The 57,671-nt window shown below is 63.3% G+C and carries 41 protein-coding genes and 2 tRNA genes (1 of these 43 running past the window's edge); 24 read left to right on the plus strand and 19 right to left on the minus strand.

Going from position 1 to position 57,671, the window contains the following annotated elements:
• Positions 1 to 89 precede the first annotated feature (89 nt).
• The 7 genes from BMX92_RS00005 to BMX92_RS00035 all read right to left on the minus strand — a co-directional run bounded on the left by BMX92_RS00005 (position 90) and on the right by BMX92_RS00035 (position 7,687).
• On the minus strand, positions 90 to 1,370 hold the full coding sequence (locus BMX92_RS00005) for a glycoside hydrolase family 1 protein (RefSeq protein ID WP_093010235.1): 1,281 nt from the start codon (positions 1,368 to 1,370) through the stop codon (positions 90 to 92).
• The gene (locus BMX92_RS00010; RefSeq protein WP_093010237.1) at positions 1,367 to 2,584 is read right to left on the minus strand and encodes a Ca2+-dependent phosphoinositide-specific phospholipase C; all 1,218 of its coding nucleotides are present in this window, start codon (positions 2,582 to 2,584) and stop codon (positions 1,367 to 1,369) included. The genes BMX92_RS00005 and BMX92_RS00010 overlap by 4 nt, the downstream gene beginning before the upstream one ends.
• Before the next feature lie 31 nt (positions 2,585 to 2,615).
• A complete protein-coding gene (locus tag BMX92_RS00015; RefSeq protein WP_093010239.1) occupies positions 2,616 to 4,901 on the minus strand; it encodes a TonB-dependent receptor in 2,286 nt (761 codons plus the stop codon).
• 102 nt (positions 4,902 to 5,003) lie between these two features.
• Positions 5,004 to 6,200 carry a TetR family transcriptional regulator gene (locus BMX92_RS00020; protein WP_093011199.1) on the minus strand — a complete coding sequence of 399 codons (1,197 nt, stop codon included), beginning with the start codon at positions 6,198 to 6,200 and terminating at the stop codon, positions 5,004 to 5,006.
• 219 nt (positions 6,201 to 6,419) lie between these two features.
• Positions 6,420 to 7,142, minus strand: coding sequence for a spermidine synthase (locus BMX92_RS00025; protein ID WP_093010241.1), 723 nt, complete (start codon positions 7,140 to 7,142; stop codon positions 6,420 to 6,422).
• 5 nt (positions 7,143 to 7,147) lie between these two features.
• Positions 7,148 to 7,456, minus strand: coding sequence for a DUF6481 family protein (locus BMX92_RS00030; RefSeq protein ID WP_093010243.1), 309 nt, complete (start codon positions 7,454 to 7,456; stop codon positions 7,148 to 7,150).
• Positions 7,457 to 7,611: 155 nt separating this feature from the next.
• Positions 7,612 to 7,687, minus strand: a tRNA-Thr gene (locus BMX92_RS00035).
• 183 nt (positions 7,688 to 7,870) lie between these two features.
• Here BMX92_RS00035 and BMX92_RS00040 point away from each other — a divergent pair.
• Positions 7,871 to 9,181, plus strand: coding sequence for a PAS domain-containing protein (locus tag BMX92_RS00040; RefSeq protein WP_093010245.1), 1,311 nt, complete (start codon positions 7,871 to 7,873; stop codon positions 9,179 to 9,181).
• A 306-nt stretch (positions 9,182 to 9,487) separates the two neighbouring features.
• Positions 9,488 to 14,152, plus strand: a complete 4,665-nt coding sequence (locus BMX92_RS00045) for an NAD-glutamate dehydrogenase (protein ID WP_093010247.1) — start codon at positions 9,488 to 9,490, stop codon at positions 14,150 to 14,152.
• Between the two features lie 74 nt (positions 14,153 to 14,226).
• Here the strand turns inward: BMX92_RS00045 and BMX92_RS00050 are convergent, their stop codons facing one another.
• On the minus strand, positions 14,227 to 15,216 hold the full coding sequence (locus tag BMX92_RS00050; protein ID WP_093010249.1) for an MlaA family lipoprotein: 990 nt from the start codon (positions 15,214 to 15,216) through the stop codon (positions 14,227 to 14,229).
• A 288-nt stretch (positions 15,217 to 15,504) separates the two neighbouring features.
• On the opposite strand from BMX92_RS00050, the gene BMX92_RS00055 reads away from it, so the two are divergent.
• The 4 genes from BMX92_RS00055 (at position 15,505) to BMX92_RS00070 (ending at position 18,568) form a co-directional block, all read left to right on the plus strand.
• Complete coding sequence (locus BMX92_RS00055; RefSeq protein WP_093010251.1) at positions 15,505 to 16,149, plus strand: PepSY-associated TM helix domain-containing protein; 645 nt, start codon at positions 15,505 to 15,507, stop codon at positions 16,147 to 16,149.
• 12 nt (positions 16,150 to 16,161) lie between these two features.
• On the plus strand, positions 16,162 to 16,686 hold the full coding sequence (locus BMX92_RS00060) for a DUF2271 domain-containing protein (protein WP_093010253.1): 525 nt from the start codon (positions 16,162 to 16,164) through the stop codon (positions 16,684 to 16,686).
• Between the two features lie 11 nt (positions 16,687 to 16,697).
• The gene (locus tag BMX92_RS00065) at positions 16,698 to 17,594 is read left to right on the plus strand and encodes a DUF4198 domain-containing protein (RefSeq protein WP_093010255.1); all 897 of its coding nucleotides are present in this window, start codon (positions 16,698 to 16,700) and stop codon (positions 17,592 to 17,594) included.
• Positions 17,595 to 17,704: 110 nt separating this feature from the next.
• Positions 17,705 to 18,568: an FAD:protein FMN transferase gene (locus BMX92_RS00070; RefSeq protein ID WP_093010257.1), complete on the plus strand. Its 864-nt coding sequence runs from the start codon at positions 17,705 to 17,707 to the stop codon at positions 18,566 to 18,568.
• 350 nt (positions 18,569 to 18,918) lie between these two features.
• On the opposite strand, the gene BMX92_RS00075 is transcribed toward BMX92_RS00070, so the two are convergent.
• The 8 genes from BMX92_RS00075 to BMX92_RS00110 all read right to left on the minus strand — a co-directional run bounded on the left by BMX92_RS00075 (position 18,919) and on the right by BMX92_RS00110 (position 27,727).
• Complete coding sequence (locus tag BMX92_RS00075) at positions 18,919 to 19,602, minus strand: Fe2+-dependent dioxygenase (protein WP_093010259.1); 684 nt, start codon at positions 19,600 to 19,602, stop codon at positions 18,919 to 18,921.
• Positions 19,603 to 19,620: 18 nt separating this feature from the next.
• A complete protein-coding gene (locus BMX92_RS00080) occupies positions 19,621 to 20,388 on the minus strand; it encodes an energy transducer TonB (RefSeq protein ID WP_093010261.1) in 768 nt (255 codons plus the stop codon).
• Between the two features lie 185 nt (positions 20,389 to 20,573).
• A complete protein-coding gene (locus tag BMX92_RS00085; RefSeq protein ID WP_093010264.1) occupies positions 20,574 to 22,886 on the minus strand; it encodes a TonB-dependent receptor in 2,313 nt (770 codons plus the stop codon).
• Positions 22,887 to 22,968: 82 nt separating this feature from the next.
• On the minus strand, positions 22,969 to 23,235 hold the full coding sequence (locus BMX92_RS00090; protein ID WP_093010266.1) for a ribbon-helix-helix domain-containing protein: 267 nt from the start codon (positions 23,233 to 23,235) through the stop codon (positions 22,969 to 22,971).
• Positions 23,235 to 23,957, minus strand: a complete 723-nt coding sequence (gene phbB / locus BMX92_RS00095; RefSeq protein ID WP_093010268.1) for an acetoacetyl-CoA reductase — start codon at positions 23,955 to 23,957, stop codon at positions 23,235 to 23,237. Before phbB ends, BMX92_RS00090 begins: the two co-directional genes overlap by 1 nt.
• Before the next feature lie 25 nt (positions 23,958 to 23,982).
• Positions 23,983 to 24,978: a ferrochelatase gene (gene hemH, locus BMX92_RS00100; protein WP_093010270.1), complete on the minus strand. Its 996-nt coding sequence runs from the start codon at positions 24,976 to 24,978 to the stop codon at positions 23,983 to 23,985.
• Positions 24,975 to 27,254: a molybdopterin cofactor-binding domain-containing protein gene (locus tag BMX92_RS00105; protein ID WP_093010272.1), complete on the minus strand. Its 2,280-nt coding sequence runs from the start codon at positions 27,252 to 27,254 to the stop codon at positions 24,975 to 24,977. Before BMX92_RS00105 ends, hemH begins: the two co-directional genes overlap by 4 nt.
• Before the next feature lie 38 nt (positions 27,255 to 27,292).
• On the minus strand, positions 27,293 to 27,727 hold the full coding sequence (locus BMX92_RS00110; protein ID WP_093010274.1) for a CoA-binding protein: 435 nt from the start codon (positions 27,725 to 27,727) through the stop codon (positions 27,293 to 27,295).
• Positions 27,728 to 27,814: 87 nt separating this feature from the next.
• Between BMX92_RS00110 and BMX92_RS00115 the strand changes: the two genes are divergently transcribed.
• On the plus strand, positions 27,815 to 28,273 hold the full coding sequence (locus BMX92_RS00115) for a GNAT family N-acetyltransferase (protein WP_093010276.1): 459 nt from the start codon (positions 27,815 to 27,817) through the stop codon (positions 28,271 to 28,273).
• A 173-nt stretch (positions 28,274 to 28,446) separates the two neighbouring features.
• On the opposite strand, the gene BMX92_RS00120 is transcribed toward BMX92_RS00115, so the two are convergent.
• Positions 28,447 to 29,430 (minus strand): Mrp/NBP35 family ATP-binding protein, encoded by a 984-nt coding sequence (locus BMX92_RS00120; protein ID WP_093010278.1) that lies wholly within the window; start codon positions 29,428 to 29,430, stop codon positions 28,447 to 28,449.
• Between the two features lie 74 nt (positions 29,431 to 29,504).
• Here BMX92_RS00120 and hflK point away from each other — a divergent pair, with 74 nt between their 5' ends.
• From hflK to BMX92_RS00155, 7 genes are all read left to right on the plus strand, one after another.
• Complete coding sequence (hflK, locus tag BMX92_RS00125; protein ID WP_256213222.1) at positions 29,505 to 30,632, plus strand: FtsH protease activity modulator HflK; 1,128 nt, start codon at positions 29,505 to 29,507, stop codon at positions 30,630 to 30,632.
• A gap of 1 nt (position 30,633) precedes the next feature.
• Positions 30,634 to 31,470: a protease modulator HflC gene (gene hflC / locus BMX92_RS00130; RefSeq protein ID WP_093010282.1), complete on the plus strand. Its 837-nt coding sequence runs from the start codon at positions 30,634 to 30,636 to the stop codon at positions 31,468 to 31,470.
• 134 nt (positions 31,471 to 31,604) lie between these two features.
• On the plus strand, positions 31,605 to 33,116 hold the full coding sequence (locus BMX92_RS00135) for a Do family serine endopeptidase (protein WP_093010284.1): 1,512 nt from the start codon (positions 31,605 to 31,607) through the stop codon (positions 33,114 to 33,116).
• A gap of 153 nt (positions 33,117 to 33,269) precedes the next feature.
• Positions 33,270 to 34,901: a helicase HerA-like domain-containing protein gene (locus BMX92_RS00140; RefSeq protein WP_093010286.1), complete on the plus strand. Its 1,632-nt coding sequence runs from the start codon at positions 33,270 to 33,272 to the stop codon at positions 34,899 to 34,901.
• A gap of 33 nt (positions 34,902 to 34,934) precedes the next feature.
• Positions 34,935 to 35,342: a hypothetical protein gene (locus BMX92_RS00145; protein ID WP_093010288.1), complete on the plus strand. Its 408-nt coding sequence runs from the start codon at positions 34,935 to 34,937 to the stop codon at positions 35,340 to 35,342.
• Positions 35,343 to 35,524: 182 nt separating this feature from the next.
• Complete coding sequence (locus BMX92_RS00150; RefSeq protein WP_143066685.1) at positions 35,525 to 36,103, plus strand: hypothetical protein; 579 nt, start codon at positions 35,525 to 35,527, stop codon at positions 36,101 to 36,103.
• 166 nt (positions 36,104 to 36,269) lie between these two features.
• A complete protein-coding gene (locus BMX92_RS00155; protein ID WP_093010292.1) occupies positions 36,270 to 37,562 on the plus strand; it encodes a hypothetical protein in 1,293 nt (430 codons plus the stop codon).
• Between the two features lie 13 nt (positions 37,563 to 37,575).
• Here the strand turns inward: BMX92_RS00155 and BMX92_RS26765 are convergent, their stop codons facing one another.
• Complete coding sequence (locus BMX92_RS26765; RefSeq protein WP_143066686.1) at positions 37,576 to 37,812, minus strand: hypothetical protein; 237 nt, start codon at positions 37,810 to 37,812, stop codon at positions 37,576 to 37,578.
• Here BMX92_RS26765 and BMX92_RS00160 point away from each other — a divergent pair.
• The 3 genes from BMX92_RS00160 to BMX92_RS00170 all read left to right on the plus strand — a co-directional run bounded on the left by BMX92_RS00160 (position 37,811) and on the right by BMX92_RS00170 (position 41,460).
• Positions 37,811 to 39,115 carry an MFS transporter gene (locus tag BMX92_RS00160; protein ID WP_093011202.1) on the plus strand — a complete coding sequence of 435 codons (1,305 nt, stop codon included), beginning with the start codon at positions 37,811 to 37,813 and terminating at the stop codon, positions 39,113 to 39,115. The genes BMX92_RS26765 and BMX92_RS00160 overlap by 2 nt on opposite strands.
• On the plus strand, positions 39,112 to 40,029 hold the full coding sequence (gene cysK / locus BMX92_RS00165; protein WP_093010294.1) for a cysteine synthase A: 918 nt from the start codon (positions 39,112 to 39,114) through the stop codon (positions 40,027 to 40,029). The genes BMX92_RS00160 and cysK overlap by 4 nt, the downstream gene beginning before the upstream one ends.
• 108 nt (positions 40,030 to 40,137) lie before the next feature.
• A complete protein-coding gene (locus BMX92_RS00170; protein WP_256213223.1) occupies positions 40,138 to 41,460 on the plus strand; it encodes a cell wall hydrolase in 1,323 nt (440 codons plus the stop codon).
• Here the strand turns inward: BMX92_RS00170 and BMX92_RS00175 are convergent.
• The gene (locus BMX92_RS00175; RefSeq protein ID WP_256213224.1) at positions 41,457 to 42,542 is read right to left on the minus strand and encodes a helix-turn-helix transcriptional regulator; all 1,086 of its coding nucleotides are present in this window, start codon (positions 42,540 to 42,542) and stop codon (positions 41,457 to 41,459) included. The genes BMX92_RS00170 and BMX92_RS00175 overlap by 4 nt on opposite strands.
• 163 nt (positions 42,543 to 42,705) lie before the next feature.
• Here BMX92_RS00175 and BMX92_RS00180 point away from each other — a divergent pair, with 163 nt between their 5' ends.
• The 7 genes from BMX92_RS00180 to BMX92_RS00210 form a co-directional block, all read left to right on the plus strand.
• The gene (locus BMX92_RS00180; protein ID WP_093010296.1) at positions 42,706 to 44,058 is read left to right on the plus strand and encodes an aminotransferase class V-fold PLP-dependent enzyme; all 1,353 of its coding nucleotides are present in this window, start codon (positions 42,706 to 42,708) and stop codon (positions 44,056 to 44,058) included.
• Positions 44,059 to 44,126: 68 nt separating this feature from the next.
• Positions 44,127 to 45,455 carry a metal-dependent hydrolase family protein gene (locus BMX92_RS00185; RefSeq protein ID WP_093010298.1) on the plus strand — a complete coding sequence of 443 codons (1,329 nt, stop codon included), beginning with the start codon at positions 44,127 to 44,129 and terminating at the stop codon, positions 45,453 to 45,455.
• Positions 45,456 to 45,646: 191 nt separating this feature from the next.
• Positions 45,647 to 47,755 (plus strand): TonB-dependent siderophore receptor, encoded by a 2,109-nt coding sequence (locus BMX92_RS00190; RefSeq protein WP_093010300.1) that lies wholly within the window; start codon positions 45,647 to 45,649, stop codon positions 47,753 to 47,755.
• A 328-nt stretch (positions 47,756 to 48,083) separates the two neighbouring features.
• Positions 48,084 to 52,244, plus strand: a complete 4,161-nt coding sequence (rpoB, locus tag BMX92_RS00195) for a DNA-directed RNA polymerase subunit beta (RefSeq protein ID WP_093010302.1) — start codon at positions 48,084 to 48,086, stop codon at positions 52,242 to 52,244.
• A 169-nt stretch (positions 52,245 to 52,413) separates the two neighbouring features.
• The gene (rpoC, locus tag BMX92_RS00200; RefSeq protein WP_093010304.1) at positions 52,414 to 56,700 is read left to right on the plus strand and encodes a DNA-directed RNA polymerase subunit beta'; all 4,287 of its coding nucleotides are present in this window, start codon (positions 52,414 to 52,416) and stop codon (positions 56,698 to 56,700) included.
• Between the two features lie 222 nt (positions 56,701 to 56,922).
• Positions 56,923 to 56,996 (plus strand) — tRNA-Gln (locus BMX92_RS00205).
• A gap of 180 nt (positions 56,997 to 57,176) precedes the next feature.
• Positions 57,177 to 57,671: the 5' end (the start) of a hypothetical protein gene (locus BMX92_RS00210; protein ID WP_093010306.1), read on the plus strand. It continues 585 nt past the right edge of the window; 495 of the gene's 1,080 nt are visible here — the first part of the coding sequence; its start codon is at positions 57,177 to 57,179; its stop codon lies off the right edge, out of view.

Genomic DNA, 57,671 nt, shown 5'->3' on the forward strand with positions numbered 1-57,671 from the left:
TTTCGCCATGCTCGCTGGCCTCCATGCCCAGCAAGCATCTTGAATCAGAAAATCACCCCAAAGGGAATCCCGCTTGAATCAGCCAAACGTCATCCCGCTCTAGGTTTCGCCTGGCGCACAAAACTCTTGCGGTCCACCGACACCAGGCCGAATTGCGGGCCATAGCCCGATATCCATTCAAAATTGTCGAGCAGCGACCAGTGGGTGTAGCCCAGCACCGGCACGCCTTCGTCCATCACCACCTTCAACCCCCGCAACGATTGCGGGATATAGGCTTGGCGGAGGGCATCGTCGCTCGCTGCGATGCCGCTTTCGGTAATCAGGACTGGCTTACCCGTACCCTGATGGGCGTAACGCACGCTGTTGCCGAGCGATGCCGGGTAGATTTCGCGGCCGTCGCTCGCCATCGGCGCGCCAGCCGGCGGCGGGACCAGTCCCTTGGTATCGTAGCGGCGACGGGTATAGTTTTGGACGCCGATGAAATCGGCATGGGTCCGGGTCACATCAAACCAGGGTGCATAGACCGCCCGGCGCTTAGCCGCCCGATAACTGTCATCTTCGCCGACAAGTTGGTCGTCCTCGACCGCCAGCCCGACGCCGACCGGTAGTGCGGGTCGCAACGCCTTGATTGCCTGATAGGCCTTGATATGCGCGGCGACCATGGCTGGCGTCACATCCTGTTCGCTGAACAGCGCGCTGGCAAAGCCGGGCATGCCCGACGCCCTGGCCGCAGCGCCCAGCATCGCCTTGACGCCGCCCATGAAGGCGGGCGGCAGCGCAACGAAACGCAGCAGCGCCGAGACATTGGGTTCATTGAGCGTCACGGCATAGGCGATGCGATCGCCCAGATGACGCATCGCCCGGTCGCAGAAGCGGGCGAAGATATCGGCGCCGTCAGGCGACTGGAAATGCCCCTGCCCCGCGAACCATCGCGGCACGCTGAAATGGCTGAAAGTGACGATCGGCGCCAGGCCGCGCGCCAGACAGCCGTCGACCATCCGGCCATAATGGTCCAGCATCGCGGTGGAAAACTGGCCCGGTTCCGGCTCGATCCGCGCCCATTCGATGCCGAAGCGATAGGCGTTGAGGCCCAGTGCCTTCACCAGATCCAGATCCTGCGCCCAGCGTTGTAGGCTGTCGCAGGCATCACCGGACGGCTCGACGAACAGGGTCGGCTTCACATGTTCCAGCAGCCACATGTCGGACGCGGCATTATTGCCTTCCACCTGATGCGCGGCGGTCGCCGAGCCCCAGAGGAAGTCTTTCGGGAAATCACGCTTTCCCTTGTTGGGCGCGGCAAGGACCGGTGCGGCCACGCCCGCCGCGCAGATGCCAAGCATCGCGCGGCGGGACAGATCAGCCTTCATCATTTGCCGACATTGCATTTGGCGACGACGCTATTGCAGCGCCAGCCATGGGCGAAGGGCGCCAGATGATAGCCATTGGCATAGACGTTGGGCGCGCTCAGATAATCGGTGGAGATGATCTGCGCCCCGCTCGCCAGCGCCGCATCGCGGCGGCGGGCGTCGTCATTGCGCGCGTCGACGGTGTCGATGTCGGCGCGGGCACGCACCAGATAGCCCTTCTTCACCGCGTCCCTGATTTCCGCGCCATGGCTCAGCGCATTGTCGAACAGCATGAAGGCGGTGTGGGCCATGCCGGGCTTGCCCTGGACGAAGGCCATACGCCCCTGCAACGACGGCCGACCGTCCAGATAGGGGGCGAAAGCCGGCAGGTTCATGCCCGGCACCAGGAACAGGAAGATGAACTTGCCCCGCGCCGCCTGCACGCTCGGCCAGCGCTTGGCGAGCGCCGCGGCCTCCAGCGTCGGCATGGAACCGCGCAGATCGTCGGGCGCGAAAACCTTGTCGCGGCCCAGGATCGTGCGGATGCTCTCGTCCACCTCGTCGAACGCCGCCTGGTCGAAGGGCGGCACGGTCGCCGCACCGGGAATGGCACGGTCCAGGCCAGACAGTTTGGGCTCCAGCAGGATGAAGACCGGGCTATGGTCCGGTTCGCTGTCGGACCATTGTTTCAGCAGGGTCAGGCAGGAGCGGAAGCTGGGGCATTGGCTGCGGAAATCGAGGTCGGCGACATGGAAGACCTTGATCCCCGGCTTGCGCAGTTCCTCGGCATAAATCGGCGCCAGATCAGTCGCACCCTGTTCGCGCAACTGGCGATAGGGCAACGGGTCGGCATAGGCGCCGCCCTTGGGGTCGGGTTGCAGGTCCAGTTCGATGCTGCGCACCCCGCTGCGCAACTGCGCCTGCAAAGGCATCTGCACATAATCCAGCGTCTTGGCCATGTCGGTCAGGCGGCCGGGATGCTCATCCTCCATCGCCGCGCGCTGGGCTGGTGTCATCGGCAGCCCCATCTTTTCCATCAACGCAGCCAGGCGCGGCGCCATCAGCGCCATGACGCGCGGGTCTGCGGGCATGGCATAGCTGTTATGCGTGCCCACCACCTGAATCTGGTTGATGGACAGCGCATCGTCCCGCGCTGCGCTGTCCATCGCCTGCTCTCCCCAAGCCGCGCTCGCGATGAGCGCGGCGGCGGCGATTCCGCCAGCAATCGTCTTGTTCATGATTGTGCTTCCCCGAAGGCTCTGTGGAAGATCAGAAACTGACGTTGACGAAACCGCCAACCGTGCGGCGCGCATTGGGCGAGGTGTAGTGGAGCAGGCCCAGCGCCCCATATTGCTGCCAGCCGGTCGAGAAATATTTTTCGAACAGATTGCGGGCATAGACACCAAATTCGACCGTCTTGCTGGGCAGGCTGAAGGTCAGGCGGCCATTGACCAGGCCATAGCCGGGCACATTGGAATAATCCGGCTGGCCCACCACGGTCCAATATTCGCTGCGATAGGCATAATCGGCATGGGCGCGCACGCCAAAGCCCGACCCGAATTCGGTTTCATAGTCGATCGCCGCCGTACCCGCCCATTTGGGCGAGTTGGTCAGGCGCGATCCGGTATAGTCGGTAGTGGTGTTATAGACATAGTCGGTGAACTTGGCGTCGGTATAGGTCAGCGCCCCCGACAGGGTCAGGCCCTTCACCGGCTGGACCGCGACATTGCCTTCCACGCCCTGGGTGCGCAGGCCGCCGGCATTGCCGATCACCGTCGCGTCGAGCAGACCGCCCGCCCCGTCGGGGATCTTGGTCAGGATGGTTGCCTGGAAATCCTTGAAGTCGGACCGGAAGATGTCGAGGTTCAGGCGCAGGCGGCGGCCGAACCATTCCGACTTGATGCCCGCTTCCCAGGCCTTGACCGTCTCATCCTTGTAAGGCGCATATTTGTTGCCGACGAAGGCGATACCGGCTGGCTTGTAGCCGGTCGAATAGCTCGCATAGAGCATGACATTGTCCCTGACCTGCCATTGCGGGGCGATGCGATAGGAGAAATTGTCGCCCTTCACCCGGCCGAAATCGATCGCCGGCGCGGCGCTCGATCCCACAAATGTCGGGGTGTAGCCGGCAATGGCCTGTGCATTGACGGTGATGAAATCCAGGCTCTGCGAGTTATTGTCGTGCGTGTAGCGCCCACCCAGCGTTAGGCTTAGCGCTGGCGTGAAGTTGAACTTAAACTGGCCAAAGGCCGCAATCGTTTCATTATTGGCATCAAACAGCGAAGCATTGGCATCGATCCCGGCCGCGCCGGTCAAGGCGTACAGCGTTTGGAGCGGCGTACCGTTCGCATCATAGAGCGGCGTTCCCAGCGTTGCCCATTGGGCCTGGATTTGGCGGGCATGGAGCTTGTTGTAGAAGACCCCCACCAGATATTCGACGAAACCTCCAGTCGGCGAAGCCAGATGGATTTCCTGGCTGACCTTGTCTGTATCCAGATATCCCAGGTTGAACGGAATATAGGCATATTGATCGGCCGGCGCGAGGTTCGCTGGGGTCGAATTATCATATCGGGTCAGTCGGTAAGCGGTGATCGAGGTCAGATCATGATCGCCCAACTTCGCGTTGATCCGCAGCGAGGTGCCATATTCTTCCGTCGTGATTTCGCCGAAAGAGGAGTCAGCCGTATCGGCGCTCCTGGGACCGGGATAGACGCCAAGATTGTTAAGGATCGCTGTCAGAGCGGCTGACTGGCCCGACACCGGCGTGCGCACACTGCTGTCCCAATGATAGGCATAGTCGCCCGACAGCATCAGATTGAAGCTGTCCGACGGCTCCAGATAGAGCTTCGCGCGGCCGCCATATTCATGCTGCGATCCGACCAGCCGGTTGAGCGTCACATTACGGCCGAACCCGTCGAACGCCTGGTCGAAGCCGGACACCCGCAACGCCGCGATCGGTCCCAGCGGAATATTGACGGTGCCGTTCAGGATGCGCTCTTCATGCTCGCCGAAGCTGGCGCTGGCACGCACCGACAGGTCACCGATCTTCGGCTTGCCGGTGGTCACCGCGATCACGCCAGAGGTCGCATTCTTGCCGAACAGCGTGCCCTGCGGCCCCATCAGCACGTCAACGTGCTCGATATCGACCAGCCCGGTCAGGCCGTTGGCGCGCTGGCCATCCATCACCACATCATCGACGACGACGCTGACCGACTTGGCATTGGAAAAATCGAAGGACGTGCTACCGACGCCGCGGATCTGGAAGGCCGCACCCTGGGTCGGGTCATATTGCACGCCCGGCATCGTATATTGAAGGTCGGTGACCGAGGTGTAGCCGGTCTTGGCCAATGTATCGCCGGTAATCGACTGGATCGCCAGCGGCACCTTCTGGCTGCTCTCGCTACGGCGTTCGGCCGTCACCACGATTTCCGGCAGTGCCTCACCCGCTTCGGCGGCGTCCTGCGCCTGGGCGATGCCCATGCCCAGCGGCAGGGTGCCGCCGACCAGCATCGTCGAAAGCAGCAAGAGGCCGCGCTTTGTCTTGTACCCGAACATGATTCTTGCTCCGTCCCATCGAACCGTTGGGCCGCGCACTAGAATCGCAACTTTACCGTTTTAAGACGATCGTTCGATCAATTTATCCAATTAAATTTATATTTAAGACGATCGTTCGATTCTTGCGAAATGCCGGGACATGTCTGGAAACGGCTCGGCCAGCGCGCCGCGAGCAAGGATTTCAAGGCCATGGCCGATCAGCGCGACGACGATTGCCTGTATCCGTGCGCGATCGCCATCGACCGGCACGCCGATCCATTCCGCCACCTGCACATGGACATTTTCCGCTCGCCGCCGTCGCATATCGATCGCGAAAGGCAGAAAGGCAGGATTGCGATTGGCAAGCAGTGCGCTCTCATGGGTCAGTTGGATAATCGTGCCGCTGCCAGGCGCGGTGCCGTTCGAGGCGCGAATGTCCGTCCGCATCCGACGATAGATCGCCTCCACCCCGCCGAAGACGATGTCGCGATGGGTCGGGAAATGATGGGCGACGCTCGACGCTGCCATGCCCGACGCCTGGGCGACCGCGCGGTGCGACAGCGCGCCCACGCCATCTGCGACGATCAGGTCGGCGACATGGTCGGCCAGCGCGGCCTTGGGGCCCTGGGGTATGATGTCGGCGGCGTCCAGTGCATCGGCCGATGGCACTGCGAGGCGATCGACCAACGCCATATGCCATTGGCTTGCCGCCGGCGCAGGTGCCTCCGCCGGATCGCGCAACAAAGCTCGTATGGTCGACTGGCGCAACAACCGATAGTCGGCCATGTCGCCAAGCGCGATCGAGAAGGGGCGCTCGTCAAGGCAATAGGCGTGGATCGCATCAGCCAGCCGGTCGCCGTCCGGCGACATCTTCAGCATCTCCCGCCACATCGCCGCCGACCGATCGATCAGCCGGGGCACATCTGGCACGGTTTCTGGTATCCGGCTGGCGAGCAGCGCCAGTTCACAGGTAACAATGGCCGAGATGCGCTGCTCGCCCGCCATCAGGTCGAGCCAGGCGCCAACCAGATCGGGCAGCAAACCCGCACCGACCGGTTCGATCCCGTTGAGCCGCAGCAGGAAACCCTTGGCCACGGCGTCAGCAAGTTCGATCTCGCGTGCGATGACAGCCGTGACCAGCGCAGCGCGATCGCCGATACGATAGCTGATCGATCCGACCGACATCTCTGCCTGCTCCGCAACGGTCCGCAGGCTCATGCCTGCCAGACCGAGTTCGGCGATCACCGTGCGCGCGGCATCGACGATGGTGATATTGGCCGCCGCGTTGCGGATGGCCGTGCGGTCTGCCGGAGCGTTCATGTCGCCTTCCATATCGCGCAACACGAAACAGTCCAGTATGACCATTCGAAGCCATCGTCAGCTTCACCGTCTCTTGCTGAATCGTCGTCTCAGCCATCGGCACCTTGGGCTGGCCTTCGCAGAGACGGGGAACCGGGCGGCATGCGCGCATGCCACCCGGCCCCAAAATTAGGATAGAAGGCGTCCAGAAATCTAGGGGCTACTCAGACCGAGCTTTTCCTAGCGCCTCGCCTTCGTTGCGAACCAGATATGATGAAATTCGCCATCACTGCCGACGAATGCGGGCACGCTCTGTTCTTCCACGCTGAAGCCAGCGTCTTCCAGACTGCGGTCAAACCCTGCCGCAGGATAAGCAGACCAGATTGCCAGAATACCGTCGTTCTTAAGCGCGGCATGCGCCGAGCGCAGGCCCCAGTTGCAATAGAGTCGCTCATTTTCGGGCTGTATCATACCGTCAGGGCCATTATCGACATCCAGCAGGATCGCGTCATAGCGGCCCTGCGCGGCGGCGATCACATCATGCACATCGCTGACATCGATGGTCAGGCGCGGGTCGGAAAGATGGTCGCCGAAGATATGCGCCAGCGGCCCTTTTGCCCAGGTCACGACCTTGGGCACCAGTTCCGCCACCGTGATGGACGACTGTAGCGACCAGGCAGACAAAGCCGCCCCTAAGGTAAAGCCCATGCCCAGCCCGCCGATCAGCACATCGCCATCGCGATTGCCAAGGCGCTGCCAGGTCATGGTCGCCAAAGCCTCTTCCGAGACATGGTCGCAACTGCCCATCAGTTCTTCCGAACCGAAGTGTATCGAATAATGATCGTCGGACTTGAGGAGGCGCAATATCCCGCCGCCGGGTATGTCCGCTATATCTACGACTTCTACATCCTGCGGATAGGGAGTGGGATCGACTGCGCCGGAATTGCCTGACTGGACTAACATTCCGCCTATTTACGCGCCTTGCGCGCTGCGTAGCGCGCATCGCGGACCGCCTTGCGCTCCGCTTCGGTCAGGATCACGGGTTTGGCCGCTGCCGCCTTCTCGCGCTTGGCGATCTTCGCGGCTTCCCGCTCGCGCAGCATCGCTTCACGCCGTTCCTGAGCAGCGGCTTCTTTTGCAGCACTTTTGGCCAGCCGCTCTGCCTGTTCGGCTTCGCTGAGCGGCGCTTTGTTACGCAGCAACTCCAGCGCTTTGTCCTTGGCAGCCTTGGCTGCGGCGGCCCGGTCATGAAGACCCGGTTCCCTATATCCTCGCATCAAAGTCCTTCTTGTTCACCGGTTCCCAACCGCTCCACGCTCGTCCTACCGGCACCCACTGGATCAAGCCCAAAGGCACATACAGCAGACAACCGCCCGGACTTTAACCGGAAGGCACTTTCGCTAGCGATTTCAGGGGTTTCCTACTGAAAGGCTGGTGCCGCTTACGTGACTCGAACACGTGACCCCATCATTACGAATGATGTGCTCTACCAACTGAGCTAAAGCGGCGTCGGGGCGGGCAGATAACAGCGGTCGGGGCGAAGGACAAGCGGGCATTTGCATCCTTTTGCTTCTTTTCGCATTCGTCGCGCAAAACCCGCAGCACGGCGGCCTATTTACCGCAAATTTACCATCCAATGCGATGGTCCGATCCGACAATGCCGCATTCTGGCCTGAGATAGGGACGATTGGATGGACACCCTGCGGGGGCATGACGCCGCCAATGACGAAGATGATTTCGACTATGCCGATGCCATGGAGGTCGAAAATCCGCCGGCCCTCGTTTCCGACGAGCGGCGCATGCAGGTGCGCGCCTATAATTATTGGGCTTCGCTGCTGGGCGACCGCACCCTGCCCTCGATCGAAGATCTGGTGCCGGACCAACTGGAAGATTTCGGTCCGCATGCGGTGCTGCTCGATTTCAGCGTCGGACTCGATAATCCCGCCATCGTCTATCTGGGCACCGCGCTGCGCCAGGAGTGCGAGATCGAAGGGACGATCGATTATATCAACGACGTGCCGGCCCGATCGCTGCTGTCGCGGCTGACCGACCATTATCTTCAGATCATCGCCAATGCCGCGCCCATCGGCTTCGAAGCCGAGTTCGTGAACCAGCGCAATGCGGAGATCATGTATCGCGGCATATTGATGCCCTTCTCCTCCGATGACGAGACGATCGACTTCGTGTTCGGCGTCATCAACTGGAAGGAAGCGGCGAGCCGCAGCGAAACCGAAACGCTGGAGCAGGAGGTCGGCGAAGCGCTGCGCACCGCTCCGGCGCAACAGAGCAGCACGCCGATCTGGGCCGATGGTCCTGCCGCTCCGGCCGCTTCCAACTATTTCGAGGCGGACGAGGACGAGGAGGAGGACGACACGCTCGACCTGACCGGCATGGAATGCCCGCCCGACGACGCCTCCCTGTCCGACTGGCTGGCGCTCGCCCGCGATGGCGCCGCCCGTGTCCGCATCAGCGAGGCGCGCAGTCATGCCGCGCTCTATCGTGCGGTCAGCCTTTCTTACGACTTTGCACTGGTGGCAAAGGTGCGGCCGGACGATTATGCCGAACTGCTGGCTGACTATGGGGTGAAGGCGCAGGCGCGTAGCCCGATGACGGCCATCATCAAGCTGGTCTTCGGCGCAACCTATGACAAGACGCGCATCACCGAATATGCGACCGCGCTCGACCATGCGATGAAGGCGGGATTGGACGTCGGTGCGCTCAGCGATTATCTGGCCGCCTATCGCGGCGGCCTCAAGGCACTGGTTCAGGAAGAACGCGCCGCGCGCAAAGTTGACGCCCCTGCCCGGCCCGACAGGCGCCAGAAGGCCCGCGCCGCGATCAGGGCCGCGGTTGCGATCGATCCGGTTGCCGTCGCCACCGATGCGGATGGTCTGGCCGTGGTCATCGCCCGGCGGGAGGCGGACGGCACATTGGCGATCGTCGCTGCCCTGCCAGAGGATTCGGATTTGGGTCAGCGAGTGATCACCGTCGCTGGCTCCTGATCACACCATCGCCGCGTATCGCGTGGCGATGGCAAAAAGGCATCTTTTTAGCCATATTCCGGCTCGACATGGCCCGACGTCTGGCCGATAAAGGCGGCGATCGCACGCCCCGCCCGACCGCGCGGGCCATGTTGCGTTGCATCATATAATTTCAAAAATCAGAAATTATATTTCGCGTGAAGGGTTGAGCCACCCTGTCACCGAGCGCATATAGGCGCCCCAAGCAGAGGAGTCGCATGGCGGCGATCCGGCGTCTCCTCCGTTTACGATCGAAGCGGGCAGCACCCGCTGTGAGAGGTGGAGCGAATGACGGCGCTGGTTGAAGCGAAAAGCAAGGAAGTCGACAACAACATCCGCAAGGCGCTGGAAGACGCGCTGAGCAAGGGCGCCCTGCCCGGCGAAAGCGAGGGGCTGGACGAAGCGGCGCTGACCGCAGCAGCCTCTTTCCTGGGCGCGACCGCCAATGGCCGCAAGACCGGCCACGCGGCGATCGCGATGGAAACGCTGGGCGAAGGCGCCAATGGCCGCTTCATGCGGCTGGCCATCGTCAATGACGACATGCCGTTTCTGGTGGATTCGATCGCCAATGCGCTGGCCGCTGCGGACATCACCATTCATCGACTGCTGCACCCCGTTCTGTCGGTGGAGCGCAAGAGTGACGGCCCTCTCTCCGCCATCCTCGACGACGAGGCGCCCGGCGCCCGTCGAGAATCGATGATTTACGTCGAAACCGACCGGGCCGATTCCAAGGCGCGCCGCGCGCTGGAAAAGGCGTTGCAGGAAACTCTGTCGGACGTGCGCGCCGCCGTGGCAGACTGGCCCCGTATGCAGGCGGCGATGGCCGCCGATGCTGACGCGGTGCCAGATGAGGAAGGCGCTGCCCTGCTGCGCTGGTTCCTCGCTCGCCACTTCACCCAGACCGGCCATGAAATCGTCAGCCGCGACGGCTCTAGCAGCGCGCCGCTCGGCATCTGCACCAGGCATGACCGGCCGCTGATCGCGCCGGCCTCGCTGGAAGCCGCCTTCACCTGGTTCGAGGAAGGCAAGCGCACCCCGCTGATCATCAAGTCCAGTCGCCTGTCGCGCGTGCATCGCCATGTGCTGTTGGACCTCGTCATCATCCCGGTGCGCGAAGGCAAGCAGGTCAAGGCGCTGTCGATCCATGCGGGCATGTGGACCAGTTCGGGTCTGGCCGCGACGCCGGACAAGGTGCCCCTGCTGCGATCGGCCCTGTCCACGCTGATGGACAAGTTCGGCTTCGATCCGTCAGGCCATGCCGGCAAGACGCTGGCCCATGCGCTGACCGCGCTGCCCCACGACATCACCATCGGTTTCGATCGCGACACGCTGGAGCGGCTGGCACTGACATTCATGTCACTGACGGATCGGCCACGCCCCAAACTGGCGCTCGCCACCAGCGCGCTCGCCCGCCATCTCTACGCCTTCGTCTGGTTGCCGCGCGAGGAATTATCGACGGCACGGCGCACGAGCATTCAGGACATGCTAGCGCTCAAAAGCCATGGCACGGTACTCAGCTGGTCGATCGCGCTGGAGGAAGGCGGCCTGGCGCTGCTGCGCATCACGCTCGATCTGCGCGACGGTGGCGTCGTGCCGGATGATGTGGCGCTGGACCGGATGCTCAAGCAGATGGTCCGCGGCTGGATTCCTGCGGTCGAAGAAGCGCTGGCAACCACCGAAGAGCCGGGCCGCGCCGCTGCGCTGGCGCAGCGCTATGGCGGCGGCTTCCCCCTCGCCTACCGCAACGGCGCCGGCCCTGAAGAGGCCGCCATCGACATTCGCCTGATCCACGGCCTGTCGGGCGAGGGCGACAAGTCGATCCGCATCTATCGCAACCCGGAAGACAGCGCCGAGCGGCTGCGGCTGAAACTCTACAGCCAAGACACCGTCGCCTTGTCCGAAGTCGTGCCTGTGTTCGAGAATTTCGGCTTCCGCGTGATCGAGGAGATGACGACCGCCATAGACGGCGGCTCGCTGGGCCATGTGCAGCGTTTCGTGCTCGAACTGCCGGCGGGCGGCCAAGCACAGGCGGTGGTGGACCGCGCCGACATCGTCACCGAAGCGATCGCGCAGGTGCTGGAAGGCCATGCCGAAAATGACCGGTTCAACGAACTGATCGTCACCGCCGGGCTGGCACCGCGATCGGTGGTGCTGTTCCGCGCGCTGTATCGCTATTTGCGGCAGGCGGGCGTGGCCTATGGCATGGCGACCTTCGCCGAAACCCTGCGCAAGGCGCAGGGCGTCACCGACAATCTGATCACCCTGTTCGAAGCGCTGCATGATCCCGCCGCGCAGGATGGCGCTGGTGACCGTATCGTGCAGGCGCAGGCCGAGATCGATGCCGGGCTGGAACAGGTGACGGCGATCGACGAGGACCGCGTGCTGCGGCTGCTGCGCGCCGTCATCACCGCGACGCTGCGCACCAATTTCTATGCGCCCGCCGCGCAGGAAGCGCTGGCGTTCAAGCTGGACAGCGCCTTGGTGCCGGGCCTGCCCGCGCCGCTGCCATGGCGCGAAATCTGGGTCTATTCCCCGCGCGTCGAGGGCATCCACCTGCGCGCCGGGCCGGTGGCGCGTGGCGGCCTGCGCTGGTCGGATCGTCGCGACGATTTCCGCACCGAAATCCTGGGCCTGATGAAGGCGCAGCGCGTGAAGAATGCCGTGATCGTGCCGACCGGTGCGAAGGGTGGCTTCTATCCCAAGCAATTGCCCAGCCCACAGGTCGATCGCGACGCATGGCTGGCCGAAGGCACCGAAAGCTATCGCATCTTCATCCGATCGCTGTTGTCGATCACCGACAATATCGTGAAGAACAAGGTGAAGCACCCCAGCGATGTCGTCATCCATGACGGCGACGATCCCTATTTCGTGGTCGCCGCCGACAAGGGCACCGCGACCTTCAGCGACGTTGCCAATGCGATCGCGCTGGAACAGGGTTTCTGGCTGGGCGACGCCTTCGCCAGCGGCGGCTCCAACGGCTATGACCATAAGGCGATGGGCATCACCGCCAAGGGCGCCTGGATCAGCGTGCAGCGGCACTTTGCCGAAATGGGCATCGACGTGCAGAGCGAGTCGGTCAGCGTCGTGGGTTGCGGCGACATGTCGGGCGACGTGTTCGGCAACGGCATGCTGCTCAGCAAGGCGATCAAGCTGGTCGCCGCGTTCGACCATCGTCATATCTTCTTCGACCCCGCGCCCGATCCCGCGAAGAGCTGGGAAGAGCGCAACCGCATGTTCGCCCTGCCCCGCTCAAGCTGGGAGGATTATGACAAGGCGCTGATCTCCAAAGGCGGCGGCGTCTTTTCCCGTAGCCTGAAGCGCATCGCGCTGACGCCCGAAATGCAGGCGATACTGGACGTGACGGACAAGGAAATGGAGCCGGCCGCGCTCATCTCCGCGATCCTGAAGGCGCCGGCCGACCTGCTGTGGTTCGGCGGCATCGGCACCTATGTGAAGGCAGCGGCGCAGAGCCATGGCGATGTCGGCGACCCCGCCAATGATCGCCTGCGCGTCAATGCCGAGCAGCTGCGCGTCAAGGTGGTGGGCGAAGGCGCCAATCTGGGTACAACCCAGGCGGGCCGTATCGCCTTCTCGCTGCGTGGCGGGCGGATCAATACCGACTTCATCGACAATTCGGCCGGCGTCGATTGTTCGGACAATGAAGTGAACATCAAGATAGCGCTGAACAAGGAAATGGCGGAAGGCCGCCTGCCCTTCGACAAGCGCAACGCGCTGCTGGAGAGCATGACCGACGCGGTCGGGGCGATCGTGCTGGAGGATAATCGTCTTCAGGCGCTGGGCCTGTCGATTGCCGAAGCGGGCGGCGCGGCCGATCTGGCTTCCTATGTCCGCCTGATCGAGACGTTCGAGGAAACCGGGCGTCTGGACCGTCAGGTCGAGGGACTGGCCGCCAACGACCAGTTGCTGCGCCGGGGACAGGATGGGCAGGGCCTCACCCGCCCGGAACTGGCCGTTCTGCTTTCCACCGCCAAGCTCGCTTTGCAGGACGCGATCGAGCATGGCGATCTGGCGACGGACGCCAGCATGGGCACCGAACTGGCCGCCGCCTTCCCCCCTGCGATGCAGAAGAAGGAAGCGGATGCGATCGCGGCCCATGCGCTGAAGAAGGAAATCATCGCGACCAAGGTGGCGAACCGGATCGTCAACCGGCTTGGTCTGATCCATCCGTTCGAACTGGCCGAGGAAGAGGGCTGTTCGCTCGCCGACCTTGCCAGCGCCTTCCTGATCGCGGAGCGGCTCTACGATATCCGCACTTTGTGGGACGATATCGACGCGGCCGACATGTCCGAAGCGGCGCGGCTTGCGCTGTTCAGCAACATTGCAAGCGGGATGCGGGCGCAGATCGCCGACATATTGCGTGCGCTGCCCGCCGGTAGCCTGCCCGCACAGGGGCATGAGCGGCTGGCGAAGGGCGTCGGCGCACTGGCCGCGCAGGTCGACGATCTGCTGACCAGCGAGGCGCAACGCCGGGTCAATGCCGTGACCGATCGTCTGCTGGGCCTCGGCGCGCCCGAAGCCCTGGCGGTGCGGACCGCCGGCCTGTTCAAGCTGGACGGCGCCGTCGGCATCGCGGCGCTCGCCGCACGGCTGGATCTGGAAGAGATCGCGCTGACCCGCGCCTTCACCCATCTGGGCGAAGCGGTCGGCATCGACTGGGTCCAGTCCACCGCCGCCCGCATGGAGCCGTCCGACCCGTGGGAGCGGCTGCTGATTTCCGGCGTGGCGCGCGACATGCAGCAGGTGCGGCTCGACTTCCTGGCGCAGGGTAAAGGCAAGGATATTGCCCTGCATGTCGAGGAATGGCTGAAGGCCAAGGGCGCGCGCATCCAGCAATTCCGGTCGCTGGTCCACCGCGCCAAGGCGGCCGCGACGCCCAATGTCGCGATGCTGGCCGAGATTGCCGGGCAGGCACGCGGCCTATTGGGCCGCTGATCCGCCTGACAGGAACGAAAAAGGCTCCATCCCGACCGGGATGGAGCCTTTTTCATGTCCGACGAAGCGGCTGCTTATTGGGGCTGGTCGGTGTCCGGATCATCTGCCGCCGGGGCGTCCTGATCCGGTATCGTCACCTTGGGCGCGCCTTTCTTGCCGGGCGTGGGCATCCGCTCGCCATAGATCGGCACGACCGGCTCATCGGAAACGCGGCCATGCAGCGCCTCGATCTCCGCCTTGCGCTGCTTCATGTAGAGATTCTTGTAGACAGTGTAGGGATCATCCTCCTTGCGGATTTCCTGAATCGTCTCGTCGAAGGCCGCGCGCTCGCCCAACTGGTTGAGGACGGTCGCGGGGATGACATAGGTCGGCGTGTTGAACGGCTTGCCCACGGCGAAGGGCAGGATCATCTTGTCGACCGTATCGCCGATGATGTCGCGCAGCGTGGTCGGCCCGACGATCGGCAGATACATATATGGCCCCGGCCCGACGCCATAATAGCCCAGCGTATTGGCAAGGCCATTGTCCCGGTGCGGCAGATAGAAGGGCTTGCGTTTGGCGACGTCGAACAGGCCCAGGAAACCCAGCGTCGAATTGACCCCGAAGCGCCCGGCCGTCTCCGCCGCCTTGCCCGGCTTGAACTGGAGCAGATAGGCGGCGAACACGATCGGTTCGCCCAGATTGGAGAAGAAGTTGCGCAGCCCCTTGCGCACCGGGCGCGGCAGGCCCTTGTTATAGGCCTTGGCCACCGGCTCCACGACGGCCTTATCGACCGACTGCACCGCCTCGAAGCTCTTGGCGTTGAGCTGTTCCAGCGGATCGCCCTTGGGCGCGCCCTTTTCGCCGGTGACGACGATATCCTGCGGCTGATCGCCCGTAGCGGCGGGCGGCGGAGGCGGCGTGTCGACGGTGGCAGGTGGCGCCGTTTCGGTTGCAGCGGGCGCGGGCGCACTGGCCTGCGCCAGCTCTGCTTCTGCCACGGCGGCCATAGCCAGCTGCGGCGCATCAGCCTCAGCCTGCGCGCCCATCATCATCATTCCCGCAGCAACGGCCGGCAGCAGCATATCTTATTCCTAGCAGCGGCCTTCATTCGCTCTCCTGAAGAGCGGGCCGATCCAATATGAGACGTACCGGCCATGGCTGACCCGTGTTACATCCAGCAAACACTGCGGCTAGAAGGGATAGCCCCCCCCGTCAATAGCGCGCCGCCGACGCCGTCTGACGCCGCAGATCGCCCATCGTTCCCGCAGCTTACATTTTAATACAATTTTCCGGCTGCGACTCGTTTGCAATTGCGATTGGCTCACGGTATTTCGACCTCTCTATTCACCGCAGGACCAGCCGCTTTCCCGATGCACGGAACCGCCCGTATCCAGACGCCCAAGAAGAAGAGCGCCAAGGCCTTCTGGATGAAGCAGCTTCACACCTGGCATTGGGTGAGTTCGGCAATCAGCCTGATTGGCCTGTTGGCCTTCGCCTTCACCGGCATCACGCTGAACCATGCCGCCGATGTCGAGGGCGCGCCGAAAACGGTCGAGAAAAGCGCGACCTTGCCCGCTGATCTGTTGAAGCAGGTAGCGGCCGACGATGCCCCAGATGCCAAGAAGCCCCTGCCCGCCCCTGTCGCAACCTGGGTCGAGAAGGAAATCGGCCAGAGTGGCGAAGGCGTGGCCGAATGGTCGGCGGACGAAGTCTATCTGGCGTTGCCGCGCCCCGGCGGCGACGGCTGGGTCGCGATCGACCGGCATAGCGGCGGCGTGACCAGCGAAAGCACCAGCCGCGGCTGGATCAGCTATCTGAACGACCTGCACAAGGGGCGCAATGCCGGCACAGCGTGGAAATGGTTCATCGATATTTTTGCGGTCGCCTGTTTCCTGTTTGCGCTGACCGGACTGCTGCTGCTGCAACTGCACGCCAAGAAACGCCCGAGCACCTGGCCGCTGGTCGCGGCCGGCCTCGCCATTCCGGCGATCCTCGCCATCATCTTCATCCATTAAGGGGGACCATCCATGCAGATCCGCCACCGCCTGTTGCTGACCGGCACGGCCGCGCTCGGCGCTGCCGCCACGCCGGCCAGCGCAGAGACGCTGAACCTGAGCGTCAATATTCCGCGTCTGTCGGTCGCCGAATATCATCGGCCCTATGTCGCCATCTGGATCGAGAAGGAAGGCGCCACGCCGCGTAGCCTGTCCGTCTGGTATGACGGGGCGAAGCGGAACGGCGAAGGCACCAAATGGCTGCGCGATGTGCGCCAGTGGTGGCGCGCCTCCGGACGGGCGATGAGCTTCCCGGCCAACGGCGTGACCGGCGCCACCCGTGCGCCGGGTGACAACAAGATCGCCTTCACATCCGGCAAGGGACCACTGGGCCAGCTGGCGCCGGGCAATTACACGTTGCTGGTCGAAGCCGCACGCGAAGTCGGCGGTCGCGAAGTCGTCCGCCTGCCCTTCTCCTGGCCGCCCAAGCCGGGCGCGACCGTGAAGGCAGCCGGCAGCAGCGAACTGGGCGCCGTTGCCCTGACTTTCAGCAAATAAAGGGATAGTCCATGAAGGCCAAATATCTGATCGCGGGCGCAATAGCCGCCCTGATGCTGTCCGGCGCGGCGCAGGCGCACCGCCAGTGGATGCTGCCATCGTCCACCACCCTGTCGGGCGCCGATAGCTGGGTCACGGTAGACGCGGCGGTCTCCAACGACCTTTTCTATTTCGAACATTTCCCGATGGGCACGGACAATATCGCCGTGACCGAGCCCGACGGCGCGACCGGCAAGATCGAAAATGCCGCCAAGGGCAAATATCGGTCGACCTTCGACGTGCATCTGACCAAACCGGGCACCTATCGCATCGCCAATGTTTCGACCGGCGTGATGGGCAGCTATATGCTGAACGGCAAGCAGGAACGGCTGCCGCGCGGCACGACCAAGGATAAGCTGGCGAGCGCCATTCCCGCCGGAGCGACCGACGTTCAGACCGCCGAAATGTCCAACCGCAACGAGATTTTCGTGACGCTGGGCGCGCCGACCAGCACCATCTTCAAGCCGACCGGCGAGGGCATCGAATTCGTCCCCGTGACCCACCCCAATGATCTGGTGTCGGGCGAAGCCGCGACCTTCCAGTTCCTGCTGGACGGCAAGCCGGCAGCGGGCCTGAAGGTCACCGTCATCCCCGGCGGCATTCGCTATCGCGACGCGCTGGGCCAGATGGACCTGACCGCCGACAAGGATGGCAAGGTGTCGGTAAAGTGGCCGACGCCGGGCATGTACTGGCTGAACGCCAGCCTGGGCGGCGGCCGTGAGGGCGGTGGCGAAGGTGGCCCCGGCGGTCCGGGTGCTCCTGGCGGCCCCGGTGCCGGCGCCCCACAGGGCCCGCGTCCGCAGGCGCCCGCCGGTCCGCCGCAGCGCCGCACCTCCTACATCACCACGCTGGAAGTGCTGGCGCCCTGACAGCGTCCCATCCCGGCTTTACCCGTGTCGCGATAGCGCCCGACCTGTCGCCCGAGCATTTTGCCGGGCGGCAGCCTTCGGGCGCTATCGTCGCATTTGGCGGCCCCACCATGGGGACAAGCTGGTCGGCGCAGATCGTCGATCCGCCAGCGGGCTGTCAGGCTGCGATCGAGGCGGTGCTGGCGCGCATTATCGCGCAGATGAGTAATTGGGAGCCGGACTCCGTCATCAGCCGCTTCAACCGGCTGGCAGCGGGCGCATGGGTGCCGATCCCGGATGAGATGCGGACGGTGCTGGCCGCCGGGCTGGAAATGGCGCGGCTGTCGGGTGGCGCCTTCGACCCCGCCATCGGTCGGCTGGTCGACCAATGGGGCTTCGGTCCCGGCGCGCAGTCCGTGTCGACGGTCATCCCCGCGCCGTGGAGTTGCATCGAACTCGATGGCGGGCGGGCGCGCCGACTGGCGGACGTGACGCTGGATTTTTCCGGCATTGCCAAGGGCTTTGCCGTCGATGCGGTCGCGGCGGAACTCCGTGTGCTGGGCATCGTCCACTTTCTCGTCGAGATTGGCGGGGAATTGCGCGGCGATGGCATCAGGCCCGACATGCAGCCCTGGTGGGTGGATGTCGAGGCGCCACCGGACCTGATTGTGCCGACGCTGCGGGTTGCGCTGTGCCACCTCGCCGTCGCGACATCGGGCGACTATCGCCGCTTCCGGCTGGAAGGCGGGAGCCGCCTGTCCCACAGCATCGATCCAGCCACAGGCGCGCCGATCATGCAGGGTGTCGCATCGGTCACGGTGCTGCACGAACAGACGATGATGGCCGACGCCTGGGCGACCGCGATCACCGTGATGGGGCCGGACAAGGGCATGCAACTGGCCACCCGCCACGATCTGGCCGCCCGGCTGGTGCTGCGGACATCGGCCGGCGCGCAGGAATATATGACGCCCCGGCTGGCGGCTATGCTGGCGTGAGAAAATAGGAACAGCGGCGCTTAACTTCGCATATGTCCCGCGAATCTCGACATATTGAAACAGAAGTAGGAAATTTTATTTCTAGGTCTGCGAGCCTGTCCGGCGTGAGACAGAATGGCTGAAGCCTTAGCAAGGCGGGGATCGGTAGGACAGATTTGGATGGTTAAGAGACTATCCCCTAATCCTCCCCAAGCTCGCTTGGGGAGGGGGACCGCCGAAGGCGGTGGAGGGGAAATGCGCAATGCTGCGCCATTTCCCCTCCACCATTCGCTACGCGAACGGTCCCCCTCCCCCCGCTACGCGCGGGGAGGATTTACGTCTGCCTTTGGTCGCTAACCGCAGCGCACTTTTCAGGCGTCGGCCCAGCGGCGCAGGAGATTGTGATAGAGGCCGGTCAGGCGAACGACTTCGGAATGATCCTGCCCCAGATCCGCCGCGACGCCCTGTACGCTGCGGTCGAGGTCGAACAGCATCTGGCGAGCGCTGTCGTCGCGGATCATCGACTGGACCCAGAAGAAGCTGGCCACGCGCCGCCCGCGCGTGACGGGTTCGACCCGGTGCAGCGAGGAGGAAGGATAGAGGACCGCATGGCCGGCCGGCAGCTTCACCTGCTGCACGCCGAACAGGGTTTCGATGGTCAGTTCCCCGCCATCATAGGCGTCGGGTTCCTCCAGAAAGACAGTGATCGACAGGTCGGAGCGGATGCGCATGCCGGTGCCCGGCTGCATGCGCATCGCATTGTCGACATGCAGGCCGAACGCCTGACCACTGGCATAGCTGTTGAAGAAAGGCGGGAAAATCCGCAGCGGCAACGCGGCGGCGATGAACAGTGGCGATCGGCCCAGCGCATCGAGCACCATCTGCCCCGCCTGCCGGGCTGCGGCGCAGTCCTCCGGCAATTGCATGTTGCGCTTCACCAGCGCGGACTGATGGCCGGAGGTGGCATTGCCGTCCACCCATTCGGCAGCGTCGATGATGGCGCGAATGGCGGCGACGCCGGGCGCGTCGATCAGGTCGGGAATGGCGATCAGCATGGTGCAACAGCCTGTGCGTCAGGCGGCGTCGGTTCGCAAGACGAAGGGGATTTCGACGACGCCCTTGACCCGCACCGGTTGCCCGCCGCGGATGGTCGGCTTCCAGCGCCAGCCCTTCACCGCGTCGCGCGCAGCATTGTCCAGCCGGGGCGAGCCGCTGCTCTGCGACACGACCAGCGTTTCGACGGCACCGTCCACGCCAAGGATCAGCGTGAGGACGACCGTGCCCTGCTCATGTTTACGGCGGCTTTCGATCGGGTAGCGCGGCGGCTTTCCGGCCACCATCTGCGTGCCGAGATCGCCACCCTGCACCATGCTGGGCGGGGCCGGCGGCGCGACGGGCGCTGGCGGACCGGGCACTGCGACGGCAACAGGCGCGGGAGTCGGGACCGGGGTGGGATCGGGCGTGGTCTGCACCTGCGGCGCCGGCGGAACCGGCGTCTGCACGATCGGTAGCGGGGACACGACTTCCGGCTTGGCGGGCGGGGGCGGCGTTTCGGCAGCGGGCGGCGGGGGTGGCGGCGGGCTGAGATTGACCACCGTCAGCTTCGCCTCCTCCATGCGCTGCACATGGTTGCGCACCTGAATCAGCGCGCCGATCAGCAAGGCATGGACGACAATGATCGCGACGATCGCGGGAATATTCGGACGGCCCTTAGCGCCATAGCGTTCCGTGACGGGGGACGAGGACGGGACCGCCGACGCTGCGCCCGCAGGGGCATGAGGCAGATCCTGCCGCAGGTCGGGTTCATAATCGTCAAACGGCTGGCTTGCAGCTTGCAGCATGGCAGCGCCTCCCTTCCCCGGCCCATAGCGAGAACCATAATGCGAATCAATTGCGATGTTTCCGCTGGCAATGATTCAGCAAATTTGAGCGGGCGGCGACTCGAGGAGTCTGGCCAATAGCCAGGAGTGTGTCGCCGCCCGCCCGGACCCCGGCCGGGACGTGCCGGGGGGTCTTAGGTCTAAAGTTAGAGCTTGTAGCCCAGGGTCAGCACCCAGGAACGGCCCTCACCCGGATTGGCCCAGCCATTGTTCCGAATGTTGGTGTAATATTTCTCGTTCGTGAAGTTCTGAACGTTGAGCTGTGCGCTGAACTTGTCGGTAACGGGGTAGGACAGCATGGCGCGGTGCACCAGATAGTCGTCCGACTTGTAAAGGACCGTGGTCGGCGTCGTCTGCGCATTGTTCAGGTAGAAGCTGCCCTGATAGGTCAGGCCATAACCCAGCTGCAAGCCGAAGGGCAGCGTGTAGGTGGTGAACAGGCTGCCCGAATGTTTGGGCGTGTTGGTCAGCGGATTACCGGCCTGCGCATCGACAACGCCCTGCCCCTGCTGATAATCCGAGATGCTCTGGATCACCTTGCTGTCGAGATAGGTATAGTTGGCGAAGATCGACCAGGCGTCGGTGATGTTGCCGGTGGCGCCCAGCGTCACGCCATCGACGCGGTTGCGGCCGTCATTGACCGGCAGCGTGCCGATCAGCGGATCGTTGCTGGCGACGCGATAATTGGTGCGCTCGTTGCGGAACACAGCCGCCGTCAACTGGAGGCGGGCATCGAACAGGTCGATCTTGCCGCCGATTTCATAATTCACCGCCTGTTCGGGCTTGGCTTCGCAGGCATTGTTGGCGCCGCCGGTGCCGATGATCACCAGGCCGCAGCCCGAGCGGACCGTCGTCGCCGTGGGCATCTTCGAATTGCCATAGGCCAGATAGAGGCTGGCATGTTCGACCGGCTTATAGACCAGGCCGACGCGGTAGGAGAAGAGATCGTCCGTGGCATTTTGCTGCGGGCCGGTGGTGTAGGCGCCACCGGTTGCCGGGGTGGCGATGGTGTCGGAACGGAATTTCGCGCGATTATGTTCGAAGCGGACGCCGCCATTCAGTTCCAGCTTGTCGACCAGCTTGACCGCCGCGAAGGCATAGGCCGCGATATTGAACAAATCGCCATCCTGATGGCCGGACCGGATCTTGTTCACCGGACCGGTATAGATGCCGTCGGGATTGCCGATATTGATCGGGTCCAGCGTAGGATTGGGCGTGGCGCCGCCCGCATTGCGCAGGACGTTGCCGTTGTTGAGCGTGTAATCTTCCTGGAGCATCGAGGTGCCCAGCACCAGCGAATGACCGCCCGGAATGGTGAAGGTCAGATCGACCTGATTATAGAGCGTCTGGTTGACCGAGTCCCGATAGCCGCCGCGCGGGCCGCTGGGATAATAGGCGCCTGCCACCTGGCCGGTGCCGCAGGCCGCGCCCGTGGGCGTCTGGCCATTGGCAAGGCAGTAAGTGCCCTGCGGCGGATCGACCACCAGATTCTGTTCGACACGCTGCCAGCGCGACAGGTTACGGACGGCAACGATGTCGCTGAAGCGGTGATCGAAGATGACGGTCGCCTGATCGATCGTCTGATCCTGACGATCCAGATTCTTGTAGCCATAATAACCGCTATAGGGGACGCCGGGCAGAGGACCGTCATAGAGCGCATTCTTGTAATAAGGCACGCCATAGAGCGGCGTATTCTTGTCTTCCTGATGCGTGTAGAGCAAAGTCAGCGAGGTCGGGCCATCGATGCCGAGCTTGACCGACGGGGCTACGCCCCAGCGTTCATAGCGGTCGAAGTCGCGGCGGGCGACGTCATTTTCATGATACATGGCGTTGAGGCGCACGGCCGCGAAATCCGACACGCGCACATTGCTGTCGATCGTGGCGCGATAATAGTCGGACGTGCCGATGCCGGCCTGAACCAGCGTTTCATCCCCCGCCTTGGGACGCTTGGTGACGATATTGATATTGCCGCCGATCGCGCCCGACCCGCCATAGACCGAGTTGGAGCCGTTGGTGACTTCGATCTGTTCGACATTGAACGGATCGGTGCGGCTATATTGCGCACTGTCGCGCACGCCATCGATGCTGATGTCGGTATTGGCGCTCTGGCCGCGCAGGTTGATGCTGTCGCCATAGCCGCCGCCGCCTTCGCCCGCGCCGAAGGTGATGCCCGGAATGGTGGACAGCACGTCGCGCAGGGTCAACAGATTCTGCTTCTGGATGGTCTGGTTGCCGATCACCGTGATGGTTTGCGGCATATCCAGCAGCGGGCGGGTATATTTGGGCGATTCCGCCTTTTCGACCTTTATCTGCGGTTCGTCGATCGCGCTATCGGTGACGGTAACGCCACCCAGCTTCTGACCCTGATCAGTGTCCTGCGCCTGGCCAGTCGAGGCGAAGGCAAGGGCGCCAACGCAGCTGAGCGCGAGGAAGGATGTTGCGGATGCGGCTTTACTCATGAAAAACAGACCCCTCTGTAGCAATTGAGGGCCTGCTATTGAGAATCGATCTTACTGTCAATGTTAATGATAATGATTCTTATCATTGTCGCGGAAGCATATGATCGAACAGCCAGCAGCGGATGGCGCTGGCCAGATTGGGGGCAGGATTGGCGGCAAGGCGCGCAACATCGATGCGCGCGATCAGGGCATTGATCGGCACATTTTCATCGACCGCCGCCTGTCGCAGCGCATCCCAGAAGATTGGTTCGAGGCTGATCGCCGTCTGATGACCGGCGATGGTGACGCTCCGCTTCACAGGCGGAGCGAAGGGCGGCCCGGAGGGCTCGACAGGGCCGCCCTGACGCATCAGTACATGTGCTGGCCGCCGTTGATCGACAGCGTGCTGCCGGTCACGAAGCCGCCATCCTCGCTGCAGAAGAACGCCACGCCGCGCGCGATTTCATGCGCCTGGCCAAGACGGCCGACGGGAATCTTGGCGACGATCTTTTCCAACACTGCGGCGGGCACGGCAGCGACCATGTCCGTATCGATATAGCCGGGCGCGATCGCGTTGACGGTGACGCCATATTTGGCGCCTTCCTGGGCCAGCGCCTTGGTAAAGCCATGGATGCCCGACTTGGCGGCGGCATAGTTGACCTGGCCATATTGACCGGCCTGACCGTTGATCGAGCCGATATTGACGATGCGGCCCCAATTGCGTTCGCGCATACCGCCAAAGGTCGCCTTGGCCATGTTGAAGCAACCGCCCAGATTGATGCGCATCACTTCATTCCAGTCGTCGAAGCTCATCTTCGCGAGCACGCCGTCGCGGGTGATGCCGGCATTGTTGACGACGATATCGACCGGGCCGAGCGCTTCTGCCACCGCGGCGCAGCCATCAAGGCAGGCCTGATGATCGCCCACATCCCATTTGAACGCAGCGATCCCGGTCTTGTCGGTAAAGGCCTTCGCCTTTTCCTCATTGCCGGCATAGTTGGCGGCAACCTTATACCCCAATTCCTGTAGCGCCAGACTGATCGCTTCGCCGATACCTCGCGTTCCGCCTGTCACGATCGCCACCTTCGACATATCAGCGTCCTCTTCCAATAGGGGGTCAGTCGATCCAACCCGAAAGTTCGCGGCTCATCAGCCTCTGATACAGAGTGATAGCGTCGGGCGACGCGTTTAAACAGGGCAAAAAGGCAAATTTTTCGCCGCCTTGCGCCAAAAAAACATCTTTCGCGCGCAGCGCGATTTCCTCTAATGTCTCAAGGCAGTCCGCCGAGAAACCCGGCGTTATTACAGCAATATTGCGGACATTATTTTTAACCAGATCGGTGAGCGTCGCTTCTGTTTCCGGTTCCAGCCATTTTGCCCGGCCGAAACGCGACTGAAAGCTCATATGCACGGGCAGCGACAGAGCCTCGCGCAGCAGGCGGACCGTCTTCATCGCCTGACAATGATAGGGATCGCCCAGATGCAAAGTGCGTTCGGGCATGCCGTGGAAACTGGCCAGCAGCGCGTCGGGCGTGAAGTCCAGCTTCGCCAGACTTGCTTCGATCGAGCTTTTCAGCGCGTCGATATAGGCCGGGTCGTCATGATAAGGCGGCAGGGTGCGGATCGCGGGTTGCCAGCGCATCGCCCGAAGCGCGGCAAAGGCGGCGTCATTGGCAGTGGCGGTCGTCGCCGCGCTATATTGCGGATAGAGCGGCGCCAGCAGGATACGATCGCAACCGGCCGCCTTCATCGCCGCCAGCCGATCGGCTATGGCGGGATTGCCATAGCGCATCGCCCAGTCGACGCTCACCTGCGGCATCGCCTGTTGCAGCGCACGGGCGGTGGCGCGGGTATGGACGGCGAGCGGCGATCCTTCATCGGTCCACACCTGTTGATAGGCATGGGCGGATTTCTTGGGCCGGGTCGTCAGGATCACGCCCCGCAGGATCGGCTGCCAGACCAGTTGAGGGATTTCCACCACGCGCGGGTCTGACAGGAATTCGGCCAGATAACGGCGCACCGATCGCGCATCCGGCGCGTCCGGCGTGCCGAGGTTGATCAGCAGGATGCCCACACGCGGCGCGGATATGGCGGGATGGTCGGTCGGTTTCATGCAGTTCCCACAAGCGGCAGGCTGCGCAGACGCTGGCCGGTCCAGGTATAGAGGGCGTTGGCGATCGCGGGAGCGACCAGCGGGGCGGCGAGATCGCTGACGCCGGTCGGATCGGCGGTGCTGCGCATCAGTTCCACCGTCACTTCGCCGATATCGGCCAGCCGGGGCAGGTTCATGCGGCCCAGAATCGCACGGGTCGGGAGGCCCCGCTCATAGGGCACGGACGCGCCCATCGCGTAGGCAAGGCCATAGATGAGGCCGCTTTCGATCTGTTGCCGGGCAATGTCAGGATTGACCTGATCGCCTGCATCGACGGCGGCGACGATGCGGCTGACGCTGAGCCGGTTGCCCTCCATCGCCGCCTCCACCATGACGGCAGCATAGGCGCCGTCCATCATATGGGTGGCGATCCCCTGCCCGCTGCCCGCTATGCCGCCCTGCCAGCCGCCCATCGCGGCGGCGGTGGACAGGCAATGGGCGAGGCGCGGATTGCCGCCCAGCATCTGAATGCGAAAGGACATCGCCTCGATATTGGCGAGGTGCGCCAGTTCGTCGATAAAGCTTTCGGTGAAGAAGGCGCCGTGCAGACGCGCATTGCCGCGCATGAAGCCGAGCGGCAGGCCGACATCGGTGGGATAATGATCGACCGCCCAGTTGGGGATGGCATAGGGCGGCACCATGCCGGCGACGGCAAGGCGGGTCGCCTTGTCCGCAGCGTCTTCGGCCGCTTCATGGGGCAGCTTGCGGTCGGCGATGCGCGCCCATGTCTGGGTCAGGGCGCAGGGAGCGGCGACCTTTGCCAGCCAGCCTTCGATCGCACCGTTGCGGCCGAGCTTGGCCGCCATGCGGGCATGGGCCGGGGCGCTGGGGCGATCCTGAATCACGTCTTCCAGCCGGGACCATTGCAATTGGACCGGTCGCCCCATGTCGCGGGCGATGAGCGCCGCCTGGACGCCCGCGTCCCAGTCCATGGCGCGACCGAAGGAACCACCGGCATGGAGCGGGTAGAGCGTGACCGCATCCGCGCGGAGGCCGAGCGCGTCGGCGATGGCGGCGCGGGCCAGAGCGGGGGCCTGCGTCGCCATCCAGACTTCGGCGCCATCATCGGAGATACGGGCCGTGGCGCAGGGCGGCTCGACCGCCAGATGCAGGCCGGCATCGACCTGATATTCGCTGGCGAGGATGGTCGCGCCTTCGAAGACCGGGAGGAGATCGCCCTGCGCGTAAAGGCGGCGGCCGGATGAACCGGAAAAGGCGTTTTCCAGCGCTTCGTCGATGCGACCGCTGTCGACCGGCGGGCCGCGCAGGGTGAAGACCGGATCGGCAAGGTCCAGCGCCTTGTTCGCCGCCCATGTATTGCTGGCGACCGCCGCGAGCCAGCGGTCCTGCCGCACCAGCTTCAGGAACCCGGTGACGCTGCCGGCCGAGCGTTCGTCCAGCCCGGCGAGGGGCGCGTCCCCGATCGGCCCCTGCCGGATCGAGGCATAGACCATGTCGGGCAGACGGATGTCGGCGGCATAATTATGGCTGCCGTCAATCTTTGACGGGGTATCGAGGCGCGGCAGATCCTGCCCGGAAAGGCGCCCGTCCTGCCCTTGGCGGAAGGGCAATATGTCGGGCAGGTCGAATTTCGCCGCTTCCTCGACCACATCGCCGATCTTCATCCGCCGCTGCGCGCCATCGCTGATGATGCCATCCTGAATGTCGCAGCTTTCCCACGGGATGGACCAGCGCGCCGCCGCCGCCTTGCAGAGCAGCACCCGCGCCGCCGCGCCGGCATCGCGATAGGCATCATGGAACATCGGGACCGAGGTGCCGCCGCCGGTCAGCATCAGCGCGCTGCGGGTCGCATATTGGTTGATCGCCCAGTCGCCCGCACCACCCACCAGCCGGGTCCAGTCGCTCGCCAGCCAATGACGCGCGAGCAGGTCATTGGCATAGAGCGGGCTGACCGGGGCACTCTGCACCGCGACGGTGCGCCAGTCGGCGCCCAGTTCGTCGGCCAATATCTGTGGCAGGACGGTCGTGACCCCCTGCCCCATTTCCGTCTGCGGCACGATGACGATGATCTGGCCCGACCGGTCGATCTTCAGGAAGGCGTTGACGATCGTCTCGTCCGGCCCGGCGTTGAGATTGGGGCGGTAGGTGCGGGGCCACAGCCCCCAGGCCAGCAGTAGGCCAGCGGCAGCGCCGCCGCCCACCAGCAATGTCCGCCGGTCGATGCCCCCACGCCTGCCGACGCTCTTGTCCGAATGCTTCCGCGGTGCGCGCGCCATGCCTGCCTGATAGAGGGGCGTTGGCGCGCTGCCTAGGGTTATTCCGCAGTTATCGGTGCGATACCCAGACGCGGTATCTCGATCGCCGGGCAGCGGTCCATCACGACCTTCAACCCGGCCGCCTCGGCGCGGGCGGCGGCGGCTTCATCGATGACGCCGATCTGCATCCAGACGGACTTGGCCCCGGCCGCGATCGCTTCATCCACCGCTTCGCCGGCCACGTCGCTGCGGCGGAAGATATCGACCATGTCGATCGGTACGCCGATATCCGACAATCGGCCCCAGACGAATTCGCCATGGACATGTTCGCCCGCAATCTGCGGATTGACCGGCAGCACGCGATAGCCATGGTCCTGAAGAAGGGCCATCACGCTGTAGCTGGCGCGGCCGGGCCGGTCGGAAATGCCGACCAACGCGATGGTGCGGGTTTCGCCAAGCAGCGTGGTGATATCCTCTGCCTGAGTGAGCGGCATGCGCAGTCTCCTTTGCTGCTGAGATGGGAAGCTGGCGCGCGGTTGCAAGCCATTCCCTTTCGCGCCGGATCGCGATAGCCATGCGCCATGTTCACCATCCGCCCCGACGATCTGAGCGATCCCCAGACCCGCGCGCTGCTGGCGCTGCATCTGGCGGGGATGCAGGCGCAAAGCCCGGCAGACGCGGTGTTCGCGCTGGACCTGTCGGGGCTGCAAGCGCCGGGCGTGCGGCTGTGGAGCGCGTGGGATGGGGCGCATATAGCCGGGGTCGGCGCGTTGCGCGCGATCGATGCCGAGCATGGCGAGATCAAGTCGATGCGCACCCATCCCGACTATCTGCGCCGGGGCGTGGGGCGGGCGTTGCTGCGCCACATCATCGATGAAGCGCGCGATGGCGGCATGGTGCGGCTGAGCCTGGAGACGGGATGCGGGACGGCCTTTGGCCCCGCGCTGGCGCTGTATCGCGCGCAGGGTTTCGTGGATGGCGGTCCGTTCGGCGACTATCGGGTGAACGGGTTCAGCCAGTTCCTGCATTTGCGGGTTTGAGGGGAGTGCAATCCTCCCCGCTTGCGGGGAGGGGGACCACGTGCAGCGTGGTGGAGGGGGCTCTCCTCCGACGCAAGGCAGTGGATAACCGCCCGCCCCCTCCGTCAGCCTTCGGCTGTTCAACAGAGGCGCGTGACTCTGTTGAACTCCCCGCAAGCGGGGAGGATAAAGGATCAAACCGCTTTGTTCAGCCAGTCCGCCACCTTTTGCGCGATGGCGTGGAAGGCGTCGGCATGGGGGCCGTCGCCGGCTGCCGGGGGATCGCCTGCGTCGGAGCGACGGCGGATGTCGATCGCCAGCGGGATGCGGCCAAGGAAAGGCATGGCGAGGTCGCCGGCCGTGCTTTCCGCGCCGCCCTGACCGAAGGGATCGGACACTTCGCCGCAATGGGGGCAGGCATAGCCGGCCATATTTTCGACCAGCCCGACCATCGGCACGCCCGCCTGGTTGAACAGGCTGACGGCGCGGGTCGCGTCGATCAGCGCCAGATCCTGTGGCGTGGAGACGATCACGGCGCCGGCGGGCTTGTGCTTCTGGACCATGGTCAGCTGGATGTCGCCGGTGCCGGGCGGCATGTCGACCACCAGCACTTGCGTGTCGCCCCATTCGGCGTCGATCAGCTGGGTCAGCGCATTGCCGACCATCGGCCCGCGCCAGGCGAGCGCCTTGCCCGGCTCCACCAGATGCGCCATCGACAGCATCGGAATGCCAGCGACGCCGGTGACGGGCACCAGCTTCTTGTCGCGGGCGACCGGCTTCTGGTCTTCGCTCGCCATCAACTTCGCCTGCGACGGACCATAGATATCGGCATCGACCAGCCCGACCCTGATACCCAGTCGGTGCAGCGCGACGGCGAGATTGGCGGACAGGGTCGATTTGCCCACGCCCCCCTTGCCCGATGCGACGGCGAGGATGCGCAGTGCCTCCTTGGGCACGTCCACTTTTCTTTCCGCCGTCTGGGCGATCCGTACGTCAGTAACGCCCGGCACGGTCAGCCCGCCTTCGCGGATTGCGGCGGCCAGGCCATCGCGCTGTTCCGGCGACAGGCCGCCGACTTCCAGCGCCAAAGTCATTACCCCCTCCTTGACGCGGGGGGTGCTGGCGCGGCCGTCGGTCAGGGCGGTCAGGCGGGCGGCAAAATCGGCTAGATCGGTCATAGGGACGCCCTGTAGGAAAGTTTCGCAGTCTTTGGCACTGTTTTTCGTGAATAAGCCTTCCTATAGAAGAGGGCATGAAAAGAATTTTCGGGTGGATGCCCGCGATCGCAGCGATGGTCCAGGGCCCCTGGGGGGGCAAGAATGACGGACCGGACGGGGACGGACAAAAGGGCGGCGATGGCGGCCCGCGCAATCCGTGGACCCAGCCGGGCAAGCCCAGCGGTGGCGGCCAGAAAGGCCCGTCGGCGATCGAGGAATTGCTGCGGCGTGGCCGCGAAAGCTTCGGCCCGGGTGGCGGCGGAAGCGGCGGCGGCTTTGGCGGCCTGCCCCCGCGCGCAGCCGGCAAGGCGCTGTGGCCGCTGGCCGTAGGGCTGGTCTTCCTGCTGTGGATCGCGCTGACCAGCATCCATCGGATCGGCCCGCAGGAACGCGGCGTCGTGACTTTCCTGGGCAAATATAGCCGCACCCTCTCCCCGGGCATCAGCGTGACGCTGCCCGCGCCGTTCGAGGCTGTGACCGCGGTGGACGTCGAGGAAATCCGGACCATCGATATCGGATCGGTCAGCGCCGAGAGCGAAAATCTGGTGCTGACCGGCGACCAGAATATCATCGACCTTGCCTATTCGGTGCGCTGGAACATCCGCAATCCCGAACTTTACCTGTTCCAGCTGTCCGATCCGGACGCGACGGTAAAGGAAGTGGCGGAAAGCGCGATGCGCGCCGTGCTGGCCAATGTGACGCTGGACGACGCGCTGGGCGCCGGCCGCAGCGGCATCGAGCAGCAGGTCGAGCAGCGGATGCAGGAAATATTGAACGGCTATAAGTCGGGCATTCTGATTCAGGGTGTCGCGATCAAGCAGGCCGATCCGCCAGCCGCCGTCAACGAATCCTTCAAGGCCGTGTCGGCCGCGCAGCAGGCCGCGGTGTCCCTGCTCAACAAGGCGCGCGCCAATGCGCAGCAGGTGACGGCGCAGGCGCAGGGTCAGGCGGCAGCGTTCGACAAGGTCTATGAACAATATAGGCTGGCGCCCGAAGTGACGCGTCGGCGCATGTATTATGAAACCATGGAGGGTGTGCTGGCCAATGTCGACAAGACCATCGTCGAAGGTAGCAATGTGACGCCCTATCTGCCCCTGCCCGAATTGAAGCGCCGGGCGCAGGCGGCCCCTGCCCAGGGCACCACGGTTACGGAGGGCCAGTAAGATGCGTCATCCCGTAACCATTGCGATCATCGCGCTCGTCCTGCTGATCCTTGTGGGCAGCACCGTCGCGATCGTACCGGAAACCAAGCAGGGCGTGATCGTCCGCTTCGGTAGTCCGCAATATATCTTCAACCGCTATCGCGAGAATGAGAAGTTCGGCCAGACCGGTGCGGGTATCATCCTGCGCGCGCCGTTCATCGATCAGATCGTCTGGATCGACAAGCGAGTCCAGTCCGTCCAGATGGAGCGGCAGCAGGTGTTGTCGACCGATCAGTTGCGGTTGCAGGTCGATGCCTTCGCCCGCTATCGCATCGTCAATCCGCTGCGCATGTATATTACGGCAGGCAGCGAAGAGCGCGTGTCCGATGCGCTGCGCCCGATCCTGGGATCGGCCCTGCGCAACGAATTGGGCAAGCGGCCCTTCGCCGCGTTGCTCAGCCCCGAGCGCGGGCAGGTGATGGACAATATCGAAGCTGGCCTGAACCGTGTCGCCCGCCAATATGGCGCGGAGATCGTGGACGTGCGGATCAAGCGGGCCGACCTGCCCGACGGCGCGCCGCTGGAAAGCGCGTTCAACCGCATGAAGACGGCGCGCGAGCAGGAAGCGCTGACGATCGAGGCGCAGGGCAACAAGCAGGCGGCGATCATCCGCGCCGAAGCGGATGCCAATGCGGCGCGCGTCTATGCCGAAAGCTATGGCAAGGACCCGCAATTCTACGATTTCTATCGGGCCATGCAGAGCTATCGCTATACCTTCGCGCCCGAGCGGAGCGGACAGACCAATATCATCCTGTCGCCGGACAATGAGTTCCTGCGGCAATTCCAGGGACGACGTTAAACTTTCGTCATGATCCACGGGGATCATTACGGAACCAGCGTCATTCAATGAGGGTTAAGGCAAGGCGGCGCATGTCGGGGCTCCCCCCAAGTCCCGCCTTCCCTATCCCGAAGCTTTGAAGAGGACCGTCACGAGTGCGTTACGCTTATGCCATCACCGGCGCCCTGCTGCTCGGCGGCACCGCCATTGCCGTCACCACCAGTTCCAATGTCGGCGCCCAGGTCGCGCAGAATGAAGGACTGACGGCAGCGGCCCCGGCAGGCGCCCCCGCAAGTCTGGCCGACATGGTCGAAAAGCTGCAACCCGCCGTGGTCAATATCTCCACCAAGCAGCGCGTGAAGGTGCAAAATCCCTTCGCCGGCACGCCGTTCGGCGACCTGTTCGGCCAGGGTCAGGGCGGCCAGCCCCAGACCCGTCAGGCCCAGTCGCTGGGTTCGGGCTTCATCATCTCGGCTGACGGCTATATCGTCACCAACAACCATGTGGTGTCGGCCGGTGCCGAAGGCGCCAGCGTGGATTCGATCACGGTCACGCTGACCGACAAGCAGGAATTCCCTGCCAAGCTGATCGGCCGCGACCCCGCGACAGACCTGGCGGTGCTGAAGATCGAATCGCCCAAGCCCCTGCCCTTCGTGAAATTCGGTGACAGCACCAAGGCGCGCGTGGGCGACTGGGTGGTCGCGATCGGCAACCCCTTCGCCCTGTCCGGCACGGTGACGGCGGGTATCATTTCCGCCCTGCACCGCAATACCGGCGGCACGTCGGGCTATGACAAGTTCATCCAGACCGACGCATCGATCAATCAGGGCAATAGCGGTGGCCCGATGTTCGACATGCGCGGCAATGTGATCGGCATCAACAGCCAGATCCTGTCGCCGTCGGGCGGCAATGTCGGTATCGGCTTTGCCATTCCGTCCGAGCAGGCGGCGCCGATCGTCGAAACGCTGCGCAAGGGCCAGAGCATCAAGCGCGGCTATCTGGGCGTGCAGATCAGCCCGCTGGGCGAAGATCTGGCCGACTCGCTGGGCCTTGCCAAGAATCGCGGCGAATTCGTGCAGGGCGTCGAACCGGGCAAGGGCGCGGAAAAGGCCGGGATCAAGGCAGGTGACGTGATCGTCAGCGTGGCCGGTCAGGAAGTGACTGCCGACCAGAATCTGTCCTCCATCGTCGCCAATCAGGGCATCGGTGCGAAGGTGCCGATCGTGCTGATCCGCAACGGCCAGCGCCAGACGGTGACCGCGATCGTGGGCGAACGGCCTTCGGAAGATGAACTGAACAACTTCGCCCAGCAGCAGGGCGATGATGATTTCAGCCAGCAGGACCAGAATCCGGGTCAGGCAACGCAGCAGGCGCTGGGCATTTCGGCGATCCCGCTGACGCCCGGCATCATCCGTCAGCTGGGCGTTGCCGCCGACACCAAGGGCGTGGTCATCACCGCCGTCGACGGATCGACCGATGCGGGCGCCAAGGGCCTGCGTCGCGGCGACGTGATCATCAGCGCCAACAACCAGCCGGTCGCCACCCAGGCGCAACTGGATGCACAGGCCAAGGCCGTGGCGGCACAGGGTCGCAACGCCATCCTGTTGCAGGTGCTGCGTCGTGGCCAGCCGGCGATCTTCCTGCCGGTGCGCCTGCGCGACAAGTAAGCGGCTCTTGCCGAACCGTCCTCGCCCGGTAGAGTGAGGATGTCCTATCAGACCCGTTCGGGCTGAGCCTGTCGAAGCTCTCTTCTTCTTTTGAAGAACAGGAGGCCCTTCGACAGGCTCAGGACGAACGGGTTTTCCTTTGGAGTTGCAGCAATGAGCGACGGCATTTTCATCGGCCTTGGCGCACCGGACAAGGATGGCGGCATTCCGCAGTCGCTGAACCTGCGCCGCGCCAACCGGCACGGGCTGATCGCCGGGGCGACCGGCACCGGCAAGACGGTGACGTTACAGGGCATTGCCGAGAGTTTTTCCGCGCTGGGCGTGCCGGTGTTCCTGGCCGATGTGAAGGGCGATCTGGCCGGCATTTCCATGGCCGGTTCGCCCACCGCGAAAAATGCCGACAAGCTGGTCGCGCGGGCCGCCGAAGTGGGCATCAGCGACTATGCCTATGCCGACAATCCGGCGATCTTCTGGGATCTCTACGGGCAGCAGGGGCACCCCGTCCGCACCACCGTCAGCGAGATGGGGCCGCTGCTGCTGGCCCGGCTGATGGGCCTTAACGAAACGCAGGAAGGCGTGTTGTCGATCGCCTTCAAATATGCCGACGAGGAAGGGCTGCTGCTGCTCGACCTCGGCGATTTGCAGGCGATGCTGACCCATATCGCGGAAAATGCGGATACGCTGTCGGCCCGCTATGGCAATGTGACCAAGGCCAGCGTCGGGACGATCCAGCGGCAGTTGCTGCAACTGGAATCGCAGGGCGGCGACCATTTCTTCGGCGAACCCGCGCTCGACATTCACGACATGTTGCAGGTGGATGAGAAGGGCCGCGGCTATGTGAATATACTGGCGGCCGACAAGCTGATGCAGTCGCCCAAACTTTATGCGACCTTCCTGCTATGGCTGCTTTCCGAATTGTTCGAGACGCTGCCCGAGGTGGGCGATCCGGACAAGCCCAAGCTGGTCTTCTTCTTCGACGAAGCGCATCTGCTGTTCGATGACGCGCCCAAGGCGCTGACCGACAAGATCGAACAGGTGGTGCGCCTGATCCGATCGAAGGGCGTGGGCGTCTATTTCGTGACGCAGAACCCGATCGATATTCCCGAAGATGTGGCGGGGCAGCTTGGCAACCGGGTGCAGCATGCATTGCGCGCCTTCACCCCGCGCGATCAACGGGCGATCAAGGCGGCGGCGGAAACCTTCCGCATCAATCCCGACCTGAATGTCGAAACGGCGATCACCGAACTGAAGGTCGGCGAGGCGCTGGTGTCGCTGTTGCAGGAGGATGGATCGCCCGGCATCGTCCAGCGCACGCTGATCGCCCCGCCCCGGTCGCGCCTCGGCCCGCTCGATGCGAAGGAGCGCGCGATCATCCAGTCGATATCGCCGGTCGCGGGCAAATATGACACCGCCGTCAACCGGGAGTCGGCAGAGGAAATATTGGCTGCGCGCGGGCAGGCCGCCGCCGCCGCCGCACAGGCCTCCAAGGCGCAGGCCGAAGCTGACAAAGCCGCCGCCGCGCAAGCCAAGGTGGAAGCCAAACAACGCGAGGCGGAACTGAAGGAACAGGCCCGGCGCGAAGCGGCGGAAGCAAGGGAGGCCGCCAAACCCAGCGCCTTCGACAAGGCGATCCAGTCGGCCACGCGCGCGGCGGGATCATCGGTCGGGCGGCAGGTCGCCAATGAACTGGGCCGTGCGGTGTTCGGCGGATCGAGCCGCAAATCCTCCTCCGGCGGGATCGCCGGCAAGCTGGTGCGCGGCATATTGGGCAGCCTGTTCAAATAGGCTATGATGCCGCGAAACAGGGAGGCGGCTGATATGAAAGCGACGGCGATCTGGACAGGTGCGGCGATGATGCTGGCGGGCACGGCGCAGACAGGGACGGTGCAGGCGCAGACGGGCATTCATCCCCATGACGTGCTGACCGCCGCGATCGTCAGCGATATCGTGCGCGACCGGCAGGAAGAGCGCGATGCGCGCCGCGCGCCCTATCTCCCGCAAGGCTATGGCCCGATCGCCACCGCTTCCGCTGCGCGCGATGCCTGTGCCGCCAAGGCGCTGTATCAGGCCGGGCCGTCCAGCAAACTGATCGGGCAGGCCCATGCGAGCACCATGTCCACCGGCTGGGAGGTCGAGGGCGCAATCGCGATGCCGGAGGGCGGCGACATTCCCTTCGTCTGTTCGGTGCGTAACGGATCGGTCAGTGGCGTGCTGCTGCGGCGGTAACTAGGTCGGAACCGGAATGGCGGCTTTCGGCTAAGCTAACGCGATAACCGCTATTTCGTAGTGACGGAAAACCCAGCTTGCTGGGTTATCGGGCACTTTCCCAATCCGACAGTGTTTTTCGGACATCAAAATAGACGTGCAACGCCGTCCATCCAAATGGTTGAACGATAGTCGGCAATCATGTGATTGCCGCCAACGTAAAATCGGAACGGATTATAAATTTAAGTGCAATAGAAGCAGCGAACCGCGCATTGAGAGAGTATGGAGCTTTGAGCCAAATTAAAAATTTAGGTCGAGGCGCATTGATTGGCCACGCACTGATGGCGATGCTCCTAACTGGCATAGTCGCGCCCTTACTTTTTGCTATTGTGGCGTTGATAGTATTCCTCTTGGAAAGTGATCTTCCACGACCCGGCGTAAGTGGCGGCCTCAGTTTTCTGGGGGTTATGTGGTTTTTCGGCAGTTTGGTTGCGACTGCCTGTGCAGCGCTGCTTGGCCTGTTCGTCGAGTGGCCAAAGGTGAAATGGCTAAAATCCCGACGGATATGGCCTCACCTGTTTATGAGCATAGCTGGGGCCGAGATACTTCTTGTGTCCGCAATGACGATCTTTACGGCCCTGCAACCTCCCTCTGAGCTTTCCAATGAAATCGGCGAGGGGCTATTATTTGTCGTCATCGCTGCGGCTATTGGCGGGACGTGCTCTGCAATGTTCTGGTGGAAATTCGTTATGACGCCGATGCGTCAACTCAAAGTCGCTTAACCCGACACCCGAAAATCAGGCTTTTGCCGCCATGCCGCCCGCCGTGCGTTTGCCGTCAGGCCCCTCACTCCGGTCGGGAGGCGGACTTCTGACGTTAGCCTCTGCCAAAATGATTTGATAACTGTGCTCCTGCTAGTGAGCGTCGATTTTGTCAGGAGGAACAGAGATGGGCGCGGGGCAGTTGATTACGACCAAGCACAGAAGTCGTGATACTGGTTACATTTCCCTGAGGTCCGTCGATGAAGATCTCGCGGCAAGGCTACCGGAACTTCGCCTGCCCAGAATGGGCGAACAAGCGCGCGCAGCGTTCCGAGCAGTGTTGGCCTACGAAAAGCCACCCGCCAATGGATCAGTCGTTGACGTGTTACAGCTTGTCGAGGCTCGCGGCTTTTCCGCGCATCCTTGCGACTGGATTCCAGAGTATAGCTGGCAACTAGGCGGCAGGCATCCTGCGCTATATCAGCCTTGGGTCGATTGGTTGTCCGAACAGGGCCTGACCAAATTTCACCAAGGTAACACGTTGACCGCCGAAAATTGCAAGCGGTGGAGTCGAGGGCAGCGTCGTTGGGCTCTCATAGAAATGATCCGCAATGGCCGCGACGATGATTTTAGGGCTGTGAAGGATTTCGCATCAAGCCAGCCGGTATCGATTCGACTGCAACTGGTCGAAGAAATTCGTGCATGGGGGAGCATTGATGGTGCCTATCCATGGCAAATGCCCTATCCATGGCAAACACCGCTACTCGAACATTTTCTGGAGGATCGCGCAGAAAAGGTCAGGTCATTTGCTTCATATAAGCTCGAAGGAATGGGCGACCTTAGGACTGAGGAAGACTATGCGCGAAAATTTGCTGCCGATCTGACGGTGACTGAAGACTCTGTGAGATACCGTGACCCTCCAGAATCTTACACAAAGTCAGTCCTCTACACCAACTTCGACGCTCTCGCCGATGCTCTGGGCCTTGCGCCAAATGAGCTAGCACGGCGTTCTGCTTTGGACGAAACTGGCAAACCATTGATTCAATTGGCGGCGATGACCGGGGATGCTGAGGTTCGCTCAATCTTTGCCACGCGGATGCTAGACTCCGGCAATGGCGGCGAGCATATCCCGTTGGCTATGTTTGTAGGCTCTGCTCCGTCGTTATGGGAACGCGGCTTAAAGGCGATGTTCGCGTCCCCCTATGTGAACAGCGTGCAAGAACTTCTCGGTAGCAAAGTCGGTACGTTGAGCAGTGCGGCAATGCGCGAATGGCCTTGTTCTCACCATATCTCGGAGACTGTAATCGCCGAACTTGAACGGGGCAAGTTGCCAGTGAACACGGCGTATGATCCATTGCGTGTGCTGGGCAAAGTCGTAGACAAGCATGCAGCGGCCGAAGTGCAGGACGAAGCGTTGGCCGCAGGAATGGCACCAGACAACCCCAGATTGACTATGCTGAAGCTCAATCTGGCACTTTAGTCAGCTATTCAAGTCAACGGTCCCTAACGGTCATCACCGAAATTCGTACCTTACGACCTTCCATGTGCGAAAAACAGGTGGTTTGCGCCACCATCCACTTCTGAGCGTCACGCATTCCTGCACGAAAGCTTGCCATGAAGGATATAGCCCCCCGTCCGCCATCCTCATAGATCGCAAAGCAAATCTTGTAGCATTGGCATCCCTGCAATGGTTGCCAGATGGTTGCCCGCATCGCTAAAGCCATCGCCATGACGGCTCCCCTCCCGCCCCGGCACCCGCTGCATTTCCCCAATTTCCGCGCCTATCTGGTCGGGCGTTTCTGCGCCACGCTGGCGCAGTACAGCATGATGATCCTGCTGGCGTGGCAGGCCTATAATGTCGCGCGGGAGACGATGAGCACCGGCGAGGCCGCGGCGCAGCTTGGCCTGATCGGGCTGGCGCAATTCCTGCCGCTCTTCTGCCTGACGCCGATCACCGGATGGGTGGCGGACCATTTCGACCGGCGGATCATCACCCGGCTGACATTGGCCCTGCTGACGCTGGCGGCAGGCGCCCTCTCCTTCGCCACCTATGAAGGCTGGGTCAGCCTGCCGCTGATCTTCGGCATCGCCGTCATCGTCGGCATCGCCCGCGCCTTCAACGGCCCGGCCTATGGCGCGCTGGCGCCCAATCTGGTGCCGCCCGCCGTGCTGCCCAACGCGATCGCGCTGTCCTCCGTCGCCTGGCAGGCGGGCGATATTTTGGGCAAGGCGCTGGGCGGCTATGCCTATGCGATCGAGCCCTGGGCGGCCTATGCCCTGTCGGCGGTCCTCTTTGGCATCGGCCTCATTTCCATGATGCTGATCGGCCCGGTGCCGCAGCCGCCGCGCGAAGTGGGCCGCCATCCCATCCGCCAGATGATCGACGGCGTCACTTATGTCCGCACCAACCGGCTGGTGTTGGCGACGATCACGCTGGACCTGTTCGCGGTGCTGCTGGCGGGGGCGACGGCCCTGTTGCCGGTCTATGCCCGCGACATATTGCATGTCGGGTCTGCGGGCTTTGGCCATCTGGCCATGGCGCCCGGCATCGGCGCGGCCATCACCGCGCTGTGGTTCTCCTTCCGTCCGATGAAGAGCGAGGTGGGGATGAAGATGCTGGGATCGGTGATCCTGTTCGGCCTCGCCACCATAGCGTTCGGCTGCACCGCCTTCCTGCCGCGCGACATGGCTGTGGAGGCCGGGATCGCCGCGCTGGTGGTGCTGGGCGGCGCGGACATGGTGTCGGTATTCGTGCGCCAGTCGCTGGTGCAGATCCACACCCCGGATGCGATGCGCGGGCGCGTGTCGAGCCTGTCGCAACTCACCATCTCCGCCTCCAACGAACTGGGTGAGGCGGAATCGGGCTTCCTCGCAGCCCTCGTCGGGCCGGTCGCCGCCATCATCGGCGGCGGCGTGGGCGCCATCATCATCACCCTCATTTGGGCGCGACTCTTTCCCGAATTGCGCCTAGCACGTAGCTTCGATCCACCCGACAGCGGGCGAACGGACAGCAAATTGGAGAAGGCCCTATGAAAGCTGCCACGATTCTCGAAACCATCGGCAATACGCCGCATATCCGCGTCAACCAGCTGTTCGGCGACGCAGAAGTCTGGATCAAGTCGGAACGCTCCAACCCCGGCGGATCGATAAAGGACCGCATTGCGCTGGCCATGATCGAAGCGGCCGAAGCCAGCGGCGAATTGCAGCCGGGCGGCACCATCATCGAGCCGACGTCGGGCAATACCGGCGTGGGGCTGGCCATGGTGGCCGCGGTGAAGGGCTATAAGCTGATCCTCGTCATGCCCGAAAGCATGTCGATCGAACGGCGCCGGCTGATGCTGGCCTATGGCGCCAGCTTCGACCTGACGCCGCGTGAAAAGGGCATGAAGGGCGCGATCGAGCGCGCGCTGGAGCTGGTGGCGCAGACGCCGGGTAGCTGGATGCCGCAGCAGTTCGAGAACCCGGCCAATATCGACGTGCATGTGCGCACCACCGCGCAGGAAATCCTGGCCGATTTCGCCGACGCACCGATCGACGCGCTGATTACCGGCGTGGGCACGGGCGGCCATATCACCGGCACGGCTGAGGTGCTGAAGAAGGCCTGGCCTTCCTTGAAAGTCTATGCGGTGGAGCCAACCATTTCGCCGGTCATCAGCGGCGGGCAGCCCGGCCCGCACCCCATCCAGGGCATTGGCGCGGGCTTCATCCCGGCCAATCTACATACCCAGTTGCTGGACGGCGTGATCCAGGTCGACCCGGCAGATGCGAAGGAATATGCTCGCAAGGCTGCGACGCAGGAAGGCCTGCTGGTCGGCATCTCGTCCGGCGCGACGCTGGCCGCGATCGCGCAGAAGCTGAAGGAACTGCCGGCGGGGAGCCGGGTTCTAGGCTTCAACTATGATACCGGCGAACGCTATCTGTCGGTGCCGGACTTCCTGCCGGAATAAAATATGTTACCCCGTTCGGGCTGAGCCTGTCGAAGCCCTGCACTTTTCTGCAAGAAGAAAAGCCCTTCGACAGGCTCAGGGCGAACGGAGGTTGGAAACAAGTCGCGCGTGTTCCGGACCAGCTTTTCCACTTTCCTGTCCTATCTCATCTGGGCCTTGCTGTTCATCGGCCTGCCGTTCGGCGTGGCGGGATGGGAAAGCTGGCATCGGCCGGCCGATGCTGGTCCCGCCATGCACGCGGCGGCGCACAACCGGCGGCCGGCCACCCCGCCCCCGCCGGTCGAGCCGGTGCAGGTCTATGCGCTGGAACGGAATCAGGCGCTGGCGCTGAACGCGACCATCCCCTTTTCGCGCGATCCCAATCCGGCCGCCCGCCCCTTCCTCTTTTCCGGCACCGAAACCGATCTGGCGCGCGCGACCGACTGTCTGGCGGCAGCGGAGCTGTATGAGGCGGGCGACGATGCGGTCGGCGAAGCGGCGGTGGCGCAGGTGGTGCTCAATCGGGTGCGCCATCCCGCCTTCCCCAAAAGCGTGTGCGGCGTGGTGTTTCAGGGGCAGGAACGCACCACCGGGTGCCAGTTCACCTTCACCTGCGACGGGGCGCTGGCGCGCACGCCGGGACAGGCGGCGTGGGAACGGGCGCGGGAGATTGCGCGCGGCGCGCTGGCGGGGAAGGTGTACAAGCCGGTCGGCCATGCCACCCATTATCATACCGACTGGGTCGTCCCCTATTGGAGCGACAGTCTGGACAAGATCACGGCGGTCGGCACGCATCTGTTCTTCCGCTGGCGCGGCTGGTGGGGCACGCCGCCCGCCTTCCGCAAGAGCGTCGATCCCGGCGAGCCGCTGATTGCACGGATCGCCCGCTTTTCGGCGGCGCATCAGGATGCTGCGCCCGTGCCGGTGGACGGGCCGCCCGTGATGGTCGCCGAAGCCGCCGCCGCGCTGGCCGCCCGACCGCAACAGGCGATCGGCGCGGAGGCGCTGGGCAAGACGGTGGCCGGGGTCCGGCTGATCGCGATCGCGCCGGGGGCCAAGAGTTTTCTGGTCGAACTGCCGCGATCCGGCGCGCCCGATAGCTGGCCCGCGCTGGCCCAGACTTTCTGCGCAGGCCGGCCCGAATGCCGGATCATGGCGTGGAAGGCGGGCAGTGCGCCGGCCGGCCTGCCGATGAGCGATCCGCAACTGGACGCCATGAGCTTCGCCTATATCCACAATGTCGGCAGCGGATTGCAGCGGGCGCTGTGGAATTGCGACCAGACCCCGCGTACCATAAAAGCCGAATGCATGCGGCGGAGCGTGCCGAGCGCCAATGCGGCCGCCAGTTCGTCAGGCACGGGGCTCACCGGGGTGCGGCGCAAAGGGCGGTTCGAGACGGTGAAGATCACGCCGCCGGACGCGGCGGCGACCAATCCCTCAACCGCCCCTTAATCGGGCAGGGACAGGCGTGGCAGGCGGCCGAAGCGGGCGACCAGTTCGGACTGGCGGCTGCAATCGGTTTTCGAGAAGATCGCTTTCATCTGGGTGCGCACGGTGCTGAGCGCAACACCCCTTTCCTGCGACACATCTTCCAGCCCCTTGCCATCGCACAGGGCGACGACGATTTCCGCCTCCGCACGGGTCAGGCCGCACAGGGCGCGCAGGCGGCTGGTGAAGCTGGCGTCGCCCTGGCCGGGATCGGTGGCGATGAGGACGATCTGTCGTTCCTGCCCGGTCCAGACCGCCGCGATCGAGAGCATATAGGGCAGGCCCTGTTCGCGCCGCACCTGAACCGCGCCGGCCTGACTGGCATCGCGCGCGCGCGCCGCGCGCAGGGCAAGTTGCAGCGCGGCGTCATCGGCCGGATCGCGCGCCACGACATGTTGTTGCCGCAGCATCAGCGCATCCTGCCGCCGCAGCATGGCGTCCGCCCGGCGATTGCCGTGGAGCAGACGGCCGCGCGTACTCAATGTGAAGATCGCATGATCGGACAGGTCGAGCGTCGCCTGAAGCGAGCGGCCATGATGCGCCGCCCGGTTGAGCCGGTGCCGCAGTTCGAACATGCGGCCGATATGGTCGACGATATGCTGAATCTGCCGGCGCTCCTCCCGATCGAAAGGCTTTTGCGTGCGGCCGCGATGCAGGCCGACATGGCCCGCCGTATCGCCCCGCCGCACCACCCCGCCCAGGCAACGGAAGGTGTCGTCCCCCATCGGCCGGATCCATTCATTATAGATGCGGCTATGGGCATAGGTCTTGTCGGGGACGAAGGCTTCGCAATCCCAGACCTGATTTTCGGCGCGGCCGTTGAGCGCCGCGCTCCACAGATCGTCGTCTACAAATTCTTCGCTGTAGAGCGCCATCTGATCGCCGGAGAAATAGCCCGAATAGCTGATTTCCGCGACCTGCGCGGGCCCCTGCCCCCAATGCAGCACCGCCGATCGCGCACCGACAGACTCCGCCAGCATTCCGGCAAGCTGATCGAACAGCGCGTCGTCCATGGCGGCATCATAAATATCTTCGGTACGGATCACGACCAACTCCCCGCTTTCCTATAGCGGCAAGTCACGACGTAAACGACATAAAATCCGGCCAAGCGATGCGGATAGCCGTCCGGGCGCGATCTTTGTCGATGATGGCGGGTCTGCATCCGTCCTTCGTCATGATACAGTGTCACACGAAACAGGTCGGGGGTTTATGGTTACGCGGCGGACATTTCTGGGCGGCGGCGCAGTGATTGGCGGGGCGATGGGTTTCGCGCTGGCCGGCGGCGAGGATGCGCTGGCGGCGGCCGGGGCCTCTGGCGATCCGGGCGATGCATGGCCGGTCGATGCGCCCTTCCGCTTCGATGGCGAGATGCACGATTTCACGGGCGCGCAGGCGGCGCTGGGGCGGCTTTATCGGGTCAATCGCGACTTTGCGACGTTCGACGCGGCCTATTATGGCGTCATGCCGCAGCCGGTGCAGGCATGTTATGAAGCGCATTCGCACTGGGTGAACCGCAATCACGCACTGTTCCTGCGCAATGCGGCGCCGGACCATCCGCGCGACGTGGAACTGGACAAATCGCGGGCGGCGGTGGCGAAGATGCTGGGTGCCTCGACCGAAGAGATTGCGCTGGCGGGCGGCGGGACCGAAGCGCTCTATGCGCTGATCGCCAATTATGCGCTGCTCCAACCCGGCGACGCGGTGATCTATGCCGATGTCGATTATGACGAGATGCAATTTGCCTGCGACTATCTGGAAAAGAGCCGGGGCGCGCGGATCGTGCGGTTCAGCCTGCCCGAACCGCATACGGAGGCGAATATCCTGGCCGCCTATGAGCGGATATTGAAGGATACGCCACGGGCGAAGCTGCTGCTGCTGACCCATTTGTCGAACCGCAACGGGCTGGTGCCGCCAGTGAAGGCGATCGTCGCCATGGCCAAGGCGCGCGGGGTCGATGTGATTTTGGACAGCGCACAGGCGGTCGGCCACATTCCCTTCACGGTCGAGGATACGGGCGCGGACTTTATCGGCTTTTCGCTGCATAAATGGCTGGCCGCGCCGCTGGGCACCGGTGGCATCTATATCCGTAAAGACCGCTTGCAGGACATATCCCCCTGGCTGGGCAATCGCATCCACGGGCCGGAGGATATTCGCGCCCGCATCCCCACCGGGACCGTCGATTTCGCCGCGAAGCTGACCGTGCCCCGCGCGATCGCGGTGCATGACGCGATCGGCGGGGAGGCGAAATATCGCCATCTGCTGAAGCTGCGCGACTATTGGGTGGACCGGGTGCGTGACGTGAAGGGGCTGGAGATCCTGCTGCCGCAGGAAGCCGGACGCTATGGCGCGGTCACGGGCTTCCGCCTGCCGGGCATGACCGGACCGGACGATGCGAAGAAGGCGGCGAAGCTGTTCCTCGACAAATATCGGCTGCTGGTGGTGGCGAAGGCAGGGCTGGCATCGGGACCGGTGCTGCGGGTGACGCCAGCGCTGTTCAACAACAGCGCCGAACTCGACCGGCTGGTGGCGGCGATCCGGGCGGAACGGGGATTGTTCGCCTGAAGATAGGCCGTTGACGGATCAGGCCGTCCGCGCAACCTTGTCCGCCAGCAGCGGATAAGGGGACGGACATGAACGGGATGAAGCGCGCCGCATTGGCGCTGGGCGTCGCAGCGATTGCACTGTCGGGCGCATGGGCGGGCGCCGCGAGCGCGAAGGATGTGGTGGTTCATGCCGGGCGGCTGATCGACGGCACCGGCGCAGCGGCGCGCGACAAGGTTTCCATCCTGATCCATGACGATCGCATCACCGCGATCCAGCCCGGCTTCGTGACGCCGCAAGGCGCGGAGATTGTCGACCTGTCGACCAAGACCGTGCTGCCCGGCCTGATCGACACGCATGATCATATCACGGCGGGCTGGCACATGGGCGATCCGATCCGCAACAGCGTGACCCGCAGCGACTATGAGGATGCGATCGAGGCGACCGGCTTTGTCCGCGACACATTGCTGGCCGGCTTTACCGCCGTGCGCGATTGCGGCGCCAATACCGCCGTCATCGTCGCGCTGAAGAAATCGATCGACGGCGCGGTCATTCCCGGGCCGCGCCTGTGGGTGGCCGGTACGCCACTCGGCCCCACCGGCGGCCATGGCGACGCGGTCAATGGATTGCGCACCGAATTTGCCGATATTCCCCATATCGCGGACAATATCATCGACAGTCCGGAAGCCGCACGTATCGCGGTGCGACGGCTCAAGCGGGAGGGCGCGGACCTCATCAAGATCATGCCGTCGGGCGGGGTCATGTCGATCGGCGACGATCCCACGCACCAGTTGATGACCGACGAGGAGATCAAGGCGGTGATCGACACTGCTCATGCGCTGGGCATGAAGGTGGCGGCCCATGCCCATGGCAAGCAGGCGATCGACCACACGATCGCGCTGGGCGTGGATTCGATCGAGCATGGCTCCTATGCCGATGCGGGCAGCTACAAGATCTTCAAGCAATATGGCGCCTATCTGGTGCCGACGATGCTGGTGGGCGAGCGGGTCTATCAGCGGGCGAAGGAGCATCCCGAGCAACTCAATCCCTCCACCGCCGAAAAGGCGCTGGTGATCGGCCCACTGCTCCAGAAGAATTTGCGGGACGCCTATGCGGCGGGCGTGAAGATCGCGTTCGGCACCGACACGTTCGGCCTGTCGCGCCATGGCGAAAATGCGCAGGAATTCGCGCTGATGGTCGGCGCGGGGATGACGCCGATGGACGCGATCAAGGCCGCGACCGGCAATGCCGCCGACCTGCTGGGCAGCCAGGATGTCGGTACGGTGCAGGCCGGACGCTATGCCGACCTGATCGCGGTGGATGGCGACCCTTTGCGTGACATTCGCCTGCTGGAGACGGTGGGCTTCGTGATGAAGGGCGGCGCGGTGGTGAAGGCCGGGGGCAAGCCGATAACATGACACGGCGCAACCTACTGCAATAAACCGAAATATATAATTGATAATCATTTGCATTGTCGTTAACTGCTGCAACCGGGAGAGGCGCAGGGGCAGCAAAGAGCCGTGTCCGAAGCGCACCCGTCGTTTCTCGCATCCTGACGAAACGCGCAGCGCACCCTCTGCCGCCATCATCGATCAGCAGGATGCTTTGCATGACCCGTTCGCACGCCCTTTTCATTCTGATGCTCTCCACTGCCCTGCCACAAATGGCACTGGCGCAGGCGCCCGAAGCACAATCGGGCGACGCCGACATTCTGGTCACCGGCCGCGCCGAAAAACTCTATCGCGCGACCGATACGGAGATTGGCCGGGGCAGCAGCGATCCGCTGGACATTCCGCAATCGGTGCAGGTCATCACCAGCGAACTGATCCGCGATCAGGGTGCGCGCGACATTACCGACCTGTATCGCAACGTCGCAGGGATCAGCGCCAGCCAATATGCGACCGTCACCTATCGCGGGTTCCGGCAGGACGGCAATTTCTATGACGGGATGCGCGGCGATCCGTTTCAGGGCTTTGCCGTGCCCAGCCTGTTCAGCATCGAGCGGGTCGAGTTTCTGAAAGGGCCGGTCGGCATGCTCTATGGCGCCAGCGCGCCGGGCGGCATGATCAACTATGTCACCAAGAAGCCGCAGGATGAATTCGCCGCATCGCTGCGCGGGATCGTGGGCAATTATGACCGTTATGGCGGGTCGGGCGAGATTACCGGCCCGATCGACAAGGACGGAGTGCTGACCGGTCGCGCCGGCGCCTTTTACGAACATGTCGGCACGGTCCAGCGCAACAGCGACACATCGTCGCTGGTGCTGGACGGCGGCCTTGGCGTGAAGATCGGGCCGGACACGAAAATGACGGTGCAACTGACCCGCTATGAGCAGGATCTGGCGGGCCGCCTGCGTGGCATTCCGATCGACGAAGACGGCAACTTCCTGGCGGATCGCACATGGAATCATCTGGAGCCGAGCGACTATATGAAGCTGAACGGCACGGTGGCGCAGATGCGGCTGGACCATAAGGCCAGCGACGCCCTGTCCTTCAACCTGTCTTCGCGCTGGTTCCGCTACAAGGAAGATCAGGATTATCATGAACCCCGCCCGGTCAGCGATACAGACGGCGACGGCGTGCCCGACACCGTCACGCGCGAATTCCGGCGGCAGCATCGCAACATCGAAGGGGTGACGATCGCCGCCAACATGATCGCGCATGTTCAGACCGGGCCGCTGCGCCACACGATCGCGGCGGGCGGCGACTGGTATTGGCAACAGTCGCTGTTCGACGGCGTTTCCACCCGCGCGGGGGTGCCGCCGCTGTCCCTGACCAACCCCGTCTATGGGCTGGTGCCAGTCGGCGGATATGATCTGAGCAACGGATCGGTCGAACGCAGCGACACAAGGTCGCATCGCTATGGCCTCTATGCGCAGGATCAGATCGACTGGGGGCGCTTCACGCTGGTCGGTGGCGTGCGGCAGGACTGGTTCGATGATGCGGACCCTGTCACCAATACGGCCAAGACGTCGGGAAAGCGCACAAGCTGGCGAACTGGCGGCATCTACAAGCCGATGCAGCGGGTGTCGCTTTATGCCAGCTATTCGCAGAGTTTCGAGCCGCAAGACCCTTCGCGCCAGAGCGCCAGCGTGGGTGGCCCCTTCGCGCCGGTGGCGAGCCGGCAGGTCGAGATCGGCGCCAAGGGGGAATTGCTGGGCGGGAAATTGCAGCCGACCATCGCGCTTTATCGCATCGTGCGGCGCGGCATCGTGCAGGTCGACCCCGATCTGGCGCCGATCAACGGCGTCGACCAGATGTCGCCGATCGGCGAAGTGACGAGCAAGGGCATCGAACTGACGCTGGCGGCCGACATCACCCGAGACTGGGTGCTGACCGCCAACTATGCCTATAATGATGCGCGCATCACCGACAGCGCACCAGGCGCGGCGATCGACAATTCGGTCGGCGGGCGCTTCCCCAATGCGCCCGATCATCAGGCCGGCTTCTGGACCCGCTATCAGATCCCGGCGATCGACGCGGCGTTCGCCTTTGGCGGACAATATGTTTCTGGCCAGTTGGCGCGCAGCGGCGCGCATATGAAGGGCTTCACTGTGTTCGATGGCAGCGTGACCAAGGGGCTGGGCTTTGCCGACCTGATGATCCGCATCGAAAATATCTTCGACAAGACCTATGCCACGTCCGCATTCGACGCACGGCGGGGCGCGTTCGTCGGACGGGCGCGCACCGTCTTTGCCGAGTTGCGCGTCAATCTTTAAGGAGGTGGGCGGCCACTCCCCCGCCCCCCTTCACAAATCCAACAGACGCGCCTATATGCGTCAACGAAATCCGGTTCGGACGGTGCATCCAGCGCCCCTGAACCGGCCCTGGATTTTCTGTCGGGTCCCGTACCGCATTGCGCACGGTTTCGGGTAGAATGGGCGGAAATCCTGGGATCACAAGACGCTGACAGTGCGGATCGGACAGTCCCGGCCCGCACTTTTTTGCGTGGCGACAAAAGGGCGAATCACCCCTTTTATCGATCACGCCAGGCTGAATTTTCGCCGGGATGCGAAAAAACGCGACGAATGAAGGCAAGGACAACGCATGGCGACCAAGGCTCTCCCAACGATCAACACCGGCGCTAAGAAGCGCATCCGCAAGGTGTTCGGCGACATCCACGAAGTGGTGCAGATGCCGAACCTGATCGAAGTACAAAGGGAGAGCTACGAACAGTTTCTGCGCTCCGACCCGTCGATCGGCTATGTATCCGGTCTAGAAAAGACCCTGCGCAGCGTCTTCCCGATCCGCGACTTCGCCGGCACCGCCGAAATGGACTTCGTCCATTATGAGCTGGAAGACCCGAAGTACGACGTGGAAGAATGCCGTCAGCGCGGCATCACCTATGCGGCGCCGATGCGCGTTACGCTGCGCCTGATCGTGTTCGAAGTCGACCAGGACACCGAAACCCGTTCGGTCCTGGATATCAAGGAGCAGGACGTGTACATGGGCGACATGCCGCTCATGACGTCGAACGGCACCTTCATCGTCAACGGCACCGAGCGCGTCATCGTGTCGCAGATGCACCGTTCGCCGGGCGTCCTGTTCGACCATGACCGTGGCAAGACCCACTCGTCGGGCAAGTACCTCTTCGCCGCGCGCGTCATTCCCTATCGCGGTTCGTGGCTGGATTTCGAATTCGACGCCAAGGACATCGTCAACGTCCGTATCGACCGCAAGCGCAAGCTGCCGGTCACGGCGCTGCTGTTCGCGCTGGGCCTGACCCCGGAAGAAATTCTGGGCGAATTCTATAACAAGGTCGTATTCGTCCGTGGCGAAGGCGGCTGGCAGATTCCCTACCTTGCCGAAGCATGGCGCGGCCTGAAGCCCGCCTTCGACATCGTCGACGCCAAGTCGGGCGAAGTCGTGTTCGCGGCCGGCCACAAGATTTCGCCCCGCGCCGCCAACAAGGCGGAGAAGGACGGCCTTGAAACGCTGCTGATCCCGACCGAGGAAGTCTATGGCCGCTACAGCGCCTTTGACCTGATCAACGAGTCGACCGGCGAAATCTACATCGAGGCGGGCGACGAAGTGTCGCCGGAGAACCTTGAAAAGCTGGACAAGGCGGGCATCGACCGTCTGGAACTGCTGGACATCGACCATGTCGGCACCGGCCCCTGGATCCGCAATACGCTCAAGGCCGACAAGGCAGAGGAACGCGATCAGGCGCTCAGCGACATCTATCGCGTCATGCGCCCCGGCGAACCGCCGACGAAGGAAACCGCCGAAGCGCTGTTCGCAGGCCTGTTCTTCGATCCGGAACGCTATGACCTGTCGGCCGTCGGCCGCGTCAAGATGAACATGCGTCTGGAACTGGACGCAGAGGACACCGTCACGACGCTGCGCGTCGAGGACATCCTGGCCGTGGTCAAGGAACTGGTGAACCTGAAGGACGGCAAGGGCGAAATCGACGATATCGACAACCTCGGTAACCGTCGTGTCCGTTCGGTCGGCGAATTGCTGGAAAACCAGTATCGCGTCGGCCTGCTGCGCATGGAACGCGCCGTCAAGGAACGCATGTCCTCCGTCGACGTGTCGACCGTGATGCCGAACGACCTGATCAACGCGAAGCCCGCCGTGGCCGCCGTGCGTGAATTCTTCGGCTCCTCGCAGCTGTCGCAGTTCATGGACCAGACCAACCCGCTGTCGGAAGTCACCCACAAGCGTCGCGTCTCGGCGCTCGGGCCGGGCGGTCTGACCCGCGAGCGCGCCGGCTTCGAAGTCCGCGACGTTCACCCGACCCATTATGGCCGTATCTGCCCGATCGAAACGCCCGAAGGCCCGAACATCGGTCTGATCAACAGCCTCGCGACCTTCAGCCGCGTCAACAAATATGGCTTCATCGAAACGCCGTACCGCAAGGTGATCGACACCAAGGTCACCAACGACGTCGTCTATCTGTCGGCGATGGAAGAGGCCAAGCACACGATCGCGCAGGCGAACGCTGAGCTGAACGCCGATGGCACGCTGGCCGAAGACCTGATCTCGGCGCGTGAAGCGGGCGAATTCCTGATGGCGCCCAAGGATCACATCACCCTGATGGACGTCAGCCCCAAGCAGCTGGTGTCGGTCGCGGCTTCGCTCATTCCCTTCCTGGAAAATGACGACGCCAACCGCGCGCTGATGGGATCGAACATGCAGCGTCAGGCGGTCCCGCTGGTCCGTGCCGAGGCGCCGTTCGTCGGCACCGGCATGGAAGGCACCGTGGCCCGTGACTCGGGCGCCGCCATCGCGGCGCGCCGTGCAGGCATCGTCGACCAGGTCGACGCGACCCGTATCGTGATCCGCGCCACCGGCGATATCGAACCCGGCCAGTCGGGCGTCGACATCTACACGCTCCAGAAGTTCCAGCGGTCTAACCAGGACACCTGCATCAACCAGCGTCCGCTGGTGAAGGTGGGCGAACTGATTTCCGCTGGCGAAGTCATCGCCGACGGCCCGTCGACCGAGTTTGGCGAGCTGGCGCTGGGCCGCAACGTGCTCGTCGCGTTCATGCCCTGGAACGGCTACAATTACGAAGACTCCATCCTGATCTCCGAGCGGATCGTGAAGGATGACGTCTTCACCTCGATCCATATCGAGGAGTTTGAAGTCATGGCCCGCGACACCAAGCTGGGGCCGGAAGACATCACCCGCGACATCCCGAACGTCGGTGAAGAAGCGCTGCGCAACCTCGACGAGGCGGGCATCGTCTATATCGGCGCGGAAGTGGAGCCGGGCGACATTCTGGTCGGCAAGATCACCCCCAAGGGTGAATCGCCGATGACCCCGGAAGAAAAGCTGCTCCGCGCGATCTTCGGTGAAAAGGCGAGCGACGTGCGCGACACGTCCCTGCGTCTGCCGCCGGGCGTTGCCGGTACGGTCGTGGAAGTCCGCGTGTTCAACCGTCACGGCATCGACAAGGACGAACGTGCCATGGCGATCGAGCGGGAGGAAATCGACCGTCTCGCCAAGGACCGTGAGGACGAACGCGGCATTCTGAACCGTGCGACCTTCAACCGTCTGTCGGAAATGCTGATCGGCCAGACCGCTTCGGCCGCGCCCAAGGGCGTGCGCAAGGGCGTGGTCATCGACGAGGCCCTGCTGGGTGAAGTCGAGCGTCATGAATGGTGGAAGTTCGCGGTCGAGGAGGATGTCCGTCAGACCGGTATCGAAGCCGTCAAGGCGCAGTATGACGAAGCCGTGAAGCTGATCGTCGAGAAGTTCGAGGATCGCGTCGACAAGCTTCAGCGCGGTGACGAACTGTCGCCGGGCGTGCTGAAGATGGTCAAGGTGTTCGTTGCGGTGAAGCGCAAGCTTCAGCCGGGCGACAAGATGGCCGGTCGTCACGGGAACAAGGGCATCATCAGCCGCATCCTGCCGTCTGAAGACATGCCCTTCCTGGAAGACGGCACCCCGGTCGACTTCGTGCTGAACCCGCTGGGCGTGCCTTCGCGCATGAACGTCGGCCAGATCTTCGAAACGCATCTGGGCTGGGCCGCGCGCGGCCTGGGCGCCCAGATCGGTGCGGCGCTGGACGACTGGCGTGAAGCCAATCCCAATCCCGAGGCCGGTTCGCCGCCCGAGGCGATCAAGGATCTGCTCAAGACGATCTATGGCGACAATTATGTCGAACAGATCGATCAGCGCAGCGCGGAAGAGATTGTCGAGCTGGCGCAGAATGTCCGTGGTGGCGTGCCGATGGCGACGCCGGTGTTCGACGGTGCCGTCGAAGCCGACGTGTCGGCCATGCTGAAGCTGGCGGGGCTGGATGAATCGGGTCAGGTGACCCTGTTCGACGGCCGCACCGGCGACAGCTTCGACCGCAAGGTGACTGTGGGCTACAAATATGTCCTGAAGCTGCATCACCTGGTCGACGACAAGATCCACGCACGTTCCATCGGCCCCTACTCGCTTGTTACCCAGCAGCCGCTGGGTGGTAAGGCGCAGTTCGGTGGCCAGCGCTTCGGTGAAATGGAAGTGTGGGCGCTCCAGGCCTATGGCGCTGCCTACACGCTCCAGGAAATGCTGACGGTGAAGTCGGACGATGTGATCGGCCGCACCAAGGTCTATGAGGCGATCGTCAAGGGTGACGACACGTTCGAGGCCGGCATTCCCGAAAGCTTCAACGTGCTGGTCAAGGAAATGCGCTCGCTGGGCCTCAACGTCGAACTCGCCACGATGGACGAGGTCGAGGACGACGACGGCTTCGCGGCGGCAGCGGAATAAGGAAGATCAGATGAAGCGCATGCGCCTCAATGAACCGTTCACACAGCCCCGTTGGGTTTGGCTGTCGCTGTGCTTTTCATTGATCGTGTCTGCGCTCATCAATCTTGCCAGATCAGTCGGTTAATACCCGACCCGCCCGCCCAGATTTACCCTCCAGAGGGATTGAAAAATGAACGAACTGACGAACTTCGCCAATCCGATCCAGAAGCCGGAAACCTTCGACCAGATCCAGATCGGTCTGGCATCGCCCGAGCGCATCCGCAGCTGGTCCTTCGGCGAGATCAAGAAGCCGGAAACCATCAACTATCGCACGTTCAAGCCCGAGCGTGACGGCCTGTTCTGCGCCCGCATCTTCGGTCCGATCAAGGACTATGAATGCCTGTGCGGCAAGTACAAGCGCATGAAGTATAAGGGCATCGTCTGCGAAAAGTGCGGCGTGGAAGTGACCGTTTCGAAGGTCCGCCGCGAACGCATGGGCCATATCGAACTGGCCGCGCCGGTTGCCCATATCTGGTTCCTGAAGTCGCTGCCGTCGCGCATCGGCCTGCTGCTCGACATGCAGTTGAAGCAGCTTGAGCGCGTTCTGTACTTCGAAAGCTATATCGTCATCGAGCCGGGCCTGACCCCGCTGGAGAAATATCAGCTTCTGACCGAAGACGAGCTGCTCGACGCGCAGGACGAATATGGCGAAGACGCCTTCTCGGCCGGCATCGGCGCGGAAGCGGTCAAGCAGATGCTGATGGATCTCGACCTGGTGGGCGAGAAGCAGGCGCTGCTGGACGAGCTGGCCGTCACCAAGTCGGAACTCAAGCCCAAGAAGATCATCAAGCGGCTGAAGGTCGTCGAAAGCTTCATCGATTCGGGCAACCGCCCCGAATGGATGATCCTGGACGTCGTTCCCGTGATCCCGCCGGAACTGCGCCCGCTGGTGCCGCTGGACGGCGGCCGCTTCGCGACGTCGGATCTGAACGACCTGTATCGCCGCGTCATCAACCGTAACAACCGCCTGAAGCGGCTGATGGAACTGCGCGCGCCGGACATCATCGTCCGCAACGAAAAGCGCATGTTGCAGGAAGCCGTCGACGCCCTGTTCGACAACGGCCGTCGTGGTCGCGTCATCACCGGCGCGAACAAGCGTCCTCTGAAGTCGCTGTCCGACATGCTCAAGGGCAAGCAGGGCCGCTTCCGTCAGAACCTGCTCGGCAAGCGCGTCGACTATTCGGGTCGTTCGGTCATCGTGACCGGTCCGGAACTCAAGCTGCATCAATGCGGCCTGCCCAAGAAGATGGCGCTCGAACTGTTCAAGCCCTTCATCTACGCGCGTCTGGACGCCAAGGGTCTGTCCATGACCCTGAAGCAGGCCAAGAAGTGGGTCGAAAAGGAACGCAAGGAAGTCTGGGACATCCTGGACGAAGTGATCCGTGAGCATCCGGTCATGCTGAACCGTGCGCCGACGCTTCACCGTCTGGGCATTCAGGCTTTCGAACCCGTGCTGATCGAAGGCAAGGCGATCCAGCTTCACCCGCTCGTCTGCTCGGCCTTCAACGCCGACTTCGACGGTGACCAGATGGCCGTCCACGTGCCGCTCTCGCTGGAAGCCCAGCTGGAAGCGCGCGTGCTGATGATGTCGACCAACAACATCCTGTCGCCCGCCAACGGCAAGCCGATCATCGTCCCCTCGCAGGACATGGTCCTGGGTATCTATTACCTGTCGATGGAGCGCGAAGGCGAGCCGGGCGACGGCATGCTGCTGTCGGACATGCAGGAGGTCCATCAGGCCCTCTATGCCAAGGCCGTCACCCTGCATTCGAAGATCATCAGCCGCGTGCCGCAGACCGACGAAAACGGCCAGCAGTATATGAAGCGCTTCGAAACGACGCCGGGTCGCATGCTGCTGGGCGAATGCCTGCCCAAGTCGCACAAGGTGCCCTTCGACGTCGTCAACCGCCTTCTGACCAAGAAGGAAATCGGTGACGTGATCGATCAGGTCTATCGTCACACCGGCCAGAAGGACACGGTGCTGTTCGCCGACGCGATCATGTCGCTGGGCTTCAAGCATGCGTTCCAGGCCGGCATCAGCTTCGGCAAGGACGACATGGTCATTCCTGACTCGAAGGAAGGCACCGTCGCCGAAACCAAGGCGCTGGTTGCCGATTACGAGCAGCAATATCAGGACGGCCTGATCACTCAGCAGGAAAAGTACAACAAGGTGATCGACGCCTGGAGCCGGTGCGGCGACGTGGTGGCGAACGCCATGATGGACGAAATCCGCGCCCAGCCCAAGGACCCGAAGACCGGCCGTCTGGCGCCGATCAACTCCATCTACATGATGGCGCATTCCGGTGCCCGTGGTTCGCAGGCCCAGATGAAGCAGTTGGCCGGCATGCGCGGCCTGATGGCCAAGCCTTCGGGCGAGATCATCGAAACGCCGATCATCTCGAACTTCAAGGAAGGTCTGACCGTCCTTGAATATTTCAACTCGACCCACGGCGCCCGTAAGGGCCTGGCCGACACCGCGCTCAAGACGGCGAACTCGGGTTACCTGACCCGCCGTCTGGTCGACGTGTCGCAGGACTGCACGATCGTCGAGGAAGATTGCGGCACCGAAAAGGCGCTGGAGATGAAGGCCATCGTTCAGGGTGGTTCGGTCATCGCCTCGCTGGGCGAGCGCATTCTGGGCCGCACCACGGCGCAGGATATCGTCGACACCAAGGACGGCACCGTCATCATCCCGATCGGCACCCTGCTGGACGAAGCCATGATCACCCAGATCGAGGCGATCGGCACGCAGGCCGTGAAGATCCGCAGCCCGCTGATCTGCGAAAGCCGGATGGGCGTTTGCGGCAAGTGCTACGGCCGTGACCTGGCCCGTGGTACGCCGGTGAACATCGGTGAAGCGGTCGGCGTCATCGCGGCACAGTCGATCGGTGAACCGGGCACGCAGCTGACCATGCGTACCTTCCACATCGGTGGCGCGGCGAACTTCAACGAAACGTCGAACCTGGAAGCCATGTCGGACGGCACGATCGAGCTGCGCGACATGCCGACCATCACCGACAAGAATGGCCGCCGCCTGTCGCTGGCCCGTAACGGTGAAGTCGCGATCATCGACAGCGAAGGTCGCGAACGCGAAACGCACCGCCTGCCTTACGGCGCCACCATCCTGTTTGCGGATGGCGATGCCGTGAAGAAGGGCGATCGCTTCGCCGAGTGGGACCCCTTCACCATGCCGGTGATCACGGAAAAGCCCGGTATCGTTAAGTATGTCGACCTGATCGACAACAAGACGCTGACCGAGCAGACCGACGAAGCCACCGGCATCGCCCAGCGCGTTGTTATCGAACATCGTGGTGCTGCCCGTACGAAGGAAGATCTTCGTCCGCGCCTGACCCTGATGGACGACAATAGCGGCGAAGCTGCCCGCTACATGCTGGCGGTGGGGGCCACCCTGTCGGTCGACGATGGTGCGCAGGTTCAGGCCGGTGACGTGCTGGCGCGTGTCAGCCGTGAAGCGGCCAAGACCCGCGACATCACCGGTGGTCTGCCGCGCGTCGCCGAACTGTTCGAAGCCCGCAAGCCCAAGGACAATGCGATCATTGCCAAGGTGTCGGGCCGCGTTCAGTTCCTCAAGGATTACAAGGCGAAGCGCAAGATCGCCATCAATCCCGAGGATGGCGGCGAACCGGTCGAATATCTGATCCCCAAGAGCAAGGTGATCGACGTTCAGGAAGGCGACTTCGTGAAGCGCGGCGATAACCTGATCGGTGGTTCGCCCGATCCGCATGACATTCTCGAAGTGCTGGGTATCGAGCCGCTGGCCGAATATCTGGTCGCCGAAATCCAGGAAGTCTATCGCTTGCAGGGCGTGAAGATCAACGACAAGCACATCGAAACGATCGTTCGTCAGATGTTGCAGAAGGTCGAGATCATCGAATCCGGCGACACCACTTTGCTGGTGGGCGAGCAGATCGACCGCGAGGAAATGGACGAGATCAACAGCAAGCTCCAGCCCGGCTTCCTGCCGGCCGCGGGCAAGCCGGTGCTGCTGGGCATCACCAAGGCCTCGCTCCAGACCCGTTCGTTCATCTCGGCGGCGTCCTTCCAGGAAACCACCCGCGTCCTCACGGAAGCGGCGGTTCAGGGCAAGAAGGACACGCTGGTCGGTCTGAAGGAAAACGTCATCGTCGGCCGTCTGATCCCGGCAGGCACGGGTGCAGGCATGAACCGCCTGCGCGTCGCTGCCTCGTCGCGTGACGCCGCGCTGCGGGCCGCCCTGCGCGCTTCCAGCCAGGTCGACCTGATCGCGCCGAAGTCGGCGGCTGCGGAACGGGCTGCCGAACTGGCGCAGGGTCCGGAAGCGGCGATCGGCAACGATCCGCTGGGCGCCATCGAAGGGGAAACCCATGGCAGCGATGCGGATGCAGGCGATTACCTGCTGAAGAGCGACGGCGAATAAGCCCCTTTAAAGCGCGGGAGCCGCTTCCTATTTAGGGAGTGGCTCCCATGCCCGTCGCGCCATAAAGCGCTGACGATATGCCCGCCGGATGCGTTTCGCGCCCGGCGGGCTTTCTTTTGCGCGGGCTGGAAAGAAGCCGTCGAAAAATGTCAGAAAGGCGGTTGACGCGCGGAACGTACCCGCCTATCTGCGGCGTCCCAGGCGCGATACGCGTTGGATCGATGCCCGATCCTCTAATGGTAAGAGAGCGGACTCTGACTCCGTCAATCAAGGTTCGAGTCCTTGTCGGGCATCCAAATTCTCCCACTTAAATAGCTGATTTTGCTACCTTATTCCAAGGCTGGCATTTAACGTTCCCTCATTCGCTCCCTCATCTGTTTCAGATTGCGGGCGATTGGTGGCGAATGTCGGCGAACTGGGACTCGACCTGAGCCCCGTGTCATCGCATGATGTGAAAATATTCAGGGGGACAATCCATGGCTATTACCGACGTCGCTTCATCTCTCAAAGCGCGCGTGCCGTGGGAAGTAGCTCAGAAGATTCTGGAGGGTAATAATTTCCCGCGAGGAATGGGCTGGGAGCGAACGTTAGAGAAGCTGGCTGAGAGTGATGATCTGCCAGAAACTGGCGAAGGCGACCTCACGGATGCAATGCGGGAGCATATCCTTGCCGGCGAAAAGCTAACCAGGTTTTATAAGGTATCGCCTGAAGACGCCGCAGCCCTTCGATCATCCGCTGCGGGACTCACGATCGCCGCCACGAACAAATTTGCTGCGGCTTATCCATTAAACATTTCAGATACCGAAATTGCAGGATCTGGCATTACCAAGCCGGTCCTGGCAGCCGTCGAGATCCGCGATGATGGAACAGCTCTAGTTTTCGCATCCATACGCGCACAAGAGGTTCGTGAGCCTGTTGATGTATCAGGCGATATGAAAGATGCGCTGGCGGCCTACGAAGAGGTTGTAGGC

The organism is Sphingobium sp. YR768, assembly GCF_900111125.1.
GTDB lineage: Bacteria > Pseudomonadota > Alphaproteobacteria > Sphingomonadales > Sphingomonadaceae > Sphingobium.

Excerpts from the sequence above, each read along its gene's own strand:
- BMX92_RS00030 (WP_093010243.1), bottom strand. The coding sequence starts at position 7,456 with ATGCGAGGATATAGGGAACCGGGTCTTCATGACCGGGCCGCCGCAGCC.
- BMX92_RS00140 (WP_093010286.1), top strand. The coding sequence starts at position 33,270 with ATGAGCGACGGCATTTTCATCGGCCTTGGCGCACCGGACAAGGATGGC.
- BMX92_RS00080 (WP_093010261.1), bottom strand. The coding sequence starts at position 20,388 with ATGCTGCAAGCTGCAAGCCAGCCGTTTGACGATTATGAACCCGACCTG.
- hflK (WP_256213222.1), top strand. The coding sequence starts at position 29,505 with ATGAAAAGAATTTTCGGGTGGATGCCCGCGATCGCAGCGATGGTCCAG.
- BMX92_RS00070 (WP_093010257.1), top strand. The coding sequence starts at position 17,705 with ATGGGGACAAGCTGGTCGGCGCAGATCGTCGATCCGCCAGCGGGCTGT.
- BMX92_RS00065 (WP_093010255.1), top strand. The coding sequence starts at position 16,698 with ATGAAGGCCAAATATCTGATCGCGGGCGCAATAGCCGCCCTGATGCTG.
- BMX92_RS00115 (WP_093010276.1), top strand. The coding sequence starts at position 27,815 with ATGTTCACCATCCGCCCCGACGATCTGAGCGATCCCCAGACCCGCGCG.
- BMX92_RS00160 (WP_093011202.1), top strand. The coding sequence starts at position 37,811 with ATGACGGCTCCCCTCCCGCCCCGGCACCCGCTGCATTTCCCCAATTTC.
- BMX92_RS00090 (WP_093010266.1), bottom strand. The coding sequence starts at position 23,235 with ATGCGTCAGGGCGGCCCTGTCGAGCCCTCCGGGCCGCCCTTCGCTCCG.
- BMX92_RS00040 (WP_093010245.1), top strand. The coding sequence starts at position 7,871 with ATGGACACCCTGCGGGGGCATGACGCCGCCAATGACGAAGATGATTTC.
- BMX92_RS00085 (WP_093010264.1), bottom strand. The coding sequence starts at position 22,886 with ATGAGTAAAGCCGCATCCGCAACATCCTTCCTCGCGCTCAGCTGCGTT.
- BMX92_RS00145 (WP_093010288.1), top strand. The coding sequence starts at position 34,935 with ATGAAAGCGACGGCGATCTGGACAGGTGCGGCGATGATGCTGGCGGGC.
- BMX92_RS00020 (WP_093011199.1), bottom strand. The coding sequence starts at position 6,200 with ATGAACGCTCCGGCAGACCGCACGGCCATCCGCAACGCGGCGGCCAAT.
- BMX92_RS26765 (WP_143066686.1), bottom strand. The coding sequence starts at position 37,812 with ATGGCGATGGCTTTAGCGATGCGGGCAACCATCTGGCAACCATTGCAG.
- BMX92_RS00190 (WP_093010300.1), top strand. The coding sequence starts at position 45,647 with ATGACCCGTTCGCACGCCCTTTTCATTCTGATGCTCTCCACTGCCCTG.
- BMX92_RS00120 (WP_093010278.1), bottom strand. The coding sequence starts at position 29,430 with ATGACCGATCTAGCCGATTTTGCCGCCCGCCTGACCGCCCTGACCGAC.
- BMX92_RS00060 (WP_093010253.1), top strand. The coding sequence starts at position 16,162 with ATGCAGATCCGCCACCGCCTGTTGCTGACCGGCACGGCCGCGCTCGGC.
- BMX92_RS00025 (WP_093010241.1), bottom strand. The coding sequence starts at position 7,142 with ATGTTAGTCCAGTCAGGCAATTCCGGCGCAGTCGATCCCACTCCCTAT.
- phbB (WP_093010268.1), bottom strand. The coding sequence starts at position 23,957 with ATGTCGAAGGTGGCGATCGTGACAGGCGGAACGCGAGGTATCGGCGAA.
- BMX92_RS00055 (WP_093010251.1), top strand. The coding sequence starts at position 15,505 with ATGCACGGAACCGCCCGTATCCAGACGCCCAAGAAGAAGAGCGCCAAG.
- BMX92_RS00005 (WP_093010235.1), bottom strand. The coding sequence starts at position 1,370 with ATGATGAAGGCTGATCTGTCCCGCCGCGCGATGCTTGGCATCTGCGCG.
- BMX92_RS00180 (WP_093010296.1), top strand. The coding sequence starts at position 42,706 with ATGGTTACGCGGCGGACATTTCTGGGCGGCGGCGCAGTGATTGGCGGG.
- BMX92_RS00015 (WP_093010239.1), bottom strand. The coding sequence starts at position 4,901 with ATGTTCGGGTACAAGACAAAGCGCGGCCTCTTGCTGCTTTCGACGATG.
- BMX92_RS00110 (WP_093010274.1), bottom strand. The coding sequence starts at position 27,727 with ATGCCGCTCACTCAGGCAGAGGATATCACCACGCTGCTTGGCGAAACC.
- cysK (WP_093010294.1), top strand. The coding sequence starts at position 39,112 with ATGAAAGCTGCCACGATTCTCGAAACCATCGGCAATACGCCGCATATC.
- hemH (WP_093010270.1), bottom strand. The coding sequence starts at position 24,978 with ATGAAACCGACCGACCATCCCGCCATATCCGCGCCGCGTGTGGGCATC.
- BMX92_RS00075 (WP_093010259.1), bottom strand. The coding sequence starts at position 19,602 with ATGCTGATCGCCATTCCCGACCTGATCGACGCGCCCGGCGTCGCCGCC.
- BMX92_RS00185 (WP_093010298.1), top strand. The coding sequence starts at position 44,127 with ATGAACGGGATGAAGCGCGCCGCATTGGCGCTGGGCGTCGCAGCGATT.
- BMX92_RS00050 (WP_093010249.1), bottom strand. The coding sequence starts at position 15,216 with ATGCTGCTGCCGGCCGTTGCTGCGGGAATGATGATGATGGGCGCGCAG.
- BMX92_RS00105 (WP_093010272.1), bottom strand. The coding sequence starts at position 27,254 with ATGGCGCGCGCACCGCGGAAGCATTCGGACAAGAGCGTCGGCAGGCGT.
- rpoB (WP_093010302.1), top strand. The coding sequence starts at position 48,084 with ATGGCGACCAAGGCTCTCCCAACGATCAACACCGGCGCTAAGAAGCGC.
- BMX92_RS00155 (WP_093010292.1), top strand. The coding sequence starts at position 36,270 with ATGGGCGCGGGGCAGTTGATTACGACCAAGCACAGAAGTCGTGATACT.
- hflC (WP_093010282.1), top strand. The coding sequence starts at position 30,634 with ATGCGTCATCCCGTAACCATTGCGATCATCGCGCTCGTCCTGCTGATC.
- rpoC (WP_093010304.1), top strand. The coding sequence starts at position 52,414 with ATGAACGAACTGACGAACTTCGCCAATCCGATCCAGAAGCCGGAAACC.
- BMX92_RS00045 (WP_093010247.1), top strand. The coding sequence starts at position 9,488 with ATGACGGCGCTGGTTGAAGCGAAAAGCAAGGAAGTCGACAACAACATC.
- BMX92_RS00010 (WP_093010237.1), bottom strand. The coding sequence starts at position 2,584 with ATGAACAAGACGATTGCTGGCGGAATCGCCGCCGCCGCGCTCATCGCG.